This window comes from Saccharothrix sp. 6-C (assembly GCF_016695385.1).
Classification (GTDB): Bacteria; Actinomycetota; Actinomycetes; order Mycobacteriales; family Pseudonocardiaceae; genus Actinosynnema; species Actinosynnema texasense.
On record NZ_CP064192.1, the window covers coordinates 3,780,988 to 3,838,190 of the forward strand.

At 72.4% G+C, this 57,203-nt stretch carries 52 protein-coding genes and 4 pseudogenes (2 of these 56 only partly in view); 39 read left to right on the forward strand and 17 right to left on the reverse strand.

The genetic code is table 11. The features are described from left to right. Positions 1–605: the 5' portion of a PucR family transcriptional regulator gene (locus IOD16_RS16205; RefSeq protein ID WP_201440716.1), read on the reverse strand. 238 nt of this gene lie to the left of the window's left edge; 605 of the gene's 843 nt are visible here — the first part of the coding sequence; the start codon lies at positions 603–605; its stop codon lies off the left edge, out of view. A gap of 75 nt (positions 606–680) precedes the next feature. On the opposite strand from IOD16_RS16205, the gene IOD16_RS16210 reads away from it, so the two are divergent. Further along, positions 681–1,997 (forward strand): DegT/DnrJ/EryC1/StrS family aminotransferase, encoded by a 1,317-nt coding sequence (locus IOD16_RS16210; protein ID WP_201440717.1) that lies wholly within the window; start codon positions 681–683, stop codon positions 1,995–1,997. 97 nt (positions 1,998–2,094) lie between these two features. On the opposite strand, the gene IOD16_RS16215 is transcribed toward IOD16_RS16210, so the two are convergent. Further along, positions 2,095–2,974, reverse strand: a protein-coding gene (locus IOD16_RS16215) for an IS5 family transposase (RefSeq protein ID WP_236595174.1) whose coding sequence is annotated in 2 segments (ribosomal slippage) — positions 2,095–2,635 and positions 2,634–2,974 — 882 coding nt in all. Because the reading frame shifts where the segments join, the coding sequence is not laid out codon by codon here. Positions 2,975–3,037: 63 nt separating this feature from the next. Here IOD16_RS16215 and IOD16_RS16220 point away from each other — a divergent pair. Genes IOD16_RS16220 through IOD16_RS16235 form a run of 4 tightly spaced genes read left to right on the forward strand, consistent with a single transcriptional unit; the run spans position 3,038 to position 6,272 of the window. Further along, positions 3,038–4,096: a winged helix DNA-binding domain-containing protein gene (locus tag IOD16_RS16220; protein WP_328809465.1), complete on the forward strand. Its 1,059-nt coding sequence runs from the start codon at positions 3,038–3,040 to the stop codon at positions 4,094–4,096. Positions 4,097–4,126: 30 nt separating this feature from the next. Further along, entirely contained in the window at positions 4,127–4,648 is a 522-nt protein-coding gene (locus IOD16_RS16225; RefSeq protein WP_201440719.1) for a TetR/AcrR family transcriptional regulator, read from the forward strand. Next, positions 4,645–5,772 carry an FAD-dependent monooxygenase gene (locus tag IOD16_RS16230; RefSeq protein WP_201440720.1) on the forward strand — a complete coding sequence of 376 codons (1,128 nt, stop codon included), beginning with the start codon at positions 4,645–4,647 and terminating at the stop codon, positions 5,770–5,772. Before IOD16_RS16225 ends, IOD16_RS16230 begins: the two co-directional genes overlap by 4 nt. Before the next feature lie 26 nt (positions 5,773–5,798). Beyond that, positions 5,799–6,272 (forward strand): hypothetical protein, encoded by a 474-nt coding sequence (locus IOD16_RS16235; protein WP_201440721.1) that lies wholly within the window; start codon positions 5,799–5,801, stop codon positions 6,270–6,272. Here the strand turns inward: IOD16_RS16235 and IOD16_RS16240 are convergent. Then, positions 6,262–7,428 (reverse strand): hypothetical protein, encoded by a 1,167-nt coding sequence (locus IOD16_RS16240; protein WP_201440722.1) that lies wholly within the window; start codon positions 7,426–7,428, stop codon positions 6,262–6,264. The genes IOD16_RS16235 and IOD16_RS16240 overlap by 11 nt on opposite strands. A 225-nt stretch (positions 7,429–7,653) precedes the next feature. Between IOD16_RS16240 and IOD16_RS16245 the strand changes: the two are divergent. Then, positions 7,654–8,805 (forward strand): annotated as a pseudogene (locus tag IOD16_RS16245) (IS3 family transposase); the annotation flags it as partial. 35 nt (positions 8,806–8,840) lie between these two features. Here IOD16_RS16245 and IOD16_RS16250 read toward each other — a convergent pair. After that, a pseudogene (locus IOD16_RS16250) lies at positions 8,841–10,279 on the reverse strand (IS3 family transposase). Positions 10,280–10,933: 654 nt separating this feature from the next. On the opposite strand from IOD16_RS16250, the gene IOD16_RS16260 reads away from it, so the two are divergent. The 10 genes from IOD16_RS16260 (at position 10,934) to IOD16_RS16305 (ending at position 20,110) form a co-directional block, all read left to right on the forward strand. Next, entirely contained in the window at positions 10,934–11,113 is a 180-nt protein-coding gene (locus IOD16_RS16260; RefSeq protein ID WP_201440723.1) for a hypothetical protein, read from the forward strand. 583 nt (positions 11,114–11,696) lie between these two features. Beyond that, entirely contained in the window at positions 11,697–11,939 is a 243-nt protein-coding gene (locus IOD16_RS16265; RefSeq protein ID WP_201440724.1) for a hypothetical protein, read from the forward strand. A gap of 180 nt (positions 11,940–12,119) precedes the next feature. Beyond that, the gene (locus tag IOD16_RS16270) at positions 12,120–12,872 is read left to right on the forward strand and encodes a helix-turn-helix domain-containing protein (protein ID WP_201440725.1); all 753 of its coding nucleotides are present in this window, start codon (positions 12,120–12,122) and stop codon (positions 12,870–12,872) included. 2 nt (positions 12,873–12,874) lie between these two features. Continuing rightward, the gene (locus IOD16_RS16275) at positions 12,875–13,570 is read left to right on the forward strand and encodes an XRE family transcriptional regulator (protein WP_201440726.1); all 696 of its coding nucleotides are present in this window, start codon (positions 12,875–12,877) and stop codon (positions 13,568–13,570) included. A gap of 170 nt (positions 13,571–13,740) precedes the next feature. Further along, positions 13,741–13,962: a hypothetical protein gene (locus IOD16_RS16280; protein ID WP_201440727.1), complete on the forward strand. Its 222-nt coding sequence runs from the start codon at positions 13,741–13,743 to the stop codon at positions 13,960–13,962. 167 nt (positions 13,963–14,129) lie between these two features. Beyond that, positions 14,130–16,640 carry a MinD/ParA family ATP-binding protein gene (locus IOD16_RS16285; RefSeq protein ID WP_201440728.1) on the forward strand — a complete coding sequence of 837 codons (2,511 nt, stop codon included), beginning with the start codon at positions 14,130–14,132 and terminating at the stop codon, positions 16,638–16,640. A gap of 84 nt (positions 16,641–16,724) precedes the next feature. Continuing rightward, complete coding sequence (locus tag IOD16_RS16290; RefSeq protein ID WP_201440729.1) at positions 16,725–17,381, forward strand: maleylpyruvate isomerase N-terminal domain-containing protein; 657 nt, start codon at positions 16,725–16,727, stop codon at positions 17,379–17,381. A 67-nt stretch (positions 17,382–17,448) separates the two neighbouring features. Next, positions 17,449–17,898, forward strand: a complete 450-nt coding sequence (locus IOD16_RS16295) for a GNAT family N-acetyltransferase (protein WP_201440730.1) — start codon at positions 17,449–17,451, stop codon at positions 17,896–17,898. Between the two features lie 38 nt (positions 17,899–17,936). Then, positions 17,937–19,025 (forward strand): epoxide hydrolase family protein, encoded by a 1,089-nt coding sequence (locus IOD16_RS16300; protein WP_201440731.1) that lies wholly within the window; start codon positions 17,937–17,939, stop codon positions 19,023–19,025. Next, entirely contained in the window at positions 19,022–20,110 is a 1,089-nt protein-coding gene (locus IOD16_RS16305) for a winged helix DNA-binding domain-containing protein (protein WP_236595026.1), read from the forward strand. Before IOD16_RS16300 ends, IOD16_RS16305 begins: the two co-directional genes overlap by 4 nt. A 51-nt stretch (positions 20,111–20,161) precedes the next feature. On the opposite strand, the gene rox is transcribed toward IOD16_RS16305, so the two are convergent. After that, a complete protein-coding gene (gene rox / locus IOD16_RS16310; protein WP_201440732.1) occupies positions 20,162–21,583 on the reverse strand; it encodes a rifampin monooxygenase in 1,422 nt (473 codons plus the stop codon). 226 nt (positions 21,584–21,809) lie between these two features. Here rox and IOD16_RS16315 point away from each other — a divergent pair, with 226 nt between their 5' ends. After that, on the forward strand, positions 21,810–22,250 hold the full coding sequence (locus IOD16_RS16315; RefSeq protein WP_123741534.1) for a MarR family winged helix-turn-helix transcriptional regulator: 441 nt from the start codon (positions 21,810–21,812) through the stop codon (positions 22,248–22,250). A gap of 126 nt (positions 22,251–22,376) precedes the next feature. Here IOD16_RS16315 and IOD16_RS16320 read toward each other — a convergent pair whose 3' ends face one another. Next, entirely contained in the window at positions 22,377–23,420 is a 1,044-nt protein-coding gene (locus IOD16_RS16320; RefSeq protein WP_201440733.1) for a threonine aldolase family protein, read from the reverse strand. Between the two features lie 100 nt (positions 23,421–23,520). Here IOD16_RS16320 and IOD16_RS16325 point away from each other — a divergent pair, with 100 nt between their 5' ends. The 10 genes from IOD16_RS16325 to IOD16_RS16370 all read left to right on the forward strand — a co-directional run bounded on the left by IOD16_RS16325 (position 23,521) and on the right by IOD16_RS16370 (position 33,904). Next, entirely contained in the window at positions 23,521–24,051 is a 531-nt protein-coding gene (locus tag IOD16_RS16325) for an antibiotic biosynthesis monooxygenase (protein ID WP_201440734.1), read from the forward strand. 11 nt (positions 24,052–24,062) lie between these two features. Then, positions 24,063–24,638 carry a pyridoxamine 5'-phosphate oxidase family protein gene (locus IOD16_RS16330; RefSeq protein ID WP_201440735.1) on the forward strand — a complete coding sequence of 192 codons (576 nt, stop codon included), beginning with the start codon at positions 24,063–24,065 and terminating at the stop codon, positions 24,636–24,638. Between the two features lie 55 nt (positions 24,639–24,693). Further along, the gene (locus tag IOD16_RS16335) at positions 24,694–25,197 is read left to right on the forward strand and encodes an NADAR family protein (protein WP_201440736.1); all 504 of its coding nucleotides are present in this window, start codon (positions 24,694–24,696) and stop codon (positions 25,195–25,197) included. A 134-nt stretch (positions 25,198–25,331) separates the two neighbouring features. Further along, positions 25,332–26,615 carry a hypothetical protein gene (locus IOD16_RS16340; protein WP_236595027.1) on the forward strand — a complete coding sequence of 428 codons (1,284 nt, stop codon included), beginning with the start codon at positions 25,332–25,334 and terminating at the stop codon, positions 26,613–26,615. Further along, positions 26,612–27,571: a glutamate ABC transporter substrate-binding protein gene (locus IOD16_RS16345; RefSeq protein WP_201440737.1), complete on the forward strand. Its 960-nt coding sequence runs from the start codon at positions 26,612–26,614 to the stop codon at positions 27,569–27,571. The genes IOD16_RS16340 and IOD16_RS16345 overlap by 4 nt, the downstream gene beginning before the upstream one ends. A 1-nt stretch (position 27,572) precedes the next feature. Further along, positions 27,573–28,634, forward strand: a complete 1,062-nt coding sequence (locus IOD16_RS16350; RefSeq protein ID WP_201440738.1) for a hypothetical protein — start codon at positions 27,573–27,575, stop codon at positions 28,632–28,634. Further along, positions 28,631–31,009, forward strand: coding sequence for a serine/threonine-protein kinase (locus IOD16_RS16355; protein ID WP_201440739.1), 2,379 nt, complete (start codon positions 28,631–28,633; stop codon positions 31,007–31,009). The genes IOD16_RS16350 and IOD16_RS16355 overlap by 4 nt, the downstream gene beginning before the upstream one ends. Before the next feature lie 2 nt (positions 31,010–31,011). Continuing rightward, entirely contained in the window at positions 31,012–31,980 is a 969-nt protein-coding gene (locus IOD16_RS16360) for a protein phosphatase 2C domain-containing protein (RefSeq protein WP_201440740.1), read from the forward strand. After that, complete coding sequence (locus IOD16_RS40995; protein ID WP_201440741.1) at positions 31,970–33,250, forward strand: vWA domain-containing protein; 1,281 nt, start codon at positions 31,970–31,972, stop codon at positions 33,248–33,250. Before IOD16_RS16360 ends, IOD16_RS40995 begins: the two co-directional genes overlap by 11 nt. A 3-nt stretch (positions 33,251–33,253) precedes the next feature. Beyond that, positions 33,254–33,904, forward strand: coding sequence for an FHA domain-containing protein (locus tag IOD16_RS16370; RefSeq protein WP_201440742.1), 651 nt, complete (start codon positions 33,254–33,256; stop codon positions 33,902–33,904). Between the two features lie 72 nt (positions 33,905–33,976). Here the strand turns inward: IOD16_RS16370 and IOD16_RS16375 are convergent, their stop codons facing one another. Together IOD16_RS16375 and IOD16_RS16380 are read right to left on the reverse strand one after the other, a co-directional pair. Next, a complete protein-coding gene (locus IOD16_RS16375) occupies positions 33,977–34,828 on the reverse strand; it encodes an NAD(P)H-binding protein (RefSeq protein WP_201440743.1) in 852 nt (283 codons plus the stop codon). Then, complete coding sequence (locus IOD16_RS16380) at positions 34,825–35,658, reverse strand: NmrA family NAD(P)-binding protein (protein WP_201440744.1); 834 nt, start codon at positions 35,656–35,658, stop codon at positions 34,825–34,827. Before IOD16_RS16380 ends, IOD16_RS16375 begins: the two co-directional genes overlap by 4 nt. A gap of 58 nt (positions 35,659–35,716) precedes the next feature. Between IOD16_RS16380 and IOD16_RS16385 the strand changes: the two genes are divergently transcribed. Next, positions 35,717–36,205: a MarR family winged helix-turn-helix transcriptional regulator gene (locus IOD16_RS16385; protein WP_201440745.1), complete on the forward strand. Its 489-nt coding sequence runs from the start codon at positions 35,717–35,719 to the stop codon at positions 36,203–36,205. Positions 36,206–36,413: 208 nt separating this feature from the next. Next, positions 36,414–36,899 carry a MarR family winged helix-turn-helix transcriptional regulator gene (locus IOD16_RS16390; RefSeq protein WP_123741545.1) on the forward strand — a complete coding sequence of 162 codons (486 nt, stop codon included), beginning with the start codon at positions 36,414–36,416 and terminating at the stop codon, positions 36,897–36,899. Between the two features lie 27 nt (positions 36,900–36,926). Here IOD16_RS16390 and IOD16_RS16395 read toward each other — a convergent pair whose 3' ends face one another. Further along, a complete protein-coding gene (locus IOD16_RS16395; protein WP_201440746.1) occupies positions 36,927–37,853 on the reverse strand; it encodes an SDR family NAD(P)-dependent oxidoreductase in 927 nt (308 codons plus the stop codon). 111 nt (positions 37,854–37,964) lie between these two features. Here IOD16_RS16395 and IOD16_RS16400 point away from each other — a divergent pair, with 111 nt between their 5' ends. Then, positions 37,965–38,630: a TetR/AcrR family transcriptional regulator gene (locus IOD16_RS16400; protein WP_201440747.1), complete on the forward strand. Its 666-nt coding sequence runs from the start codon at positions 37,965–37,967 to the stop codon at positions 38,628–38,630. 88 nt (positions 38,631–38,718) lie between these two features. Beyond that, positions 38,719–39,405: a hypothetical protein gene (locus IOD16_RS16405; protein ID WP_201440748.1), complete on the forward strand. Its 687-nt coding sequence runs from the start codon at positions 38,719–38,721 to the stop codon at positions 39,403–39,405. A 33-nt stretch (positions 39,406–39,438) separates the two neighbouring features. On the opposite strand, the gene hrpA is transcribed toward IOD16_RS16405, so the two are convergent. The 3 genes from hrpA to IOD16_RS16420 are packed head-to-tail and all read right to left on the reverse strand — an operon-like array spanning position 39,439 to position 44,982. Next, a complete protein-coding gene (gene hrpA, locus IOD16_RS16410) occupies positions 39,439–43,356 on the reverse strand; it encodes an ATP-dependent RNA helicase HrpA (RefSeq protein ID WP_201440749.1) in 3,918 nt (1,305 codons plus the stop codon). A 41-nt stretch (positions 43,357–43,397) separates the two neighbouring features. Then, a complete protein-coding gene (locus tag IOD16_RS16415) occupies positions 43,398–44,189 on the reverse strand; it encodes a thioesterase family protein (protein WP_201440750.1) in 792 nt (263 codons plus the stop codon). A 34-nt stretch (positions 44,190–44,223) separates the two neighbouring features. After that, on the reverse strand, positions 44,224–44,982 hold the full coding sequence (locus IOD16_RS16420) for an isocitrate lyase/PEP mutase family protein (protein ID WP_236595028.1): 759 nt from the start codon (positions 44,980–44,982) through the stop codon (positions 44,224–44,226). Between the two features lie 167 nt (positions 44,983–45,149). Between IOD16_RS16420 and pdxR the strand changes: the two genes are divergently transcribed. Further along, positions 45,150–46,538, forward strand: coding sequence for a MocR-like pyridoxine biosynthesis transcription factor PdxR (pdxR, locus tag IOD16_RS16425; RefSeq protein WP_201440751.1), 1,389 nt, complete (start codon positions 45,150–45,152; stop codon positions 46,536–46,538). On the opposite strand, the pseudogene IOD16_RS16430 reads toward pdxR, so the two are convergent. Continuing rightward, positions 46,510–46,686: pseudogene (locus tag IOD16_RS16430) on the reverse strand (nuclear transport factor 2 family protein); the annotation flags it as partial. The gene pdxR and the pseudogene IOD16_RS16430 sit on opposite strands and share 29 nt — an antisense overlap. A gap of 61 nt (positions 46,687–46,747) precedes the next feature. On the opposite strand from IOD16_RS16430, the pseudogene IOD16_RS40330 reads away from it, so the two are divergent. From IOD16_RS40330 to IOD16_RS16455, 6 genes and pseudogenes are all read left to right on the forward strand, one after another. Next, positions 46,748–47,211: pseudogene (locus tag IOD16_RS40330) on the forward strand (DUF6596 domain-containing protein); the annotation flags it as partial. A 75-nt stretch (positions 47,212–47,286) separates the two neighbouring features. Continuing rightward, positions 47,287–48,366, forward strand: a complete 1,080-nt coding sequence (locus tag IOD16_RS16435) for a hypothetical protein (protein WP_201440753.1) — start codon at positions 47,287–47,289, stop codon at positions 48,364–48,366. Positions 48,367–48,397: 31 nt separating this feature from the next. Beyond that, on the forward strand, positions 48,398–49,114 hold the full coding sequence (locus tag IOD16_RS16440) for an MBL fold metallo-hydrolase (RefSeq protein ID WP_123741553.1): 717 nt from the start codon (positions 48,398–48,400) through the stop codon (positions 49,112–49,114). A gap of 563 nt (positions 49,115–49,677) precedes the next feature. After that, positions 49,678–50,586, forward strand: a complete 909-nt coding sequence (locus IOD16_RS16445; RefSeq protein WP_123741554.1) for a glycosyltransferase family 2 protein — start codon at positions 49,678–49,680, stop codon at positions 50,584–50,586. Between the two features lie 123 nt (positions 50,587–50,709). After that, on the forward strand, positions 50,710–52,269 hold the full coding sequence (locus IOD16_RS16450; protein WP_201440754.1) for a hypothetical protein: 1,560 nt from the start codon (positions 50,710–50,712) through the stop codon (positions 52,267–52,269). 111 nt (positions 52,270–52,380) lie between these two features. Beyond that, positions 52,381–52,746 (forward strand): VOC family protein, encoded by a 366-nt coding sequence (locus tag IOD16_RS16455; RefSeq protein WP_123747710.1) that lies wholly within the window; start codon positions 52,381–52,383, stop codon positions 52,744–52,746. 10 nt (positions 52,747–52,756) lie between these two features. Here IOD16_RS16455 and IOD16_RS16460 read toward each other — a convergent pair whose 3' ends face one another. Beyond that, a complete protein-coding gene (locus IOD16_RS16460; protein ID WP_201440755.1) occupies positions 52,757–53,065 on the reverse strand; it encodes an ArsR/SmtB family transcription factor in 309 nt (102 codons plus the stop codon). A gap of 86 nt (positions 53,066–53,151) precedes the next feature. On the opposite strand from IOD16_RS16460, the gene IOD16_RS16465 reads away from it, so the two are divergent. Next, the gene (locus IOD16_RS16465) at positions 53,152–54,306 is read left to right on the forward strand and encodes a site-specific integrase (protein WP_123741557.1); all 1,155 of its coding nucleotides are present in this window, start codon (positions 53,152–53,154) and stop codon (positions 54,304–54,306) included. Between the two features lie 344 nt (positions 54,307–54,650). Here IOD16_RS16465 and IOD16_RS16470 read toward each other — a convergent pair whose 3' ends face one another. The 3 genes in view from IOD16_RS16470 to IOD16_RS16480 are tightly spaced (at most 10 nt apart) and all read right to left on the reverse strand, a layout consistent with a single transcriptional unit that may run on beyond the window. Then, positions 54,651–55,346, reverse strand: a complete 696-nt coding sequence (locus IOD16_RS16470) for a histidine phosphatase family protein (RefSeq protein WP_123741558.1) — start codon at positions 55,344–55,346, stop codon at positions 54,651–54,653. A gap of 10 nt (positions 55,347–55,356) precedes the next feature. Further along, positions 55,357–56,181 carry an undecaprenyl-diphosphate phosphatase gene (locus IOD16_RS16475; RefSeq protein ID WP_201440756.1) on the reverse strand — a complete coding sequence of 275 codons (825 nt, stop codon included), beginning with the start codon at positions 56,179–56,181 and terminating at the stop codon, positions 55,357–55,359. Beyond that, positions 56,178–57,203 carry the 3' portion of an LLM class F420-dependent oxidoreductase gene (locus IOD16_RS16480; RefSeq protein WP_201440757.1) on the reverse strand. The gene runs 24 nt beyond the window's last position, so 1,026 of the gene's 1,050 nt are visible here — the last part of the coding sequence; its start codon lies beyond the right edge, outside the window; its stop codon occupies positions 56,178–56,180. The genes IOD16_RS16475 and IOD16_RS16480 overlap by 4 nt, the downstream gene beginning before the upstream one ends.

The following is a 57,203-nucleotide window of genomic DNA, read 5'->3' on the forward strand; positions in this document are numbered from 1 at the left end:
GCGCCCAGCAGCAGCCGGTACGCGCCCAGTTCGGACCACCGCACCCGGTCCGGCAACGCCGGGTCCAGCCGCGCCAGCTCCGCCGCCGCCAACGCCTGCTGGTAGGCCGCGCCGGTCCGGTCCGGCGGGTGAGGGTCGCTCACCCCGACGTGCCCGGGCAGGTCCGGCACGGCGTCGGCGGCCGGCACCGTGCGCACCACCCGCGGCTCCAACGCCACCACCACCCGCACCGGAGCCCGCTCGCCGACGGGCACCTGCGCCGCCAACGCCGCCAACCGCTCACCCAGGTCCACCTCCGGCACGTCACCCAGCACCCACAGGTAGCCGACCAGCGCCCCGTTGTGCCGCAACGGGAACCCCACCCGCTGCTGGAACCCCAACGCCGCGTTCCCCGGCACCCGCACCGGCCCCGTCGCGGTCGCCACGCCGTGCTGCTCCTGCCAGGCCGCCACGTCCGCGGGCACCCGCCGGGTCAGGATCGCCCGCACCCGCGCCTGGTCCACGTCGTCGGTCTGGGCGCTGTGCGCCACCACCCGGCCCGCCACGTCGTCCACCGACACCCCGCGCCCCAGCACCCGGGACAGCTCGTCCAGCAGCTCCTGCATTCCGACAACTGTAGGAACAACTCCAGTCCCGGGACGGTCGCCCCACCCGACGCCGACGCCCTAGCGTGATCGACCGTGACGAACAGCAGGATCGCACCCTGGGCCTCACCGCAGGCGCAACGCAGGCTCGCCGAGGTCGAGGCCGCCGTGTCCGCCGACCTGACCCCGACCGGTGTCGCGGGCACCGTCCGCAAGGCGCTCGAAGCGCACGCCGCCCAGGTCGACGACGACGGGATCGTGCTCTACGCGGGCACCAACGTGCTCAGCCCCGCCGCCGCCGAAGCCGTGCGGACCACCGTGTCCAGCCGGCCCAGCATGGGCTGGCCCGGCGAGAAGTACCAGGTCGGCCTCGACCACCTGGACACCCTCGAAGTCCTCGCGCCGATGCTCGTCGCCTCCCTCATGGAGGGCCGGTTCGCCGAGGTCCGGCTCCAGAGCGCCACCCTGGCCAACCTCGCCGTCTACACCGCGTTCGCCCGTGCCGGCGACAAGATCGCGGTGCTGCCCGAGTTCGCCGGCGGCCACGCCAGCCACCACGCCCAAGGCGTGCCCGCGATCCGCGGCCTGACCGTGGTCGACCTGCCGTACCTGCCCGACGAGCTCGACCTCGACTACGGCAAGCTGCCCGGGTTCCTGCGGGTGCACCGGCCGCGGATCGTGGTGATCGGCGCGAGCATGATGCTGTTCCCGCACGACGTCGCCGCGGTGCGCGCGGCAGCCGACGAGGTCGGCGCGGTCCTCCTCTACGACGCCTCCCACATGGCCGGGCTCGTCGCCGGCAAGGAGTTCCAGCGCCCGCTGCACGAGGGCGCGCACCTGATGACGTTCTCCACCTACAAGTCGTTCGGCGGCCCCTCCGGCGGCTGCGTCGTCACCCGCGACCCGGAGCTGGCCGAACGCGTCTCGAACGTCGCCTACCCCGGGATGCTCGCCAACTACGACGCCGGACGCCTCGGCGCCCTCGCCGTCGCCGCCGCCGAACTGGCCGAACAGGGCCCCGACTACGCGCGGGCCTGCATCGCCAACGCCCAGGCGCTGGGCGCGGCGCTGGCCGAGAACGGCTTCGACGTCGCCCGCCACGACGGCGTCTTCACCCGCTCCCACCACCTCGCGATCGACGCCCTCACCCTCGGCGGCGGCGACGCGGCGGCCGTGCTGCTCGGCGAGGCGGGCGTCTACCTCAGCGGCATCGGCCTGCCGTGGCAGCGCATCGACGAAGGGTTGCGCGGCCTGCGCATCGGCACCCAGGAGATCACCCGACGCGGCTTCACCCCCGCGCACCAGCCCGCCATCGCCGCCCTGATGCGCCGCGCCCTGCTCGACCGCGAAGCACCCGAGCGCGTCCGGGCCGACGCCGTCGCGCTGCGCCGGGAGGTCAACGCGACCAGCTGACCGGCAGCCGGGATCACGCGGGCGAACACCTGTTCAAGAAGGGTGCGCCGGCCGATCGAGGACCGTAGTCGTCCTCATTGGCCCCTAGGGCCTGTCCTCAAAGCCAGATGAGCAGGGTGGCCAGGTCGATCATGCCTCGGTAGGACACGGCGGTCTTGTCGAAGCGGGTGGCGATGGCTCGGAACTGCTTGAGCCGGTTGAAGCAGCGTTCGACCACGTTGCGTCGTTTGTAGGCGGTGCGGTCGAAGGCCGGCGGGCGTCCGCCTGCCCGGCCTTTGCGCTTGCGGTTGGCCTGCTGGTCACGGCGTTCCGGGATGGTGGCCGGGATGCCACGTTTGCGCAGGTGGGCGCGGATGGCTTTGGTCGAGTAGCCCTTGTCCGCGATCACGCGCACGGGTCTGGTCGCCGGGCGGCCAGGCCCCGGCCGGTCGAACCGGATACCGGCCATGACGGTGGTGAACTGGGTGCAGTCGTTGACGTTGCCGCCGGTCAGGACGACCGACAGCGGTCGACCGTGGCCGTCGCACGCGAGGTGGATCCTGGTGGTGGGTCCGCCGCGGGAACGGCCGATGGCATGATCACCTGGCTCGCTGTGCCCGCCGCACGGTCCGTCCGCCCCCTGTGTGGGACGCGGCCGTGCGGCGGGCGCCGGCGGCGTGCTGATGCGCCCGCACGATGCTGGAATCCACCGACACCTCGCGGTCGAGCTCGTCGATCGCCTCGGCGACCACCCGCACCTTCCCGACCAGCGCGGTGAGCGTGCCGTTGCGGGACCAGCGCCAGAAGCGGTTATAGACCGTTTTCCACGGCCCGTAGCGTTCCGGCAGATCCCGCCAGGCGACACCCGTTTTTGCCTTGAACAGCATCCCGTTGATCACCCGACGGTCGTCCACCCGCGGACGACCTTTCGCGCCCGAGACGGGCAGCAACGGCTCGATCGCCTGCCACTGCTCGTCGGTCAACTCGTGCCTGCGGATCACGACCCGAGATCAAAGCAGATCAGCCATACCCACTTTGAGGACAGCCCCTAGGGTGGCGTGGTGACCGAGAAGCTGACGACCCGCGCGTTGAACCGGGCCACCCTGCACCGCCAGTTCCTGCTCGACCGGGTGGACCGCAGCGCCTGCGACGTGGTGGAGCACCTGGTCGGGATGCAGGCCCAGGAGCCGTTCTCGCCCTACTACGGCCTGTGGTCGCGGATCGGGTCGTTCCAGGCCGACGAGCTGGGATCACTGCTGCTGGACCGCCGCGTGGTCCGGGCGTCGCTGCACCGCGCCACGATCCACCTGGTCACCGCGGCCGACCACGCCCGGTTCGAACCGCTGATGCGGCCGTTCCTGCACCGCCGGTTCGCGTCCTCGCCGTTCGGTTTCGTGACGGACGGCCTCGACGTCGACGAGTTCACCGCGGCCGTCACCGCCCTGCTGGAGGAGAAGCCCCGCACCCGACGCGAGATCAGCGACCTGCTCGGCTCGCGGTGGCCCGACCGCGACGCCACCGCGCTGGGGTACGCGGGCAGCTTCCTCGTGCCGTCCGTGCAGGTGCCGCCCCGCGCCGTCTGGGGCAGGTCGGGCGCGGCGGCCTGGACCACCGCCGCCCACTGGCTCGGACCGGTCGGCCCCGCCGCGACGATCGAGGAGTTCGTGCGCCGCTACCTGGCCGCGTTCGGCCCCGCGTCGGTCAAGGACGTGCAGACCTGGGCGGGCATGAGCCGGCTCAAGCCCGTGGTGGAGGCGATGGACCTGCGCGTCTTCACCGACGAGCGCGGCCGGACCCTGTACGACCTGCCGGACGCCCCGCGACCCGACCCCGACACGCCCGCCCCGGCGCGGTTCCTGCCCGAGTTCGACAACGTGCTGCTCGGCCACGACGACCGCACCCGCGTCATCTCCGACGAGGACTACCGGCGCGGGATCATCATCGGCGGCAAGCCGACGCTGCTGGTGGACGGCTTCGTCCACGGCACCTGGAAGATCGCCCGCGACGGGCTGGACGTCGAGGTCTTCCGGCCGCTGACCCGCGCGCAGCAGGCCGACGTGCGGGCCGAAGGCGCCCGGTTGCTGGCGTTCGCGGGCGTGGTGGGGGACGTCCGCTTCTAGATTTGGACGATCGTCTAGTACGATCGTCCAATGACGGTTCGGGAACGGCTGCTGCGCGCGGCCGCGGAACTCATCGCCGAGAAGGGCTGGGGCGCGGTCAGCACGCGCATGCTCGCCGACCGCGCCGGCGTCGGGTCCGGCGTCGTGCACTACCACTTCGACTCCACCCAGGCCGTGCTCGTGCAGGCCGCCGTCGGCGCGCTGCGATCCGCCGTGGACGGCCTCACCACGGTGCTGGACCGGGCTTCGACGCCGACGGACGCGCTGACGCTGCTGCTGGCCGCGCTGGACGAGCACGGCGGGCAGGAGCTGTTCACCGAGACGTTCCTCGCCGCCACCCGCAACGACGAGCTGCGACAGGCCGTGGGCGACGTGCTCGTCGAGTTCCGCCGCACCCTCGCCACCTGGCTGGAGTCCCACGACGTGCCCACCCCGGCGCAGACAGCCGCGGTGCTGGCGGCGGCCGTCGACGGCGTGCTGCTGCACCGCGCCCTGTCACCCGACCTGCCGGCGGACGTCGTCGTGCCCGTCCTGGGACGGGTGCTGCGGTGAAGGTGCTGGTCAGCGGGGCGGGGATCGCCGGACTGGCCCTCGCGCACCGGTTGGGGACGCTCGGGCACCAGGTTGTCGTGCTGGAACAGGCCGACGGGCCGCGCACGTCCGGCTACATGATCGACTTCTTCGGGCCGGGCTACGACGCGGCCGAGCGGATGGGCGTGCTGCCGCGCCTGCTGGACCTGGGCTACCGGGTGGCGGAAGCCGCGTACGTCGACGCGCGCGGACGCCGGGTGGCGGGGCTGCGGTTCGACCGGATGGCCCGGGCGGTGAACGGGCGGCTGGTGAGCATCATGCGCCCGGACCTCGAACGCGCGTTCCGCGAAGACCTGCCCGCCGGGGTGACGCTGCGGTTCGGCGCCCGCGTCGTCGCGGTCCAGGACGGCCCGACCCGGGTCGACGTGCGGTTGGCCGACGGGTCCACGGTGTCGGGTGACCTGCTCGTCGGCGCGGACGGCGTGCACTCGGCGGTGCGCCGGCTCGTGTTCGGCGACGGCCACATCCGGTACCTGGGTTTCCACACGGCGGCGTTCACCTTCGACGACCCGGAGGTCCACGCGCTGGTCGCCGACCGGTTCTGCGTCACCGACACCGTGAGTCGCCAGGTCGGGTTCTACGGGCTGCGTGACGGGCGGGTGGCGGCGTTCACCGTGCACCGGACCCCGTCACCGGACCTGCCCGCCGACCCGCGCGCGGAAGTCGTCCGGGCCTACGGGTCGCTGGGGTGGGTCGTGCCGCGGGCGTTGGCGCGCTGCCCCGAGGAGATCTACTACGACCAGGTCGCGCAGGTGCAGCTGCCGAAGTGGTCCTCCGGCCGCGTCGTGCTGGTCGGGGACGCGTGCGGCGCGGTGTCGCTGCTGGCCGGGCAAGGCGCGTCGCTCGGCATCGGCGGCGCGTGGGTGCTGGCCGAGCACCTCCACGACCCGACCGCCTACGAGCACACGTGGCGGCCGGTCGTGGAGGCGAAGCAGCAGGTGGCGCGGTCGGGTGCGCGCTGGTTCCTGCCCGCGTCACCGTGGCGGCTGCGGGCGCGGCGGGTGGCGATGAGGTTGTCGGGCCTGCCCGGCGTCGACCGCGTGGTGGCCACGAGCCTGGTGGGCAAACCCGTCACCCTCGACTGACCCCGGCGCCGCCCTACGATCACGGCATGACCGACACCCCGAGGACCGGCCCTGAGGTGCCACTCACCAGTGGTCGGTCGGGGGCCGCGGCGAAGGGCGTCGGCGCGGTGACCGCCCTGTCCGTGGCCGGTCTCGTCGTCTACGGGGTCGTGGTGAGCGGCTCGTGGTGGCTGTCGGTGATCATCGGTGTGTGCGGTGCGGTGGCGGTTCTCGTCGTGGCGGGCATGACCGTCGCCATTACCCAGGACGCCGAGAAGACCGCCGCGCTGGAAGCCGCGGGGACGCGTGTCGAAGCGGACGTCGTCGCGGCCGAACGGGTCGAGGGCGCGGACGAGGTGGTCTACGAGATCGTGCTGCGCATCCCGGTGCCCGACGGCGTCACCTTCGGCGTCGAGCACCGGTGCACCCACTACGCCTGTGCCGCCGCCACCCGGCGGTCCGCGACCACCCGACCGGTGATCGTCGACCCGACGACCCGCGCCTGGGCCGTCATCCACTGACCTCGGGACGCCGCGGGCTCGCTGCCCGCACCGCGTCCAGCTCCGCTTGCAGCCGGTCGAGCTGGCTTTCCGCGCGTTCGGCGCGGACCTGGGTCTGGGCGCGGGCCTGCTCCAGGGCGTCGAGGCGTTCGCGGGCGGCGCGTTCGACCTGGTCGAGCTGGGCGCGGTGGGTGTCCCGCTGGTCGGTCAGCTCGGCTCGGGCACGGTCGAGTTCGGCACGGGCGTCCTGGGCGGACTGCTCGGCGCGTTCGGCCTTGACCCGTGCCTCGTGCGCGGCGTCGGCTTCGGCGCGGACGGCGGCCTGTGCCTGCTCGACGCTCGACTTGGCCTCGGCGACGGCCTGCTCGACCCAGGCGCGTGCTTCGGCCTGCGCGCGGTCGACCTGCGCCTGCGCGTCCTGCCGGGTCTGGTCGACCTGGGCCTGGGCGTCCGCGCGGACCTGTTCGACCTCGCGCACGGCCTGCCGCCGGGCTTGTTCGGCGTGGGCGACGGCATCGGCCTTCGCCTGCTCCACCTGGGCTTGCGCCTCGCGCCGGATCTCGTCCGCGGCCGCCGCGGCCTCCACCCGGATGGCGGCGATCTCGTCCTCGGCGCGTGCGACGGCGGCATCGGCCTCGGCCCGTGCGGCGTCACGCTGTTCGTAGGCGGAGGCGGCGTCGAGCTCGGCCTGTTCGGCGGCGCGCACCGCGTCCTCGGTCGTCGCCTCGGCGACCTGCCGCGCCTGCTCGGCGTCACGTCGCCGCCGTTCCGCCTTCGCGACCGCCGCCTCCGCCTCGGCGACCCGCCGCGCCGCCTCGGCCTCGACCGCCTGCACCTGGCTCTCGGCCACGCTCGGGTCGGCGATCGCGGACAGCTCCGCCACAGCTCCGGTCATCGTGGTCGACAGCTGTTCCGCCAACACCCGGAACCGCTCCAACAACTCTTCAGCCCTGATCTTGCCCGCAGTGATCCCCTGCGGGCCTTTCGTCACGGTGACGACCTCCTGCTCTCCCTCCGCCGCCTGCGCCAACCGCTGCCGCTCCCGCCATGCCCGCCACCGGGTGTGTTCCGCCAGGTCGCAGTACTCAGCCGGCCGTCCCGGCCCGCCACCTCGAATCACCGCCCGCGTGCAGCCGGGGTAGTTGCAGGTCAACGCGGAGGTCTCACTCGTCGTCACGGCAATATCGTAGCATAATACCGTTGAATCAAACGTTATTGGGCACAACGCAACGCTATGAACCGGTTTCATACTGGCTTCCGATAAGTGAACCTTATCGGAAGCCAGATATCTCAGATGTTGCTGGCGAGCTTTGTGAGTGACGCCTGGTCGAACGGGGTCTGCTGCACGGATTGGTGACATCTGAGTTGGCTTGCCGCGATGGTGAGCTGGGAGGATGTCGCTGTGCCCAAGCCCTACCCTCGGGAGTTCCGCGACGATGTCGTGCGGGTCGCCCGTGACCGTGAGCCCGGCGTGACCGTCGAGCAGATCGCCAAGGACTTCGGGGTCCATCCAATGACCTGTTCAAGTGGCTGCGCCAGGCCGACACCGGTGAGGGCGTCAAACCCGGTGTGAGCAGGAACGACACGGCTGAGCTGCGCGAGGCGCGTATGCGGGTCAAGTTGCTGGAGCAGGAGAACGAGGTCCTGCGTCGGGCGACCGCGTATCTGTCGCAGGCGGACCTGCCGGGAAAGGCTCTACCCGCTCGTGAGCGAGCTCGCCGCCGACGGGATTCCCGTCTCAATGAGGTGCCGGGTACTCGAAATCGCTCGACAGCCGTACTACCGGTGGCGTGCCCGGCCGGTCACCGGGACGGAACTCGATCAGGCGTATCGGGCGAACGCGTTGTTCGACGCGCATCGCGACGACCCGGAGTTCGGTTACCGGTTCCTGGTTGACGAGGCGCGCGACGCCGGCGTGTCGATGGCGGATCGGACCGCGTGGCGGATCTGCTCGTCCACGGGCTGGTGGAGTGCCTTCGGCAAGAAACGCGGTCCCAACGGGAAGAAGGCCGGTCCGCCGATCCACGACGACCTCGTCCGCCGCGACTTCACCGCCACCGCACCGAACCGGCTGTGGCCGGCCGACATCACCGAACACCGCACCACCGAAGGAAAGCTGTACCTGTGCGCGGTCAAGGAAGTCCGCTCCAACCGGATCGTGGGCTACTCCATCGACTCCCGGATGAAGTCCCGCCTCGCCGTCACCGCGCTCACCAACGCCGTCGCCCGCCGCGATGAGGCCGCCGGTTGCGTGGTGCACACCGACCACGGATCGCAATTTCGATCAAGGAAATTCGTCCGTGCGCTCGCACGCCACGGGCTGGCCGGCTCGATGGGCAGGGTCGGCGCCGCGGGAGACAACGCCGCCATGGAGAGCTTCTTCGCGTTGCTGCAGAACAACGTTCTCGGCCGGCGTACCTGGCACACCCGCGACGAGTTCCGGATCGTCATCGTCACCTGGATTGAACGCACCTACCACCGCCGCAGACGCCAAGCCGCTCTCGGCAGCTTGACCCCCATCGAAGACGAAGCAATCATGACCACGTCAGCCAGTCCGGTAGTTGTCAATTCAGATGAGACAGGTTGTGTTTACGGGGTCGGTTGCGGTTGCTCGACAGGCTGGTTGATCCAGGCTGTCTCGGGCAGTCGGGGTGGTCGGGGTCGGTGTGCGAAGCGTTGTGGGTGTCGGGTGTGGGCGCGGTCGAGAGTGGCCTGGCGTTGGTCGCGGATCTGTTCTGCGGTTCCGAAGTGGACGGACGCGGGGGTGTGCATGCCGATGCCGGAGTGACGGTGTTCGTGGTTGTAGGCGAGGAAGAACTCCTCGCAGAACGCGCGGGCGTCGGCCAGGGAGCCGAACCGTTCGGGGAAGTCGGGCACGTACTTCATCGTCTTGAACTGGGCTTCGGAATAGGGGTTGTCGTTCGAGACGCGGGGACGGGAATGCGAGCGGAGCACGCCGAGGTCGACCAGGAGCGCGGAGACCGGTTTGGAGACCATGGCGCCGCCGCGGTCGGCGTGGACCGTGTGTGGCGCGGTGCCGTTGCGGGCGACGGCGTCGGCGAGGAAGTCCCTGGCCACGACCGCGTCCTCCGCGGCGGCGACCAGCCACCCGGTGACGTACCGGGAGAAGATGTCCAGCACGACGTAACAGCGGTACCAGATGCCTTTCACCGGCCCTTTCAACGCGGTGATGTCCCACGACCACACCTGGCTCGGACCACGGGCGAGCAGTTCCGGGCGTGTCCGGGGCGGGTGGGTGGCGGTGCGGCGGCGTTCGCGGACCTGCCCGGCGGCGCGGGCGATCCGGTACATCGTGGAGATCGAGCACCGGTAACGGCCCTCGTCCAACTCGCGTGCCCACACCTGCGGGATCGCCAGGTCCCGGTAGACAGGGCTGGTCAACACCTCCAACACCTCGGTGCGTTCGGCTGCGTCCAGGGCGTGCGGCGGCGGACGACGTCGCGGCCGGGGGCCGGACGGCGGGCCCGTCATCCCGGCGTGGCGGTAGTGCGTGGCCCGGGACCTGCCGGTCAGCGCGCACGACGTGGTTACCGGGACGTCGGCGGCGCGCAGCTCGGCGAACGCGGCCGCCGTCACGTCCTGGGCGGCCTGCCCTCGTCCGTGCTCACGGAGAGTTCCCGCAAGAGCGCGTGAGCTTTTCCCATGATGTCCAGCGCCATCCGGGTCCTGACCAGGTCGGAGGCCAACTTCTCGTTCTGCCGGCGCAGCTTCTCCAGCTCGACCTGCTCGGCCGACCTGCGCGCCGGTGTCGCCGAGGCCGTCGATTCCGCCGCCGCACCGCCCAACCGGCCCGCGTCTCGAGCCCGGGTCCACTCGATGACGTGCGAGGAGTACAGGCCCTCGCGGCGCAGGATCGCGCCCTTCTCCCCGTTCGGGGCATTCTCGTACTCCGCGACCAAAGCGAGCTTGTACTCGGTGGTGAACGTCCGCCGGGACGGACGCGCGGCCGGATCGGTGGGTGTCGCGCCGGAGGAACGCCGGGACTGCTTGTCGGATGGGGTGGACACGAGCACAAGAATCTCCGATCCCGCCCTTGATCACGAACCTCGATCACACGAGGTGTCTCGCACCAGTCTGACCAAGAGGGGTCAGGCTGCGTGACTGCCACTGTCACCTACTCGTCCAGCAGACCCAACTGTCAGGCCTTGAGCTGGGCATATGCAGCGACATGTCACGGCCCGGCCGCACGTTGACTTCCAACAGTGAACGTGACTATGCCTCCACTGTCCGACGCCACCGATCGAACGCCGTATCTGGTTGTCCGCCGGCAACTGGACATCGTCCACGCGCTCGCATCGTTGAGACACCGGACGCGCGGAGATCTGCGTGGCCTTGCCCGCGAGATCTTCTGAGGCCATACCCGAGTCCTCCACGGGGCGATCACCGCTGTCGAGATCATGGAGAAGGCGATTTCGGACGCGGTCGGCATCGACAAGGTCGTTACGGCAACCTGATAGGACACGTGCGGAAGTCCGACGTTGACCGTCGGCGGATGCGGAGGTGTCGGTGTTCCCCGGCTCGTTCGACTTGCATGAGCTGACATCGGAAACACCCGGTCACCGTCGTATACTCAGGCGGCACGGGCCGGTGCGCGCGCACGCTCTTCGGGCGTGGTGTGTCCGACTGTTGCGTCGAACGCACCGACGGTCCGGGGGAGCCTCATGGGCCACAACGTGGACGAGCACGTGCGACTGGCCGGCGACGACCCGGTCTACCGGCGCGTGACCGTGGAGCAGGTCGCGCGGTTCACCGCGGTGCTCGCCCCGGTGCCAGCCCGACGACCCCGGCCGTCGAACACCAGCAGCGAGCTCACCGGAGCAGTTCGGTCCTCACAGGGATGACACCGGCACCAGCTGTTGGCGACCTGGTTAGGGAGACTGGTGTTGGGACCAGGTTGTCGTGTCCGGCTGTTGTCCGGTTGGGTAACCGGACAACAGCTACTGGCTCAGTGCCACCCGTGCCAGGTGATGGCTCGCGTGGCACGGGTGGCACTGAGCCAAGGCAGGTCCCGCGCCAACGGCGACCCGCCAACTCGCTCTCGTGTCCGGGCCACGGACGAACGGAGTCGAGGTGAAGACTGCGGCCCATAGGACCCACTGCCTCGCGTTCAACGATAGGCGGAGCGAACCGAGGCTGCCAGCGCGCCCAGGACGAAACACATGCCCAGAAAGTTTGTCCTGGACGAAAACCGCGTCCTGACCTGCGGCCCAGTCACAGCGATCTGCTGTCCAGATCGTCCTCTGGACGTCCGTGAAAGCTCACTTCCGTGCGTTTGCCGCCTGTTCCAGCCATCATGGTGTCGTAGAAACACCACATCCGCGAGCTGCTTCCCAGGTACCGGATCGGCGCCAACCGGCCGGTACCCGTGAGCCCGTCGGAGGTGGACGTGTCCGGGCCACAGCACGTCGAGAACGGGTGAGGATCATGATCATCGCTTTCACTCCCGCGAACAGCGGATCGTTTTCATGCTTACCGCTGCCCGCGGTGTTCGTCCGGGCAGCGGTGCTGGTAGTCGTCTACGTCTTCGTCCTGGTCCTGTTGCGCTGGGGATACGACACCAACATCACGCTGATGCTCGTGTCGGTGCTGAGTCTGGTCGCGGTGAGAACCGGCCACAGCCTGCTCAGTCCTCCTCGCACCAGGCCGTCGATCAGCCTCTCCCGCTGACCGGGCCCCCGCATGGCCAGCCAGCCCATGCCCCGGGAAGGCATCGCCGCGCGTTTGTCGCCTGGGCGCCCTGCGGCGCCCAGGCCGTCGCGCCCGGCTCCGACCGCGTCCGCACGCCGCAGTCCGTCACGCCGCCGAGCAGGCCAGCCTGCGGACGGCAACCCCACCCCCCAAGACTTCGTGCTGGGCGGCTGGCAACCGCTGTCGCGCGCGATGTCCACGGCGATGACCGCCGCCACCCTGTCCGAGCTCGCCAAGGCACTGGACGAGTTGCGTCGCGAAAGAGGGCTGTCCTACGCCCGGCTGGGGCGCAAGGCCCAGGGTGTCCCAGGCATCTCCCGCACCAGCGCGCACGCCGTCATCACAGGAAGGCGTGATCTCGATCTGGTGCTGCTACGCGGCTTCCTGGTCGTGTGCGACGTTTCCTCCGAGGAACGCCTGCGCTGGCTCGGCGCGTTCGACCGGCTCACACGAGCTGCGGCTGCCGAGCCCGAAATCCTGATTCCGGCGACCCTGTCCGCTGCCCCGGTCATGCCGCGTGATCCCGCCCCTGCCGCGCCCACCTACGTCGACCCGCAACCGCCGCACCACCACACCGCGTGGCCGACCCTGGAAGACGTGCGCCGAGCCTATCCCCGCAGACCCAAGCCCATCCCTGATCATGTGCACAGGCACCTGCCGTGGCTGCTGGTCCCGGCGGTCGGGGCACCACTGTGCGCCATCCTCATGACGCGCCACGCGATCCCCGTCCCCACCATCCTCGGGTTCCTCGTCATGGCCACGGTCGGACTGGCGCTGTGGACCATCCACCTGCCCGGCGTCGACGCCGGGCGGCGCCTCGAAAAGCCCTTCGTCCGGAAGATCAAGCTCGTGGACGACAGCGAAGCATTCAGGGTGGACAGGCTGGCCGCTCCCCCGGTCATCGGGTTGTAGCCATGGCAAACAACCGTGCTGAACCTCGCCGCGAACGGCCCGACGCGGACCGTGCTGCTCAGGGCGTGGGCGACCTGAGAACTCCGCGTGACTTCCTGACGCTGCTCGACGCCATGCGCAAGAGCAGGAAGTTGTCCTACCGGCAGATCAGCCAACGGGCGGGCAAGGGCATGGCAAGCAGCACCGCACAGGCCATGGTCGTCGGAGACGCCCTGCCCCCACTGCACAAACTCGAACTCTTCCTCGTCGGTTGCAACGTTCCTCCCGAGGAGCGCCGACGATGGATCCACACCTGGCACCGGATCAACCAGAGCACCCCGGAGGCATCCGGCACCGCCCCCGACGCCCTCCCGACGCCTGACACCACGCCGCAGACCACCGGTCGGGACGTCCTCCCGGCGCGTCCGTCCCAGCCCGTCACCCCGCCCGTCCCTCGCGCAGCCGCCCCTGTCCCACCGCTACAGCGTCAACGCAGCCGGAGCGCCGGCATGCGGCGGCTTCGGTTCACTCTTCTGGCGCTCACGGCGTTCACCACTGCGGTGGGTGTCCTGACCGCCAGTGCCATCCTGATGTGGCTGCACCACGTGCCAACCGAGATCATGTTCGCCGTTTACGGCCTGCTCACCGTCAGCGTCACCTCCTGGATGATGGTCGCGCAACGCCACCCCCCGGCCCCTGACCCCACGCGCGGCGACTAGCAGGACGAGCCGCGGGCGGTGCCTTCGGCGACGACCGATCGTCACGAATGGCCCGACTGTTGAGCCCCGGACACCCCTTGATCCGCCGCCCCGTCCACCGCAGCCACTCACCCTTCCCGACACCGCCCCGGCGGCGATGTCCAGCCGCGACACCCTGACGGAGACGAGCCATGTCCTCACCGCAGCCACCGCTGTTCACGCTCCGACTTGCCTTGATTCTCCTACTGGCGCTGGTGTGCGGAGGCATCGTCGGTCTGCTCGCCTGGTTGGCGGGGGACAACATTCCCGCCGCCATTCTCGCCGGGCTCACCGCCGTCGGGTTGTCGGCGATCGCCTTCCACAACCTGATCGAAGATCCCTCGAACGATCACGGCCGGGGCGCTCCCAGCTGACAAAGACGAGTGCAAGCCGCCGCCAACCAGCCCATTGGCAACGGTCACGCGGTGCCGCCGCAACCGACGGCACCGCGGGACGTGGCGCTCCAGCAAGGCGATGAGTTGATCGATCAGCCCGGACTGGACCGTCGGGTGGCCCGGACAAGGGTGAGGTGCAGCCCAGCATGGACGACACATCGTCAAGGCCCGGCCGTTCCCGCGGCGGCGCCCCTCCTTCACTCGACGAGCGGGCTCTGCGCAGCCGGTACGGGCAATCAGCGGTCGACCTGGTCCTACTGCTGGACCGCCTGGCCCGTGCGGGTGGATTCAGCAGGAACGATGCCGCCCAACACTGGGCCGCTCAGGACCCGGAGGGCGCGCGGCATCACGGGATCCTCAGGGTCTCCGACACTGGCGCACCGACAATCGAAAGACGCCGGTTGTCCGAGACGATGAAGATGGACAAGGGCCCTGTGCCCACAGGGCTCGTCGAGGCGTTCCACGAGCTGTGGGCACGGCAACGCCCGACCGCCGAGGTGCGGGCGGTCGCCGACCAGTTGACGCGGTTGTGCGACGAGGTGGTACAGGCGAGTCTGGCTGCCGTCGGGCCATCGACGGGACCTCGCAAGCCCCGCACCACCGCGAAGGCCGCCGAGGTCGCTCGGCTCAAGCAGGACCTCCTGGTCGCACAGCGGGAGCTGATCGAGGCGCAGAAGACCGATACCGAGCTCAGAGGTCTGTCCAGCGTCTTGTACGTCGCGTTGGTCGGCTTGCAGAGCTCCCACCAGCGGCTGCTCGAGGATCGGAACGAGGCGCTCGGGAAGGCAAAGGCCGACGGGAACGCGATCCACGACGTCCTCGAGGAGGCCCAGCACGAACTGCGGCGCACCCTCGAACGTGCACTCTCGGCCGAGCGGATGGTCCAGCAGCTGCAAGCGGACAACCACGTCCTGGTCGCCCACCTGGATGCCCTCCAGAACTACGTCGGCCTGTCCGATGCGAGGGTTGTCCGGCCCGGACAAGTCCAGGACAACCGGTTGACCTGGACTGTTGGCCACGAAGAAGTGGGCAACGCGTCGGACGTGGTACGTGACCCCACCGCGCCGCCATGGGTGAGGCAGAACCCGTCGGTCACCGTGTCCGGATCGCATCGGCATCGACTGCAGTCGGGTTGGCGCAAGACCATGACTGCGCTGACCGGGCTGGTGAGCTCGGGCGAGAGCGCGGCCGACGTGCGCCGGCGGGAGTTGATCGCACGTATCACGCGTCCGTCAGGCAGATGCCACAAGATCGTGGTGGTCGGGGTGGAGGACGGCGTCGGGGGAAGCACGGTCACCGCCTGCCTGGGCGCCGTGCTGGCACGCCTTCGCCACCGCCCTGCGGCCGACCGTTTTGACCGGGTCATTGCCGTGGACGCCAACTCCGACCGCGGCACGCCGGCACCGGAGGTTGTCCGCGAGACCACGGCGACAGTCCGAGACCTGTTGCGCGACGCGTCCCGGATCGCCCATCACAGCGAGATCCGCGCCTACACGTCCCGGTCGCGCAGCGGACTGGAGGTCCTCGCGTCCGAGAAGGGCCCGGTGATGGCCGAGGCGCTCAGCGAACAGGGCTACCTGCGCGCGGTGTCGCTGCTGGAGCGCTTCTACGACATCGTTCTCGTCGACTGCGGAACCGACCTGACGCACCCGGCCGCGAAGGGCATCCTGAGCCAGGCGGACTCGCTCGTGCTGGTGTCGTCAGGTTCGGTGGACGGCACCCAGACCCTGGCCGCCACGTTGGACTGGCTGGAGGCACACGGCTACCGCGACCTGGTCGCCAAGTCCACCACTGTGATCAACTCGGTGCGATCGGGTTCAGGCAGGATGGACCCGGAGAAGCTCGCCGCGTACTTCGTCCAACGCTGCCGCGCCGTCGTGCGGATCCCGTTCGACACGCATCTGGAGATGGTCGCGGAGACCGAGTTGGAAGAGTTGGGCTCGAAGACCCGGTTCGCCCTGCTGGAACTCGCCGCCACGGTGACCGACGACTTCTCCGACTTCGCCCCTCGCTCTCTTGCGGAGGAGCTTCCGACAGGACCGGTCGCGATCGTTCCGAGTGAGCCCGCGACTGGGCCGGTCGCAATCGTTCCAGTAGAGCCTCTTACCACGCCGATCATGATCGCCTCGGGATTGGCGCCGTACACGGGCACCACGATCCCGTGGACGGAAAAAATCAAAATGATCACAGTTCTCTACGGTGCGGGAAGGATGACGCATGCAGACTTCACAAGAGCGCGGAATTTGGCGCTCGAATCAGCCGCCTTCTCGCGGGCGGAGATCGAGAGGGAATTTCGTGCCCTGGTCAACCGGGCCGTCGGGATGACGCGGCGAACGATCTCGAAGCTGATTTTTCACCATCCGCAGTTCCCCACCCCGGACCAGGCTTCAGCGAGGATAGACACCGCCTGGGGCCTGGGGGCGCTGTCGGAGCAGGAGTATGTGAACAAGAAGTACTGGCTGTGGGAATTCGGGCAGCATAATCCTCCTCAAGTTCCACGTGCGGACGCCATTTATGTGCTGGATGCCCGGCTTGCATACGGAGAAATATCGCCCGAAGAATACGGCGGGCTGGTGGCCGCGGTGAAGCAGCGGGAAGACCTCTACCCTGATGGATACCCCGACAACCCCAGGAGATCATGGCCGCCTCCGAATTAGCCGGAGGTACGTGGTCGGCTCGACCTCGCCGTGGGCCGACGTGACGAGCGGTCGACTGCGCGTCACGGCCGGGACAATCGTGGCATGGACCTCTTCGAACGCTCGTGGTCGGCGTTGCGCGAGGCGGTGGCCGGGTTGGCGGACGAGGACTTCGCGCGGCCGTCGGGTTGTGCCGGTTGGCTCGTGCGGGACCTGGTGTGCCACCTGGTCATCGACGCGCAGGACGTGCTGATCACGTTGGCGACCCCGACGCGGGCGGAGGCGACGCGGGACGCGGTGACCTACTGGAACGTCACGTCGACGCCGCCGACCGGTGACGACCCGCTCGACGCGTTGACGGTCCGGTTGGCCGCCGCGTACGGGGAGCCGCGGTTGCTGGAGTTCCACCTCGACGACGTCGGGTCGGCGGCGGGCCGGGCCGCCGGACTCGCCGATCCGGCGGCGCGTGTCGGGACCCGTGGCGAGGTGCTCACCGTGGCCGACTACCTGTCCGCGTACGTCCTGGAGTGGACGTTGCACCACCTCGACCTGGTCGCGCATCTCCCCCGCGCGCCCCGGCCGCCCGCCGAGGGCCTGGCCCGGGCGCGCGGGCTGCTGGAGGAGATCGCGGGAGGGGCGTTCCCGGCGTCCTTCTCCGACGCGGACGCGTTGACGGTCGGCACCGGGCGGCGGGCCCCGACCGACGCGGAGCGGGCCGAGCTCGGCGAGTGGGCCGCGAGACTGCCGTTGGTTCTCGGTTGACGAGTGGGTTTCCGCTGGTGAGCGGACGGGGTAACCGGCGGATCACCTCGTGGGAAAGGATGTCCTCATGATCGTGCCTCTGGACTTGGCCGACGACGAGACGGTGCGGGCGGTGCACCGGATCGCGGCGCGGTCGTACGCGGTCGAGGCGGACCTGATCGGGAGCACCGCGATACCCGGGTTGCACGAGACGGTGGAGGACATCCGCAGCGCGCCGTTGCGGTGGCTCGGCGGGTACGTCGACAACGACATGGTGGCGTTCGTCGGCTACGCGAAGGTGGACGGTGTGCTGGACATCGACCGGTTGTGCGTGGAGCCGAGCCACTTCCGGCTGGGGTTCGCCAGACGCCTGGTGGAGCAGGTGCTGGCCGAGGGCGGGCCGGCGATCGTGTCGACGGGTGCGGCGAACGCACCCGCCATCGCGTTGTACGAGGGGCTGGGGTTCCGGTTGGTCGACACGGTGGTGGTGGAAGGCGGGCTGCGGATCGCCCAGTTCGGGCACCCGGGGTTGATCTAGGACCGATCCTGTCCTACTCGGGTTCTAGCGTCGGTGTCGTGACCGAGATCCGAGAGTTCCGCATCGCCGTGCCGCAGACCGACCTGGACGACCTCGCCGACCGGCTCGCCCGAGCCCGCTGGGTGCGGCCGCTGCCCGGCACGGGGTGGCAGCGGGGTGTGCCGGTGGACTACCTGCGCGACCTGGCCGAGTACTGGCGCGGCGGGTTCGACTGGCGGGCGCAGGAGGCTCGGCTGAACGCGTTCCCCCAGTTCGTCACGGAGATCGACGGGCTGGACGTGCACTTCCTGCACGTCCGCGGCGACAACCCGGACGCGTTGCCGTTGCTGCTGGTGCACGGCTGGCCGAACACGTTCGTCGAGTTCGTGGACGCGCTGGCGCACCTGCGGGACTTCCACGTGGTGGTGCCGAGCATCCCGGGGTTCGGGTTCTCCGGGAAGCCGACCGGGCCGTTCGACGTCGCCCGCGCGGGCCGGGTGTTCGCCGGGCTGATGGCGCGGCTGGGGTACGGGCGGTACGGGGTGCAGGGAGGCGATCTCGGCGCCTACATCGCGCCGGAGGTGGCGAAGGCCGCGCCGGAGCACGTGGTCGGGGTGTTCGTGAACGGTGGTCTGGGGTTCCCGACCGAGGCGGACCTGCCGGAGCTGACCGACGAGGAGCGGGAGTTCTACTGGCAGATGCGGCAGTGGGCCGGCGCCGGGGTGGACCACCACGCGTTGCTGCGCGCCGCGCCGCAGACCTTCGCGGTGGGGTGGCACGATTCGCCGGTGGCGCTGCTGGCGTGGTTGATGCACAAGTTCCAGGAGTTCACCATCACGGTGGACTCGCCCGAGCAGGCCATCGACCGGGACCTGCTGCTGGTCAACGCCACGCTGTACTGGTTGACCGGCACGGCGGGGTCGTCGTCGTGGTTCATGTACGACAACGAGCGGTTCGCGTGGCCGCAAGGGCAGCGGCTGGTGCCGACGGGCGTCTACAGCGGTCCACCCGCGATCCGGCGGCTGGCCGAGCGGCACAACGACATCGTGCACTGGCCGCAGGCGAAGCCGGGCGGGCACTTCGTGGCGCTGGAGGTGCCCGGCCTGTTCGCGGACGAGCTGCGCGCGTTCTTCGGGAAGGTGCGGTGAACCGGGTGATCGGCCGGCGGTTGCGCCGGCACTCGTTGCTGGAGCCGTCGGCCGACCCGGTGGCGGTGGTGCGGGCGATGTGCGGCGCGCACGCGCAGGTGATGTCGGCGGCGGAGCTGTCGATCGGGGTCCGCACGGCGCTGACCCGGCAGCAGGTGCGGGACGCGTTGTGGGTGGACCGGACGTTGGTGAAGACGCGGGGGCCGCGTGGCACGGTGCACCTGCTGCCGACGGCCGACCTGCCGATGTGGACGGGGGCCTTGTCGGAGTTGCCGCACCGGCTGCGGCTGCTCACCGAGGAGCAGGCGGACCAGGTGGTGGCGGCGGTCGCGGACGCGTTGCGCGACGACGAGCTGACCGGTGACGAGCTGACCGAGGCGGTGGTGGCGCGCACCGGCGCGTGGGCGGGCGAGCGGGTGGTGGAGGCGTTCGGCGGGACGCCGTGGCCGCGGTGGGTGGAGGCGATGGGTGTGGCGTCGAACCGGGGCGCGATGTGCTTCGCGCCGAACAAGGGCCGGAAGGTGGCGTACACGAGCCCGCAGCGGTGGTTGCCGGGTTTCGCGCCGGCCGGGGACGGGGCGGTCGGGCTGCTGCACGCCTACCTGCGGTCCTACGGGCCGGCGACGCAGGCGCACTTCGCGAAGTGGCTGGCGGCGCCGAAGCGGTGGGTGGACGGGGTGTTCGAGCGGGCGGACCTGGAGCGGGTGGACGGCGGGTGGGTGGTGCGCGGCGACACGGAGTGGCCGGACGAGCCGCTGGCCGGGGTGCGGCTGCTCCCCTACTTCGACGCTTACGTGGTGGGCAGCCACCCGCGTGAGGTGGTGTTCCCGGGTCGGGCGTTCGAGCGGGCGTTGTCGGGCGGGCAGGCGGGGAACTTCCCGGTGCTGCTGGTGGACGGCGTGGTGGCCGGGGTGTGGCACCAGAAGCGGTCGGGTCGGCGGATCGTGGTCACGGTGGAGCCGTTCGCGGCGTTGTCCCCGGCGCACGCGGCCGGGTTGGACCGGGAGGTGGCGCGGGTCGGCGAGTTCCTGGAGGGGCGGCCGGAGCTGACCGTGGGCACGGTGTCGGTCGGCGGGCACGCCTGATCGGGTGTCGGGCGGGCCGCCTCCCCCGGCGTGCCCGCCCGACGCCCGTGCTCAGGCGGCGGCGCCGAACCACGTGGGCAGGTGGGCGACCAGGTCGTCCTGGTCTTCGCCGACCCACGCCACGTGGCCGTCCGGGCGCAGCAGCACGGCGGGCGCGTCGAGTTCCTCGCTGACCGCGACGACGTGGTCGACGCGGTCGGTCCAGCCCGCGGCGGAGAGCCGGCCGGTCTGGTCGAGCAGCAGGCCGCGGCCCGCGTGCGTCAGCTCGTAGAGGCGGCCGTGCTCGAGCCGCACGTCGCGCAGCCGCCGGCCGAGCAGGGGGTGGCCCTCGCCGAAGTCGTAGCGCAGGGCGGTGGCGGTGATCTTCTCGGTGAGGTGGCGGTTCACCTCGTCGAACTCCATCAGTTCGGCGATCAGCCGGCGCACCGCCCGCGCCCCCGGTTCGAGGGACATCAGCTGCATCTGCGCGCGCGTGGTGTCGAGCACGGCGGCGGCCACCGGGTGCCGTTCGGCGTGGTAGCTGTCCAGCAGGCCGTCCGGCGCCCAGCCGTCGACCTGGGCGGCGAGCTTCCAGCCCAGGTTGAACGCGTCCTGCACGCCGAGGTTGAGCCCTTGGCCGCCGACGGGCGGGTGGACGTGCGCCGCGTCGCCGGCCAGCAGGACCCGGCCGTCGCGGTAGCGCTCGGCCTGGCGGGTGGCGTCGCCGAAGCGGGAGAGCCACCGCGGCGAGTGCACGCCGAAGTCGGTGCCGGCGTGCGCCCTGAGCTGGTGCTCGAACTCTTCGAAGGTCGGTGGCGCGGTGCGGTCCTCGGTGACTCCTTCGGCGGGCACGATGACGCGGTGCAGGCCGTCCGCGAGGGGCATGAGGCCGAACCGGAGCTGGGTCTTGCGGACCTCGGCCACCACGGCGGCCACCGCCTCCGGTGCCGCGGCCACCTTCATCTCGCCGAGCAGCGTCTCGGTCCGGCTGGGCTCGCCGGGGAAGTCGACGCCGAGCAGCTCGCGCACCGTGCTGCGGCCTCCGTCGCAGCCGACGAGGTAGCGCGTGCGCAGCCGGGCGCCGTCGGCCAGGGTGGCGGTCACGCCGTCGTCGTCCTGGGCCAGTCCGACCAGTTCGGCGCCGCGGCGGATCTCGGCGCCGAGCCCGGTGGCGTGTTCGGCGAGCAGGCGGTCGGTGGTGGGCTGGGGGATGCCCAGGACGTACGGGTGGGCGGTGTCGAGCCGCGGTGACGGCTTGGGGATGCCGGCGAAGAAGCCGCCGACCGGGTGCCGCCGCCCGTGGGCGAGGAATCGTCCCAGCAGGCCGCGCTGGTCCATCACCTCGATGCTGCGGGCGTGCAGGCCGAGCGCGCGGACGACTTCGGTCGGTTCGGGCCGCTTGTCCAGCACGAGCACGCGCACGTCGTGCAGCCGCAGTTCGCCGGCCAGCATCAGGCCGGTCGGCCCGCCGCCGACGACGATCACGTCGATCATTCAACCCCCTGGTGGATCACGGTCGCTTCCGCCGGTCCTCGGTGTTCTCGCAGGTCCCGGCTTCGAGGGGAGAGTGTGCGGCAGGACCCGGGTCTTGTGGCAAGACCCCCGGTGCGCTATAAGTTGAGAGTGGCGGGGAGGGTGTTCACTCCTCGCCTTCGTCGTGCGCGGGGCCCGACGGGTCGTCATCGTTGGCCGGGCCAACAAGTCGGTAGACTGCGGTCGCATGGAGACCTCGGGCGCGCCCCAGCGGCTGCGCGGCACGACGACCTGGCTGCTCGGCCAGGCCACGACCCACGCGGCGCGGTTGGTGTCGGAGGCGTTGGGCGCGGTCGGCGCGCGGCGCTACCACTACTCGCTGCTGGCCGCGCTGGACGAGTTCGGGCCGGCCAGCCAGGCGGAGCTGGGGCGGCGGGGCGGGCTGGACCGCAGTGACGTGGTGGCCACCGTGAACGAGCTGGCGGACAAGGGCTTCGTGGAACGCCGGCCGGACCCGGTCGACAAGCGGCGCAACATCGTGACCGTCACCCCGTCGGGGGTGGCGCACCTGCGGCACCTGGACCGCGTGCTGGGGCAGGCCCAGGAGTCGCTGCTGGCGCCGTTGTCGGCAGCCGAGCGGGCGGAGCTGGTGCGGGTGCTGAACGTGGTCCTGGAGCACCAGGGTTGACGGGACGGCCGGGAGAACTCTCTGCGGTGTCCGGCTACGACATCCCCGACCCGGAGGTCCTGCGGCGGATCGTGAAGGACATCGAGGCGGTGGGTGCGATCCGGGGCGCGCGGATCCCGTACCGGCTCAGCGCAGGCGCCGGATCAGGTCCGCCACCTCCTGCGGGGTGAAGTCGAGGGACACGACGCCGATGGTCAGCTCGATGCTGCACCGCGTCGGGTCGGGCGAGGACTTGGGGCGGCGGGGCAGTTCGACGCCGCTCTCGGCGAGGATCCGTTCGGCCGCGGCGGCGACGACGTCCTTCGGCGCGGGGATGTGGACGTGGAACATCGGTGTCTGCGGCACGTGCGGGCGGGTGGTGGCGTAGCCGTCGGCGTTGATCGCGGCGGCTACGGCCACGGCGTGGTCGCGGAACTCGGCCATCCTGGGCAGCACCTCGTCCAGCCCCATCAGGCCGGTGAGGGCGGCCGGCCACGAGTCGGGGGTCGCGCCGCCGAGCCGGTGCCGCCACGCCGCCGCGGCGTCGACGGTCTCCCGGTCGCCCGCGAGGACCGCGCCGCGCACGCCTTCGAGGCCTTTGTAGAGGGAGACGTAGACGGTGTCGAACAGGTCGGCGATCTCGGCGAACGGCCGGTCGTAGTGGGGCTGCGCCTCCCACAGCCGGGCCCCGTCCAGGTGCGTGGCGGCGCCGCGTTCGCGGGCCCACGTCGTCTGCGCGACCAGCTCGTCCCAGGTGGGCAGGAGGCCGCCGAGGTCGCGTTGGGGCAGTTCGAGGAGCAGGGCGGCGATCGGTTCGCGGACACCGGCGAGGTCGGCCGACGTGATCAGCTCCTCCCGGTCCGCCACGGCGTGGTGGCGCAGGCCGTGCACCGCGCTGTAGCCCCCGTCCTCCCAGACGGCGAGGTGGCACTGGGGGTGGGCGGCGAACGTGCGGCGGCCGGTGCGCTCGGCGTGCACGCGCAGCGCGGTCTGCTGCGCCATCGTGCCGGTGGGGAAGAACAGGGCGGCGGGCTTGCCGAGCAGGTCGGCGATCCGGCGTTCGAGCTGCTCGGTCGGCTCGTCCGGGCGGAGACCGGGTCGGACGCGGTCGAGCAGGCGGCGCAGCACCGCGTGCGGGTCCTGGCGGAGCCGGGAGTGCTGGACCAGGGAGCGCCGGATCTCGGGTGTCATGGCGGGGATTCTGGGTGCTGCCGCCGGCGGTGTGCAACGACGGGTGCGCCGGTCACTTGACTGATTCGGGCGTCGGTGGGCCGCGCCTAGCGTCGACGGCATGGAACTGACCCGACCCGACGCCGACCTCGTCCTCCTCCACCCCGGCCACGTGCCGTTCGACCCCCGGCCGGCCGGGTTGCTGGACGCGCGGTGGCTGGAGCGGGTGGACGGTGGCGGCGCGGTGACCTATTCGCAGTGGTCGGGCGCGGTGGAGGCCGCGGACGGCGCGGTCGCCTACCGCCGGTACCGGTCCGGCGCCGAGGTCGGGGCCGACCGGGAGGTGGGGTGCGTGGTGCTGGTGTCGGTGCGGTTGGACCGGCCCGGGGTCGCCGAGGAGTGGGTCGACCTGGTGTTCGCCGCGTTGGCGGCCGAGGAGCGGCCGCACCCGGGCGGGATCTCGGCGCACTTCCACGTGAGCCTGGACGGGCTGCGGGTGCTGAACTACGCGGAGTGGACGTCGGCCGAGGCGCACGAGGAGGCGATGGCGGCCGGCGGCGGGTCGGTGGGCCGGTCGGCGGCGTGGCAGCGGGTGCACTCGTTCACCGGTCTCACCGGCAGCGATGTGAGGCGTTATCGGGTTCGTCGGTGATACTGGCGGCCATGGGGAAGACGTATGAACGGATCGACGGACGTCTGCGCGAGTTCATCGAGGCGCAGCCGGTGTTCTTCACGGCCACCGCGCCGCTGGCCGCCGACGGGCACGTGAACGTGTCGCCGAAGGGCCGCCGGGGCACGTGGCGGGTGCTCGACGAGCAGCGGGTGGCGTACCTGGACTTCGGCGGCAGCCACGCCGAGACCATCGCCCACCTGCGGGAGAACGGGCGGATCACGCTCATGTGGTGCGCGTTCGACGGTCCGCCGAACATCGTGCGCGTGCACGGCACGGGCGAGCCGGTGTTCCGGGACGACCCGAGGTTCGCCGAGCTGGTGGCCGGGTTCGGCGAGGCGGACGGGCCGTCGTTGCGCGCGGTCGTGGTGGTGACCGCGAAGCTGATCAGCGACACGTGCGGCTTCGCCGTGCCGCTGATGGACTACCGCGACGAGCGGACGCTGCACGAGGAGTACTTCGCCCGCAAGTCCGACGAGGAGTTCGCCGCGTACTGCGAGAAGAAGGACTTCGTCGGGACCAGCATGGACGGCCTGCCCGCCCTGCCGCTCCCCCTGCCGTCGCGGTAGGCCTCGGCAAGCCCGTCGCTCACCGGGCACGCGGACGTGTGGCACCGTCTGCGCGGTGACCAAGTACCTGTTCTTCTGGGGGCACGAGGCGCGGCCGGGCACGCCGGTCGGCAAGCAGTGCCTGAGCCAGTGGTGGGAGGCGCCGTTCACGGTCGACGGGCGCGTCTACCCGACAGCCGAGCACTTCATGATGTGGGGCAAGGCGCTGCTGTTCGACGACGAGGACACCGCGGCGCGGGTGCTGGCGGCGCGCACACCCGGTGAGGCGAAGGCGTTGGGCCGGCGGGTGCGCGGGTTCGTCGAGCAGGAGTGGGTGGCGCGCCGGCTGGACATCGTCGTGCGGGGCAACCTGGCGAAGTTCGGCGCGCACGACGACCTGCGCGGGTTCCTGCTGGGCACCGGCGACCGGGTGCTGGTGGAGGCCAGTCCGCTGGACCGGGTGTGGGGCATCGGGCTGGCCGCCGACGACGAGCGGGCGGCCGACCCGGCGTCCTGGTTGGGGCTGAACCTGCTGGGCGAGGCCCTGATGGAGGTGCGCGCACGGCTGCGCCCGGAGTGATCGCGTCACCCGATGAGCTCGAACCGGTGGGCCGGTAGCCGCGGGTTGGGCCCGTTCGCGTCCCGACAGGTGGATTTTCGATCTACGCTGTCCGAGCGGCGAGTGGCGCCGATCACCTCGGGAAGGGGGCGGTCGTGCTGGTCGAGGCTCGGCGGAACCGCGGCGCCCTGCGCCGGGTGACGGGTCTTGCCCGCAGCACGCCGGGCAGGTTGAGCCTGTGGGCCCTGCTGCTGGTGGTGACGAGCCTGCTGGTCGGCGCGGTGACCGCGACGTCGGTGCAGCGCCGGTCGACCGCGCTGGAGGCGTTGGCCGACGGCAGCGAGCCGTTGGCGTTCGCCGCCCAGGAGGTCTACCGGGCGATGGCGGACGCGGACGCCACGGCGTCGAGCGCGTTCCTGTCCGGCGGGGTGGAGTCGGCCGCACTGCGCGGCCGGTACGAGGCGGACGTGGCGAAGGCCGCGGCGGCGTTGTCGGCGGCGACCAGCGAGATCACCCGCTCCCCCGAGCTGACCGAGGCGCTGTCGACGTTGTCGGGGCAGCTGCCGGTGTACACGGGCCTGGTCGAGACGGCCCGCGCGCACAACCGGCAGGGCAACCCGGTGGGCGCGGCGTACCTGCGCGAGGCGTCGGCGTTGATGCAGACGCGACTGCTGCCCGCGGCGCGCGCGCTGTACGAGGTGGAGACCGGGACCGTGGTGCGCGACCTGGAGGACGCGGGGTCGCTGCCGTGGCTGGAGCTCCTGCTGGGCGTGCTCGCGCTGGTGGCGCTGGTGGCGGCGCAGCGGTACCTGACCCGCCGGACGAACCGGGTGCTCAACCCCGGGCTGCTGGTGGCGACCGCGTTGACCGCGATCTCGCTGCTGTGGGTGCTGGCGGCGAGCGTGCTGGTCGTCTACAACGCCTCGGCCAGCAAGAACGAGGCCACGCTGGTCGACCTGCTCGCGCGGGCCCGGATCGCGACGCTGACCGCGCGCGGCGACGAGACGTTGACGCTGGTGGCGCGCGGCAGCGGCGAGACCTACGAGGCGGAGTACGTCGAGGCAGACCGGGTGCTGGAGGACCTGCTGGGCCGGGCGCGGGTGGTGGACGGGACGCCGCCGGTGGTCGAGGCGGTGCGGCACCACGCGCGGTGGCAGCAGGCGCACCGCGAGGTCCGCGAGGCCGACGACGCCGGCGACTTCACCGCGGCGGTGGAGTTGGCGCTGGGTCAGGACGCGCAGGGCGCGGCCACGGCGTTCGACGCGTTGGACGCGGAGCTGGTGGAGGCGATCGGCGCGGCGCGCGCGGAGCTGACCGACGCGATCGGGCGGGCGCGGGCCGCGTTGGGCGGCGTGGTGCCCGCGGTGGTGGTGCTGGCGTTGCTGGCGGCGGCGGCCTCGGTGTCCGGGTTGTGGCAGCGGCTGAAGGAGTACCGATGAGACGGCTGCTCGCGGTGCTGGTCCTGGTGCTGGCGGCGTGCGCGCCGGTGCCCAGCGGCGCGCCGCCGATCGGCGGCGGTTCGCCCGTGCCGCCGCGTCCGGCGGAGGCGGAGGAGCTGACCGGGCCGCCCGCCACGGCGGCCGTGCCGCCGGCGTCGTGCGACCCGACGGCGAGCCTGCGCCCGACCGGGCCGCTGCCGCCGCCGGGGCAGGTGCCGGCCGGGTCGACCATGGCGGAGATCCAGGCGCGGGGGCGGCTGATCGCGGGCGTGGACCAGAACACCTACCTGATGGGGTTCCGCAACCCGGTCTCCGGCGAGCTGGAGGGGTTCGACGTCGACCTGGTGCGGGAGGTCGCGCGGGCGGTCTTCGGCGACCCGGGCGCGATCCAGTTCAAGGTGGTGACCTCCGAGCAGCGGGTGCCGGCGTTGGAGCGCGGCGAGGTCGACATCGTGGTGCGGACCATGACGGCGACCTGCGAGCGGTGGCAGAAGGTGAACTTCTCCACGGTGTACCTGCAGGCGGGGCAGCGGGTGCTGGTGCCGTCGAGCTCCGACGTCGCGGGCATCGAGTCGCTGGGCGGCAAGCGGGTGTGCGCGACGAAGGGGTCCAGCTCGCTGGCCAACGTGGCGGCCGCGGCGTCGAGGCCGGTGCCGGTGTCGGTGGCGCACTGGACGGACTGCCTGGTGATGCTGCAGCAGGGCCAAGTGGACGCGATCTCCACCGACGACACGATCCTGGCCGGGTTCGCCGCGCAGGACCCCTACACGAAGGTGGTGGGCCCGCAGTTCGCCGCCGAGCCGTACGGGATGGCGTTCCCGAAGGCGGACGAGGACTTCGTGCGGTTCGTCAACGCGCTGCTGGAGCGGCTGCGGGCGGACGGCACGTGGGCGCGGATCCACCAGCGCTGGCTCGGCGGTCCCCCGGCTCCGCCCGTCGCCGTGTACCGGGACTGACGTGGTCACCCTGGACGAGGAGCTGGCGGCGGCGCTCCGGGAGAGCGACCGGGTGGCCGAGTCGCTGCTGGTGATGGAGGACCACCCGGGCCACCGGCTGCTGCGCGGCGCCGCGCTGACGGGGGTGTCGGCGCGGCGGTGGGAGGCGGCGGACGCCGGGATGGTGCGGCTGTGGGAGTGGTTCGACGCCTACCGGGCGTTGCTGCGGCAGGCGTCGGACGCGCGCGACCCGGCGGAGGTGGCGCGGCTGCTGCGCGGGCCGGCGGTGGTGCTGACGGAGGCGTCGGCGCGGACGTTGACCGGGCCGGTGGCGCGGCAGGTGACGCTGCGCGCGTTGGTGGCGCGGATGAAGGCGGAGTACGCGCTGGTCACGGCGGTGCTGACGGAGGCGCACGAGGCGTGGACGCGGCGGTTGGCGGTGCTGGACCCGCTGGCCGGGCAGGTGGCGGGGATCGACTCGCCGGCGGCGCGGGCGCTGCGCGCCGAGGTGGCGCGGGCTCACGCCCGCGCGGTGGCCGACCCGTTGACGCCCGATCCGGCGGTGGCGGACCTGGTCGCGCGGGTGGCGTCGGTGAGCGCGCTGCACCGGACGTTCCCCGCCCGGGTGGCGGCCCTGTCGCGGCAGGTCGCCGAGGTGGGGTCGCTGCGGGCGCGGGCGGCGCGGGTGCGGGCGGAGGCGGTGGCGGAGATCGCCGGCGACCACCCGCCGGTGCCCGTCGACGACGTCGCCGGGGCACTCGACGGGCTGCGCCGACGTTTCCCGGACGTGGCGGAACCGGACCTGGCGGCCGTGGAGGCGGCGGTGGCCGCGGCGTTGGCGCGGGCCCGGGACGTGGTCGCGCACCTGGCCGGGTCGCTGGACCGGCGGGCGGAGCTGCGGGGCCGGTTGGACGCCTACCGGGCGAAGGCGGCCGGGCGCGGGTTCGCCGAGGACGCGGAGCTGCTGGGGCTGCACCGGCGGGCGCGTGACGTGCTCTCCGCCGCGCCGTGCGACCTGAACGCGGGGACGGTGGCGGTGCTGCGCTACCAGCGTGCGGTGCTGGCCAGGACGGAGGCCCGATGAGGACGTGTCCGCGGTCCGGCTGCGGCGGGGAGATCGACGACGACGGGTTCTGCGACGTGTGCGGGCTGGAGGCGCCGGTGCTCGCGCCCACCGTGCCGGTCGCCGCGCCGGGGTCCGGTGACGCGGGGGTCGGCGCGGACAGCGGGCAGGCCACCGGCGCGCACCCCGGGCCCGGTTCCGACAGCGGTCCCGCCACGGGCGCGTACCGCGCGACCGGTCCCGCGACGGGGCCGGGCACGGCCCCGTGGTCGCTCGCGTCGGCGTCGGCGGGTCGTTCGCGGCGGGCGTCGGCGTCCACCCGGTCCTCCGGGCGCGGACGGTTGGGCGCGGGCCTGGTCGAGGTGCCCCGGGTGCCCTACCGGGACCCGAAGACCGCGGTGCTGACCGATCCGGAGGTGCCGGAGGCGAAGCGGTTCTGCTCCAGCTGCGGCAAGGAGGTCGGGCGGGGGCGGGACGGCCGGCCCGGCCGGGTGGAGGGGTTCTGCGCGCACTGCGGGCACCACTACTCGTTCACGCCGAAGCTCGCGCCGGGCGAGGTGCTGCACGACCAGTACGAGGTGCTGGGGTGCCTGGCGCACGGCGGCCTCGGCTGGATCTACCTGGCCGCCGACCACGCGGTCAGCGACCGGTGGGTGGTGTTGAAGGGCCTGCTGGACTCCGGTGACGCGGACGCGATGGCGGCGGCGATGGCGGAGCGCCGGTTCCTGGCCGAGGTGGAGCACCCTACTATCGTCAAGATCCACAATTTCGTGCGGCACGCCGACCGGGTCAGCGGCGAGCTCGTGGACTACATCGTGATGGAGTACGTGGGCGGCACGTCGGTCAAGGACATGATCAAGCAGTTGCGGGCGGAGGGCACGGGCACCGGGTCGCTGCCGGTGGCGCAGGCCATCGCGTACGCGCTGGAAGTGCTGCCCGCGTTGGGCTACCTGCACGACGTGGGCCTGCTGTACTGCGATTTCAAACCGGACAACGTGATCCAGACCGAGGAGCAGTTGAAGCTGATCGACCTGGGCGCGGTGCGGCGCATCGACGACCGCCACTCCCCCATCTACGGCACGATCGGCTACCAGGCGCCGGAGATCGGCACGGACGGCCCGTCGGTGGCCTCCGACCTGTACACGGTGGGCCGGGCGTTGGCGGTGATGAGCTTCCAGTTCGACTTCCGGGGCCGCTGCAAGGAGTCGTTGCCGGAGCCAGCGGAGCAGCCGTTGCTGCGCCGGCACGACTCGTTGCACCGGTTCCTGCTGCGGGCCACCCATCGCGACCCGGAGCAGCGGTTCGGCTCGGCGGAGGAGATGGCCGAGCAGCTGACCGGTGTGCTGCGGGAGGTGTTGGCGCAGCAGGACGGCCTGCCCAGGCCCGGGGTGTCGCGGCAGTTCACGCCGGAGCGGCGGGCGTTCGGCACGGAAGGCGGGCTGGACGTGCGGGCGGCGGCGACGGGCCTGCCGGTGCCCCAGGTGGACACCTCGGACGCGGCGGCGGGTTTCCTGGCGACCGCGGCGACGACCGGTGACCCCGACCAGGTGGTGGCGGCGCTGCGGGCGGCGCCGGTGCAGACGGTGGAGGTGCGGTTGCAGGTGGTGCGGGCGTTGATCGAGGCGGGTCGGGTGCGGGAGGCGGTCGGTGAGCTGGACGCGCTGGCCTCGCCGTTCGACCCGGACGACCCGCAGACGCCCGCGCCGGACGACTGGCGGCCGGGCTGGTACCGGGGTGTGGCCGCGTTGGTGGACAGCCGTGAGGACCCGGCGGCCGCCGAGCGGGCGCGGGCGGCGTTCGAGCAGGTGCGCGACGTGCTGCCGGGCGAGGCGGCGCCGAAGCTGGCGGTGGCGGTGTGCGCGGAGTCGTCGGGCGACGCGGACGCGGCGGCGGCCGGGTACGAGGTGGTGTGGCGCACCGACCACGCGTTCGTGTCGGCGGCGTTCGGACTGGCCCGGGTGCTGGTGGCGCGGGGCGACCGGGAGGCCGCGGTGGGCGTGCTGCACTCGGTGCCGGACACGTCGGTGCACCACGTGGCGGCGCAGGTCGCGGCGGTGCGGGCGCACCTCGGCGCGGCCCGGGAGTGCGCGCGGGGGCACGGGGCGGAGGCGTTGGCGGAGGTGATGGCGGCCGGTGCGAGGCTGTCGGGGTTGGAGTTGGACGTGGCGAGGCGGGCCGGGTTGACCGTGGAGTTGTTGGGTGTGGCGTTGGAGTCGTTGCGGGGGGCCGGCGCGGCGCCCGGCGGGAAGCTGCTGGACTGCGAGGTGAGCGAGTCGGGGCTGAGGTCGGGTCTGGAGCGCTGCTACCGGCAGTTGGCGCGGCTGGCCGACACCCCGGAGGAACGCATTGCTCTCGTCGACCGCGCGAACGCGGTCCGACCCAGGACGTTGGTGTGATCATGGAATCCTGTCCCGGGTGTTCGTCGCCGGTGGCGGCGCAGGACCGCTTCTGCGAGGCGTGCGGGCGCAACCTGCGGGTGCAGCGGACACCGGTGGGTGGTCCGGGGTCGCAGTGGCCGCCGATGTGCGCGTGCGGCGGCGAGGAGTTCGACGCGGACGGGTTCTGCGAGCAGTGCGGCCGGGCGCGGCCCTCGGCGCGGGACCGGGTGGAGTTCGTGCTGCCCGGGGTGGCCGGGGTGAGCGACCGGGGCAAGCGGCGGCGGCGCAACGAGGACTCGATGGCGTTCGGCCGGGTGCGCGGGCGCGGGGTCGCGGTGGTGGTGTGCGACGGGGTGGCGTCCTCGGAGCGGGCCGAGCAGGCGTCGCAGACGGCCGTGGACACGGCGGCGGACGTCCTGTTGACCGGGTTGCAGGCGGGCATGGACGCCGAGTCGTCGACGACGGACTCGGTGGTGGCGGCCAACGAGGCGGTGGGCCGGTTGGCGCGGCCGGAGGCGGCGGAGGTGGCGCCGTCCTGCACGTTCGTGTCGGCGGTGGTGACCGACGACTCGGCGACGGTGGGCTGGGTCGGCGACAGCCGCGCCTACCTGGTGGCCGAGGCGGGCGCGGCGCGGTTGACCACGGACGACACGTGGGCGGCGCAGCTGGTCGCGGAGGGCGTGCTGACCGAGGAGGAGGCGTTGACCGACCGGCGGGCGCACGTGCTGTCGCGGTGGTTGGGCGCGGACTCCGGCGTCGAGGCGCCGCAGACGGTGACGATCAAGGTGGAGACGCCGGGGCTGCTGGTGCTGTGCAGCGACGGCTTGTGGAACTACGTGCCGGAGCCGGAGGACCTGCTGGCGGTGCTGCCGCGCGGCGTGCCGCCGGTCGAGGTGGCGCGGGAGCTGGTGGAGGTCGCGCTGAAGGCGGGCGGGCACGACAACATCACGGTGGTCGTCGTCCAGTTGCGGGGTGGGCATGGCGCTTGATTTCGCGGTCGAGGTGTTCCAGAACGAGTACCTGCCCGAGGGCGCGGCGGACGTCGACGCGATCGTCACGGTGACCGCGACGGGCCCGCCGGCGGAGGTGGTGTCCACCGACGCGGCCGAGGTGGTCATCGTGGACACGTCGGCGTCGATGGCCTACCCGCCGTCGAAGCTGGCCGCGGCGAAGCAGGCCGCGGTGGCGGCGGTCGACGTGTTGCGCGACGGGGTGTCGTTCGCGGTGGTGGCGGGCACGGACACGGCGCGCGTGGTCTACCCCAGGTCGCGGAAGCTGGCGGTGTCGGACTCGCGGTCGCGGGCCGCGGCGAAGCAGGCCGTGCGGATGCTGCGCGCGGACGGCGGCACGGCGATGGGCCGGTGGCTGGCGTTGGCCGACGACCTGCTCGCCGGGTTCGAGGGCGGGCCGAGGCACGCGATCCTGGTGACCGACGGCGAGAACCAGCACGAGTCGCCGCGCCAGTTGACGAAGGTGCTCGACGAGGTGGCGGGCCGCTTCACGTGCGACTGCCGCGGGGTGGGCACGGACTGGCAGGTGGCGGAGCTGCGCCGGATCGCCGAGGCGATGCTGGGGACGGTGGACATCGTGGCCGACCCGGACAGGTTGGCCGAGGACTTCCGGTCCATGGCGGCGACCGCGATGGGCAAGGCGCTGGCGGACGTGTCGCTGAGGTTGTGGACGCCGGAGGGCGCGCGCGTGGTGTCGGTCAAGCAGGTGGCGCCGGGGTTGCGGGACCTGACGGGGCGGCGGGTGGAGTCGGGGCCGCGCACGGGCGACTACCCGACCGGGGCGTGGGGTGGCGCGGAGAGCCGTGACTACCACCTGCGGGTGCGGGTGCGGCCGGCCGGGCTGCGCGACCGGATGCTGGCGTCGCGGGTGAGCCTGGTGGGTCCGTCGGGTGACGTGCTGGGGCAGGGCCGGGTGATGGCGGTGTGGACGGAGGACTCGGCGTTGTCGACGCGGATCAGCGCCGAGGTCGCCCACTACACGGGGCAGGCGGAGCTGGCGGAGGCGATCCAGGACGGTCTGGAGGCGCGCAAGGCCGGTGACGTGGGTCGGGCGACGGCGAGGCTGGGCCGGGCGGTGCGGCTGGCGCACGAGTCGGGCAACACCGACACGGCGAAGCTGCTGGCGAAGGTGGTGCAGGTGCAGGACCCGGGGACGGGGACGGTGAAGCTGCGGCCGCAGGTGGCCGACGAGGACGAGATGACGCTGGACAGCCGTTCGACGGTGACCAAGCGGGTCGGGCGGGGTTAGGCGATGGCGACCTGCCCGACCGGGCACGACTCGGCGACCGACGACTACTGCGACGTGTGCGGCACGCCGATGCCGTCCGGGGCCTTGCCGTCGTCCCCGGCTTCTTCGTCGTCGTCGGCGGTGGTCGTGGAGGAGACGTGCGCGGCGTGCGGCGCGGTGCGGGTGGGTCGGTTCTGCGAGGAGTGCGGGCAGGACTCGTTGGGCCCGGTGGCGTCGCGGCCGGTGGTGGCCCGGCCGGTGTCGTGGCACGTGGCGGTGGAGGCGGACCGGGCCTACTTCGAGCGGGTGGTGGCGGCGGGCGGGCCGGACGCGGGCGTGGTGGCGTTCCCGCGGTTCTGCCCGCCGCGCCGGTTCGGGCTGTCGGGGCCGCAGGTGTCGATCGGGCGGCGGAGCCGGTCGCGGGGCATCTTCCCGGGGATCGACCTGGTGGGCCCGCCGGAGGACCCGGGCGTCTCGCACCACCACGCGGTGCTGGTGGCGTCGGGTGACGGGTGGGCGGTGGTGGACCTGGGCTCGACGAACGGGACCACGGTCAACGGGGCCGACACCCCGCTGCCGCCGCACGAACCGCACCCGTTGGAGCCGGGCGACCGGGTCCACGTGGGCGCGTGGACCACCCTCACCCTGCACCGCTCGATCGGCGGGCAGACCTAGCGCGAGCGTGCGCGGGTCTCGACGTGGTGTTCTCCACCCCGTGCGTCGACAGCGGCGGGGGTGGGGGGCTCATTACCGGAACGCGTCGGCGTGGTCGGCGGCCCAGTGGGCGAAGGTGCGGGCGGGGCGGCCGGTGACCTGTTCGACCGCGTCGGTGACGGTGGAGCCGGTGGCGGGGACGTTCGCGTAGAGGCCGAGGACGAAGTCGGCCTTCTCCGCCGGTCCGCCGGGTGCGACGCGGTAGAGCTGCAGCGCCGGCGGTTCGGCGGTCCACAGGGCGCGGGCCCGGTCCGGGGTGAGTTCCTCGAAGCGCAGGTCGCGGCCGGTGGCGGTGGCGAGGTGGCGCACCTTGTCGCGCGGGGTGAGCGCTTCGGGGCCGGTGAGGGTGTAGGTGCGCCCGGCGTGGCCGTCGGTGGTCAGGGCGGTGGCGGCGACGGCGGCGATGTCGGCTTCGTGGACGAGCGCGCTGCGCCGGTCGCCGTGCGGTTCGCGGATCACGCCGTGGGCGCGCAGCGGCGGCCCCCAGTCGGCCAGGGTGTTGGCCATGAACTCCAGCGGGCGCAGCTGGGTCCACGCCAGGCCGCTCGCGCGGACGGCGGGTTCGAGGGTGCCCTCGGTCCAGCCGCCCAGCAGGGTGACGCGGCCGACGCCGGCGCGCCGTGCGGCGACGGCGACCTGGTCGCCGTTGTCCAGGGGCCGGTAGCCGTGCCCGAAGTTGATCAAATGGGCGGCGGTGGCGCCGGCGAACGCGGCGGCGAGGCTGTCGACGTCGGTGGTGTCGCCGCGCACGACCTCGACGTCGTCGGGCAGGCCGGCGGTCTCGGGGTGGCGGCTCAGCGCGCGGACCTCGTGCCCGGCGGCGAGCAGGTGGGCGACGAGGTGGCGGCCGACGGTGCCGGTCGCGCCGGTGACGAGGATGGTCATGCGGTCTCTCCGGTGAACAGGCGGGTGTGGTCGGCGACCCACTCGGGGAAGGTGCGGGCGGGGCGGCGCAGGATGCGGGCGACCTCGCCGGTGACGGTGGCGGGCAGGCCCGCTCCCCTGGCGTAGCGGGCCATCAGGGCGTGGACGAACGCGGGCGGCAGGCCGGCGCGGACCATGCCGTCGGCGGCCTGCGCGGGCGGGACCTCCTGGTGGCGCAGCGGGCGGCCGAGGACGCCGCCGATGATCGCGACGAGTTCGGCGTGGGTGTGGGAGTCGGGTCCGGTGACCTCGACGCGGCGGCCGTCGAGGGTGTCGGTGGTCAGGGCGTGGGCGATGACCTCGGCGAGGTCGCGTTCGTCCAGCGGCGCCTCGGCGAAGTCGGCGTGGGGGCCGCGCACGACGTCGCCCGCCCGGATCTGGTGGGCCCAAGCGGTCGCGGTGTTGGTGGCGAACGACCCGGCGCGGACGCTGACCCACGGCAGGCCGCTGCCGGCGACGGCGGCCTCGGCTTCGGCGTTGCGGTCGCCGCGGTGGCGGGAGGGCTGGTCGGCGGGGTCGTCGTCCACGTTGAGGGCGGACAGCGCGACGACCTTGCCGACGCCGGCGGCCCGGGCGCGGGCGACGAGGGCGACCGGGTCGGCGACGGCGCGCGGGTGGACGAACAGGGCGGTGACGCCCGCCAGGCGGGCGGGGTCGTCGTCGACGGAGGTGACGTGGTCCGGGCCGGTGCGGGCCCGCGAGTCGCGGCTGACGGCGAGCACGGGCCCGTTCAGCAGTCCGACGAGGTGGCGGCCGACGAGGCCGGTCGCCCCGGTGACGAGGACGGTCATGGACGGTTCCCCCGGATAGACTTCGTGCGGAACAGATACGATACGGAGACCATAACATATGAGTTCCATAAGTTCTGGGGATGCGCGTGACCGACGGCGGACCGTCACGGCGATCAAGGAGTCGCTGAGGGAGCTGCGCAACCAGTTGTCGCTGCTCAACCACCAGGTCTCCCGGCGGCTGGAGCTCAAGGACGTCGACCTGGACTGCCTGGAGCTGGTGCAGCGGCACGGGCCGGTGACGCCGGGCGAGCTGGCGCGGCGGGCGGGGCTGCACCCGGCGACGCTGACCGGGATCCTCGACCGGTTGCAGCGGGCGGGGTGGATCACCCGGGAACGCGACCCGGACGCGGCGGACCGGCGGGCGGTGGCGGTGCGCGCGGTCAAGGAGCGCAACCCGGAGCTGTTCGCGCTCTACTCGCGGATGAACGCCTCGATGGACGACCTGTTCGCGGGCTACGACGAGGCGGAGCTGGCGTTGCTGGCCGACTTCCTGCGGCGGACCACGGCATTGGGGCGAACGGCGACCGACGAGTTGGCGGAGGGGTAGGCGGGGCGTCCGGAGTCCGCGACTGGGCCGTGCGGGTGGGGGCCGGTGCTCCGTCGCGCGGGTTTTCGCCCGGACGCCCGCGCGCGTTGTCGATCACGAATACGGTGGGGGTCGTGCGGATCAAAGGGGGGCCCGCCGCCGGTGCGGCGTCGGGTGGCACGGGCGACGGGTCGTGCGACGCGGCGGCGCCGGTGCGTCAGGAGGGGTGATGGCGGACGCGGTCGACCTGGTCCTGGCGCAGTGGTCGGTGCAGCGCCCGGACGTGGACACCTCGCCGATGGCGGTGCTGGCGCGGGTCACGCGGCTGGCGCGGCTGCTGGAACGCGAGCTGCGGGAGTTCGTGGGCCGGTTCGAGCTGGAGCCGGGCGAGTTCGACGTGCTGACCACGTTGCGGCGGGCGGGGTCGGCGCAGGGCATGACGGCGGGCGCGTTCCTGTCCGCGTCGCTGGTCACGGCGGGCGCGATCACCAACCGGATCGACCGGATGGAGGCCAAGGGCCTGGTGGAGCGGGTGCCCGACGCCACGGACCGGCGGCTGGTGCGGATCAAGCTGACCGACCGGGGCGGCGAGCTGGTGGACGGGATGCTGGCCGAGCACATGCGGCAGTACGCGCGGCTGCTGGAGCCGTTGGACGACGACACCCGGGCGGTGGTCGCCGACGCGTTGCGGGCGTTGCTGGAGCGGTGCGAGTAGCGCCGCCCCCGGCCCGACCCGCGCGGGCTACCTCGTGACGGCCGACCCGGACCGGACGGCGGGGAACCGCACCCCGGTGAGGTCCTCGGAGACGGCCCACAGCCGCTGCTGGACGGCGACCTCGTAGGACCGCGGGCTGGAGACGACCGGCCGGGGGTGGCCCCTGATCTCGTTGAGCCCGCCGGGGCCGTAGTACTGGCCGCCGAGCACGGCGGGGTCGGTGGCGGCGCGCAGGGTCGGCAGCGCGCCCATCGCCGGCGTCTGGGTGATCAGCGGCGCGATCCTGGTGAGCGGGAGCCGCAGGGCCGCGGGGGTGTTGCGGGCGAGCTCGGTGCTCGACACGCCGGGGTGCGCGGCGACCGCGACGGTGGTGCCGTGCGCGGCGAGCCGGCGCTGGAGCTCGTAGGTGAACATCAGGTTGGCGAGCTTGGACTGGCCGTAGGCGGCGACCCGGCTGTAGGACCGCTCCCACTGCAGGTCGTCGAAGTGGATCGCGGCCCGGATGCGGTGGCCGGTGCTGCTGACCGTCACCACGCGCGAGCCGGGCACCGGCAGCATCCGGTCCAGCAGCAGCCCGGTGAGCGCGAAGTGGCCCAGGTGGTTGGTGCCGAACTGGGTCTCGAAGCCGTCGCGGGTGGTCTGCTTCGGGGTGTACATCACCCCGGCGTTGTTGATCAGCAGGTCGATCCGGTCGAGCCGGGACCGCAGGGCCTCCGCCGCGGTCCGGACGGAGTCGAGCGAGGTCAGGTCGAGCGCCTGCACGGTGACGTCGCCGGCCATGCCGGCCGCGGCGCGTTCGCCCTTGTCGGTGTCGCGCACGGCGAGGACCACGGAGGCCCCGCGCTCGGCGAGCGCCTTCGCGGTCTCGTACCCCAGTCCGGTGTTGGCCCCGGTCACCACGGCCACCCGTCCGCGCTGGTCCGGAATGTCCGCTGTCGTCCACTTCCCGCTCATGATCAGGCTCCTCGCCCAGGTAAAGTACCGAAGGTATCTTGTAGTGACGACGCTAAAGTACTTCCGGTACGTTGTCAACGTACCGGCGGTACTCAAGTTAGGCTCCCGGTCGTGACTTTCCAGCGGGCGCGCACCGAAGAGCAGCGGGAGATCCGCCGGCGGGCGATCCTCGACGTGGCGTCGGCGATGCTCGACGAGATGCCCGTGGCCGCGGTCACCCTCAACGAGCTCAGCCGCCGGGTGGGCCTGGCGAAGCCGAACGTGCTGCGCTACTTCGAGTCGCGCGAGGCGGTGCTGCTGGAGCTGCTGGACCACCTCCTGCGGGGGTGGCTGACGGACCTGGCGGGCGAGTTGGCCGCCGGCGTCGACGAGGACCTGCCCATGGCCGGGCGGGCCGAGGCGGTGGCCGCGGTCCTCAGCCGCTCGCTCTCCGGTCGGGTGGTGCTGTGCGACCTCTTCGGCGCGCAGGGCAGCGTGTTGGAGCACAACGTGTCCGTCGAGGTCGTAGCGCGCTACAAGCGTGCTTCCCTGGACCACCTGACGACCATGGCCGCCCTGATCCGGAGGTACCTGCCGGAGCTGGGTGAGAACGCGGCACTGTTCAGCCTGCAGACCGTGGTCACGGCCGGCGCGTTGTCGGCGTACAGCACGCCCCCGCCCAGCCTGCGGGCGGCCTACGAGGCCGAGCCCGACCTGGCCCGCTTCCACCTGGGGCTGGAGCCCTCCTTGAAGCTGGCCCTGACCGCGACCCTCCTGGGCGTGCTCCCCCGCGACTGACCCGCGTCGCGCCGTTTCCCCCTACCCGGCCGCGCCGGGGCTCCCGGTGGTGTACACAGGGTAGTCGGGCGATTCCGGAGGGCGGAGCGTGGCGGAGGACGGTAGCGGGTCGAAGGACGGGCCCGAGAAGGTCAAGCTGTACGGGACGGTGATCTCGGCCGTGTCGTCGCTGATCGCGATCGCCGTGTTCCTGGGGTGGGACGACGACATCAAGAAGGCCATCCCGTTCGCGGACACCACGACCACCGCCCCGGCCCAGCCGACGCGGCTGCCGATCCCGGCGGCGGCCGAGCCGGAGCTGTCGGAGGTCGTCGACCCCACCACGGAGGAAACGACCGAGGAGACGACCACCGAGGAGACGACCACGACCACCGAGACGCCGTCCCCGGAGGAGCTGCGCCAGGCCTACATCAGGCAGGCCGACGCGGCGTGCGCGCCGGCGATCGGGAACCGGCCCGCCCGGGTGGCGACGCTGGACTACGGCTACATGATGTCGGTGCTGGAGTCGCGCAACCGGATGCTGCAGGACTGGAGGTCGGTGGTCGTCGAGCCGCGCGACGCGGGCAACTACGCCCGCATCCAGCAGCTGTGGAACGACTTCAACCACGCGAGCGCGTACTGGAACTACATGGCCAACGCGCTGCTGGCGAGGAACTCCGCGACGTTCGACGCGGAGTTGGAGCGGTACCGGGCGGCGACGGCGGCGTTCGTGAACGGCGCGACCCGGTACGGGTTCGCGATGTGCGGGTTCGGGTGGAACTCGGTGTCGGGCTGAAGGCGGGTCGGGGGTCGGAGGACTGGCGACGGGCTAGCGGGGCACGGCGTCGAGGGCTTTGAAGATGCGCTTGTCGGAGACGGTGTAGCGGGTGCCGATGGTCTGGGCGAAGTAGCTCAGCCGCAGTTCCTCGATCATCCACCGCACCTCGTCGAGCTCCTCGTGCGGTTCGTCGGCGGGCAGGGCGGCGCGCAGTTCGCGGTACTCGGCGTGCACGGCGTGCACGCGGTCCATCCACTCCTGGTCGCGGCGGACGTTCTCGGGCAGCTTCTCCAGGCGGCGGGCGATGCCCTGCAGGTAGCGGTGCACGTCGGCGAGCCGGTCGGCGCCGGCCTCGGTGACGAACCCCTGGTGCACCAGGCCGGTGAACTGGGCGCGGACGTCGGCCACGGACTCGTCGAACACGGGGCCGCGCACGCCGTTGAGGCGCAGTTCGACGTCCTGGGCGGCTTCCAGGACGCGGCGGACCTTGTGCACGACGTCGAACGTGGTCTCGCCCAGGCCGCGGCGGACGTGGTCGGTGAGCCGGGCGAACGCGGCCTGGGTCCACACCGGTCCGCCCGCGTCGCGCAGGAGCTTGTCGACCGCGGCGGAGATGCAGTCGGCCAGCAGCGGGGCCACGCCGCCGTGGGGGTTGCGGGTCAACGCGAGCTTCTCGGCGTTGGTGAGACCGCGTTGCAGCGACTTGACCGGTGACGGGGTGGTGAGCAGCAGCAGCCGGCGGGTGCCGCGCCACATGGCCTGCCGCTGGCGTCCGGGGGTGTCGAGGATCTCCACCGCGACGGTGTCGCCCTTGTCGACCAGGGCGGGGTAGGCGGTGACCACGATGCCGGACCGCTGCCGCTGCACGGTGCGCGGCAGGTCGCCGATGTCCCAGGTGGTCAGGCCGGTGCGGGCGAGGTTGCTCGCGGCGGCGGCGAGGGTCGCGCGCAGCTGTCCCCGCAGTTGGGCCTTGAGCGCGGCGAGGTCCTTGCCGCGGGCGAGCCGGCGGTCGTCCTCGTCGACGATCTCGAAGGTGAGCTTGAGGTGTTCGGGCACCTGGTCGAGCTGCCACTGCTCGCGAGGCACGACGACGCCGGTGAGGGTGCGCAGCTGTCGTTCCAGGGCGGGCAGGAGGGGTTCGTCGGGGTCGATGCCGGACAGGGCGGCGGCGGCCACGTCGGGCACGGGCACGAAGTTGCGGCGCACCGGTTTGGGCAGCGACCGGATGAGCGCGACGACGAGTTCGGTGCGCAGCCCGGGGATCTGCCAGGACAGCGAGTCGTCGGGCAGGGCGGTCAGCGCGGGCAGGGGCAGCGTGACGGTGACGCCGTCGACGGCCGTGCCGGGTTCGAACCGGTAGGTCAGCGGCAGGGTGAGGCCGCCGCGGCGCAGTTCGTCGGGGTAGGCGTCGGGGGTGACCGCGGCCCGGTCGTTGACCAGCATGGCCTTGTCGAAGGTGAGCAGGTCCGGCTCGGTGTGGCGGGTCTTCTTCCACCAGGTGTCGAAGTGCCGCACGGACACGACGTCGGCGGGCACGCGCTGGTCGTAGAAGTCGTAGACGGTCTCGTCGTCCACCACGATGTCGCGGCGGCGGGCCCGGTTCTCCAGCTCCTCGACCTCGGCGAGCAGGTCCCGGTTGTGCTGGAAGAACTTGTGGTGGGTGGTCCACTCCCCCTGCACGAGGGCGTGGCGGATGAACAGCTCGCGCGACAGCTCGGGGTCGATGCGCCCGTAGTCCACCTTGCGGGAGGCGACGATGGGCACGCCGTAGAGGGTGACCTTCTCCAGGGCGACGACGGACCCGCGCTTGGCCTCCCAGTGCGGTTCGCTGTAGGTGCGCTTGACCAGGTGCCCGGCGAGCTTCTCGGCCCACTCGGGTTCGATCTTCGCCACGGTCCGGCCCCACAGCCGGGAGGTCTCCACCAGTTCGGCGGCCATCACCCACTGGGGCGGTTTGCGGAACAGGGAGGAGCCGGGGAAGATCGCGAACTTCGCGTTGCGGGCGCCGAGGTACTCGGTGGCGACGCGCTTGCCCTGCTCGTTCTTCCCGGGGTTGCGCTTGGGCACGTCCTTGACGCCGATGTGGGACAGCAGCCCGGACAGCAGCGAGAGGTGCACGTTGCGCGGGTCGGCGGGCTGGTCGTTGACGTGCACGCCGAGGGTCTTCGCGACCTGCCGCAGCTGCTGGTAGATGTCCTGCCACTCCCGCACGCGCAGGTAGTTGAGGAACTCGGCGCGGCACAGCCTGCGGAACTGGTTGCTCGACAGCTCCTTCTGCTTGTCGCGCACGTGCTCCCACAGGGTGAGGAACGCGGTGAAGTCCGAGTCGGGGTCCTTGAACCGGGCGTGGAACTCGTCGGCGGCCTGCTGCTTGTCCGACGGGCGTTCGCGGGGGTCCTGGATGGACAGCGCGGAGGCGATGACCATGACCTCGCGGACGCACCCGTTGCGGTCGGCCTCGATGACCATGCGGGCCAGGCGGGGGTCGACGGGCAGCTGGGCGAGCTTGCGGCCCAGCGGGGTGAGCTTCTGCTCGGCGGGCAGGATCGCGCCGAGCTCCTGCAGCAGCTGCACGCCGTCGGCGATGTTGCGCGCCTCGGGCGGGTCGATGAACGGGAACGCGGCGATGTCGCCCAGGCCGATGGAGGTCATCTGCAGGATGACCGAGGCGAGGTTGGTGCGCAGGATCTCCGGGTCGGTGAACTCCGGGCGCGCGTCGAAGTCGTCCTCGCTGTAGAGGCGGACGCAGATGCCCTCGGAGACGCGTCCGCAGCGGCCCTTGCGCTGGTTGGCCGACGCCTGCGAGACGGGTTCGATGGGCAGCCGCTGCACCTTGAGCCGGTGGCTGTAGCGGGAGATGCGGGCGGTGCCCGGGTCCACGACGTACTTGATGCCGGGCACGGTCAGCGACGTCTCGGCGACGTTGGTGGCGAGCACGACGCGGCGGGCGGTGTGCGGCTGGAACACGCGGTGCTGCTCGCCGAAGGACAGCCGCGCGTACAGCGGCAGGACCTCGGTGTTGCGCAGCTCCAAGGCGGCGAGGGCGTCGGCGGTGTCGCGGATCTCGCGTTCGCCGGACAGGAACACCAGCACGTCGCCGGGGCCTTCGGCCTGCAGTTCGCGCACCGCGTCGCAGATGGCCTGGGTCTGGTCGCGGTCCGGGTCGGCGTCGGGGTCCTCGGGGTCCACGATCGGGCGGTAGCGGACCTCGACGGGGTAGGTGCGGCCGGAGACCTCGATGACGGGGGCGTCGCCGAAGTGCCGGGAGAACCGCTGGGGGTCGATGGTCGCGGAGGTGATGACGACCTTGAGGTCGGGTCGCTTGGGCAGCAGCTGCTTGAGGTAGCCGAGCAGGAAGTCGACGTTGAGGCTGCGTTCGTGGGCCTCGTCGATGATGATCGTGTCGTAGCGCGACAGCATCCGGTCGGTCTGGATCTCGGCGAGCAGGATGCCGTCGGTCATGAGCTTGACCAGGGTGTCCCCGCCGGACTGGTCGGTGAACCGGACCTTGTAGCCGATCGCGCTGCCCAACTCGGTGTCCAGCTCCTGCGCGACGCGTTCGGCGACGGTGCGCGCGGCGAGGCGGCGGGGCTGGGTGTGCCCGATCTGGCCGAGCACGCCGCGGCCGAGCTCGAGGCAGATCTTGGGCAGCTGGGTGGTCTTGCCGGAGCCGGTCTCGCCGGCGACGATCACGACCTGGTGGTCGCGGATGAGCGCGGCGATGTCGTCCTTGCGGGCGCTGACGGGCAGCTCGGCCGGGTACGTGATCTTCGGCACGGCTTCGCGGCGCAGGGCGACGCGCAGCTCGGCGGCCTCCAGTTCGGCCTCGATCTCGGCGAGCACGGCGGCGCGGGCGGCGTCGTCGCGGACCTTGCGGGCGCCCTCGAGCCTGCGTGCCAGCCTCCGCTGGTCCCGCGACATCAGTTCGGACAGGCGTTTGCGCAGGTCAGCGTGCGACATCTGGTTCATTTGGGTCAAGGATATCGAGGGCGGGCCGGTGGGGCTGCCGATTATCGGCCGGCGGACACGGCGAGTTGGCGTGACTGGGCGACCAACCGGCCGGTCGTGTCCCACAGTTCGACGTCCTCTTCGTGGTAGCCGTCGGCGAGGTGGCGGGTGGCGACGCGGGCGGCGAGCCAGTCCGACGCGGGCCGGGCGCGGACGTGGACGGTGAGCTCGACGGTGGCGGAGTCGGTCACGCCGAGCTCCAGGACGGCGGGCGCGGCGGTGTCGACCAGGGTGGCCAGGCTCGCGGTGTCGGCGGGGCGGCCGTCGGCGAAGCGGATCCAGAACTCGGCGCGCGCGGCGCCGCTGGGCCGGCCCCGGGCCCAGCCGTGGGGTTCGGGGCCGCGCAGGTCGACCCGGTCGGCGACGGTGACGCCGGGCAGGCGCAGGCCGCCGTAGACGTCGACGCACTCGCCGGGCGGCGGCAGGTCGGGCGCCTGCCCGGGGACGGCGGTGGGGCCGGTGGCGGCGCCGAGGTCGGCGTAGGAGGCCACGACGCGCAGCACCTCGCGGTCGCCGCAGCTCAGGCGTGCTTCACCGGTGGACAGCCGGCGGCCGGCGCGCACCAGCTCGGTGTCCACCCGGGCCGGTCCGACGACACCGGGGCGCAGGTAGTGCGCGCCGACGACGAGCGGGTCGGGGTGCGGCAGCACCTCGCCGAGCGCCCGCAGGCAGAACGCGACGAGGTAGCCGCCGTTGGGCCGGTCGCCGGCGCTGCCCCACCGGTCGGTGAGGTGGGCGGTGAACCGCCCGTCGCCCGTCGCGTCCACCCGCGTGTCGGTGTCCCACTCGTGCATGGGCTCACCCTAATGGGCGTTACCGGCGGGTAGCTCAGCCGGCGTAGGGGCTGCCGCCGTCGAGCATGGCCGTGACCATCTTCTTGAGGTGCTTGGCCATCAGCACGTTGTGCAGGCCGGGCCCGAAGCTGACCCGCGCCACGCCGAGCGGGGCCAGGTCGTTCGGCGTGGGCGTGCCCGGCCCGTGGCCGACGTTCACCGGCCGCCGCCCGACGGCCTCGACGAACGCGGCGACCCGGTCGCCGGGCAGCCGGATCGGGAAGACGCAGTCCACGCCCACCTCGAAGTAGGCCTGGGCGCGGCGCACGGCCTCGTCGAACGACTTCCCGCCGTGCAGGTACTCGTCGATCCGGGCGTTGATCACCAGGTCGGGGTTGGCGGCGCGCACGGCGGCCAGGAAGTCGACCTGCTCGGCGAGGTCGACCATGGCCTTGGCGCGGGGCTCGGAGTCCTCCAGGTTGCAGCCCGCCACGCCGATCTCCGCCAGCCGCTCGCCGATCCGGGCGGGCGGCAGGTCGTAGCCGCGCTCGATGTCGGTGGTCACCGGCACGTCGACCGCGGCGGCGATGCGGCGCGCGGCGTCGAAGGCCACGTCGGCGGGCATGTCGTGCCCGTCCTCGAACCCCAGGGCGGCGGCCACGGCGACGCTGGTGGTCGCCACCACCGGGTGGCCCGCCTCGGCGATGACCCGCGCGGACGAGACGTCCCACGCGTTGGGCACCACCAGCGGGCTGCCCGGCACGTGCAGCGCGCGCAGCGCCTTGGCCGCCTCGGTCACATCGGTGTTGGTCACGTCGACTCCCGTCACGACAGGGGCCGCGGCCGCACGGCGGCCCTCGACCCTGTTCGGCGTGGTGACCACGATGATCACCCGCGCCAATACTGCCAGTTCCGCCGATCCCGGACACCGACTCCGGCCGCCGGACCCGGTGGCGGCGGCTCGTGGTTAGGGTCCGGTCCGTGGCGAACCGGCGGCCCGTCGCGGGCGTGGACCTGCACCTGGACCTCGACCCGGCGGCGTCGCGGCGCGGCGGGTTGGAACGCGCGTTGCGGGAGGCGATCCGGGCCGGGCGGTTGACGCCGGGCGCCCGGCTGCCCGCGACCCGAAGGTTGGCCGTCGAGCTCGGGCTGGCCCGCAACACGGTGGCCGCCGCCTACGACCAGCTGGTGGCGGAGGGCTACCTGACCGCCCGGCGCGGCGCGGGCACGCAGGTCGCGCCGCTCCCCCTCGCCGAACCGCCCGCCCCGGCCGCCCCGCCGCTCCGGCCGGGGCCGCGGCACGACCTGACACCCGGCAGCCCCGACGTGTCCGCGTTCCCGACGACGGCCTGGCTGCGCGCGACGCGCCGGGCGCTGACCGCGGCCCCGGCGAGCGTGCACGGGTACGGCGACCCGCGAGGCCGGGTGGAGCTGCGCACGGCGTTGGCGCAGTACCTCGGCCGCACGCGCGGTGTGCGGGCCTCGCCGGAGCGGATCGTGGTGACCTCCGGGTACGTGCAGGCCCTGGCGCTGCTGGCGTCGGTGCTGGACGGGCCGGTGGCGATGGAGGACCCCGGGCTGCCCTTCCACCGCGACGTGGTGACCCGGGCCGGACGCCCGGTGGTGCCGCTGCCGGTGGACGAACGGGGCGCGACGACCCCCGCCGACGTGGCGGCGGCGGTGGTGACGCCCGCGCACCAGTACCCCACGGGCGTGCCGCTGCACCCGACACGGCGGCACGCGCTGACCACCTGGGCACGCGAGACCGGCGGACTGCTCGTGGAGGACGACTACGACGGCGAGTTCCGCTACGACCGGCAGCCGCTGGGCGCGGTGCAGGGCACGGCTCCCGACCACGTGGCGTACGCGGGCAGCGCGTCGAAGACCCTGGGCCCCGGCGTGCGGCTGGGCTGGCTGGTGCTGCCGCCGCGCTGGGTGGACCCCGTGGTGGACGCGAAGCTGCACGCCGACCACCACACCGAGGTGATCGGCCAGCTGGCCCTGGCCGACCTGATCGGCACCCACGCCTACGACCGGCACGTCCGCGGCTGCCGGCTGCGCTACCGGCGCCGCCGCGACCTGCTCGTGCGCCGGCTGGCCGACCTGGGCGTGCCGGCGCACGGCGTCTCGGCGGGGCTGCACGCGCTCGTGGAGCACCCCGACGAGGCGGCGGTGCTGGCCCGCGCCGCCGCGCACGGCCTGGCGGTGTCGGGGCTGCGCGAGCACTGGCACGACCCCGACCCCGACCCCGACACCGCGGCGCGGCAAGGCGTGGTCGTCGGGTACGCGACCCCCGCCGAGCACGCCTACCGCGCCGCGCTGGACGCCCTGACCCTCACCCTCACGGCCGGAGGTCCAGCGCCGCGCTGAAGTCGCCGTCCATGTGGAACGGGGTCGAGGTGTGCTCGTGGGCGATGCGCCACGCGCCGTCCACCCGCCGCAGGCACACCGTGGACCGGAACCACAGGTCGAACGCCTCGTGGCGCCCGCGCGGCACCGCGGACATCCGGTTGAGGCTGCGGCAGAACGCGAGGCCACCCTCGGACTGGTGGAGGTGCGGCCCGCCCTACCGCCAGCTCCTGCACCGCGTCGACCTGTCCGGCGAAGCCATCCGCCTGGCCCCCGACCTCGCCACCCGCCTGCCCGACGACGGCGAATCAGCCGGACTGCCGGCGCTGATGCTGCTCACCGACGCCCGCCGCCCCGCCCGCACCCGACCCGACGGCTCACTCGTCCCCCTGGCCGAACAGGACCGCTCCCGCTGGCACCCGGACCTCATCGCCGAAGGCACCCGACTGGTGCGCCACGCCCTGACACCACCCCGATCGGCCCCTACCAGCTGCAAGCCGCCATCGCCGCCCTGCACGCCGAAGCCCGCGACGCCGCCGACACCGACTGGAAGCAGATCCTCGGCCTCTACGACCTGCTGCACTCGATCACCCCCGGCCCGGTGGTCGCGCTCGACCGCATCGTCGCCGCCGCCACGGTCCACGGACCCGCCGCCGGCCTCGACCGGCTCGACGCCGCGGCGACCGACCCCGCGCCGCCCGCGCCACGCTGAACCTCCCCGAACGCCGCTACCTCGAAGAACGCGCCCACCCCGGCTGAGGACACGCCGATGCGCAACCACAACCCGCCGTTCGGCGGCTGGCGCGGCGGCACCCCGGCCGATGAGCTGGACCACGCGATGAGTCGGGGGACGGCCCATCGAGGGGGAGTCGGCTTGTTCCTACCCGTGCCGGTGCCCGTGCTGCCGCCCAGCACCGCACTGGCCGACCTGGCGACCGCGGGCGAGCACCACGCCTGGCTCGCGGGCACCACCGGCGTGTTCACCAGCCGTCCGTCGACACCACTGGTGCTCAGCTGGACCGGCGAGACCTGGCGCGAAGAGCCACTGCCCGACCTGCCCGCCCCGGCGAGCCTGTCCGGCGTGTCGGCCGCCGCGCCCGACGACGTCTGGGCGGTCGGCAACAGCGCCGGCCGCCCCCTCGTGCTGCACTACGACGGCACGACCTGGCACGTCGTCCCCACACCCCCCATCACCTGGGCCAAAGCCGTCACCGCAGTCGCCCGCGACGACGTGCACGTGGTCGGCACCGGCCGCGACGCCCTGCACTACGACGGCGTCCGCTGGCGACGGCGCACCGCCCTGTCCTCGGCCCGCGAAACCCTCCACACCATCACCGCCACCGGACGACACCACGTGTGGGCCGGCGGCGGCGGCCTCGCCGGCGCCGGACCCGCCACCTACGAGTACCCCGTGCTCGTCCACTGGGACGGCGCCACCTGGACCGAGATCCCCGGACCACGCGCCGAACGCGGCCACGTCGCCCGCCTCGCCGCCACCGCCCCCGACGACGTGTGGCTCGGCCAGGCCCGCGACACCGACGGACTGCGCGTGCACCGCTGGGACGGCCACCAGTGGACCACCGTCCCCACCCCCGACGACCCCGACCGCCTCAGCCTGCACGGCGTCGCCGTCGGCTGGACCTGGGGCGTGCGCGCCACCCGCGGCTCCTTCGAGACCAGACCCGCCTACCACCGCTGGACCGACACCGGCTGGACCTCCGTGGCCCTGCCCGACGACCTCGCCCTCGCCTCCGCCTCCCACGTCGGCCTCGCCACCACCGGCGCCACCACCTGGGCCTACCTCAAAACAGCCGCCGGCGTGCACGTGCTGCGCCACACGCTCCCGTGACCCACCGCCACCCCCTGGGTCACACTGTCGCGTGACCTTCCGCCTCACCGTCCTGGGCACCGCCACGCCCTACCCCCGCCCCGGCAACCCCTGCTCCGGCTACCTGCTGCGCAGCGAGCACACCGCCGTGTGGGTCGACGCCGGCCCCGGCACCCTCGCCGAGCTGCAACGCCACCACCGCCCCGACCTCCTCGACGCCGTCTGGATCTCCCACACCCACGCCGACCACGCCGCCGACCTCCTGCCCTACTACTACGCACTGCTCTTCGCCGACCAACAACCCCACGCGCCCATCCCGCTCTACGGCCCACCCGGACTCGCCGACCGCCTGGAAACCTTCCTCGCCGGCGCGTCACCCAACCCGGCCTCCGCCGCCTTCGACGTCCACGAACTGCACGACGGCCACCGCGCCGAGATCGGCGACCTCACCCTCACCAGCCGCGCCGTCGAACACGGACTGCCCGCCTTCGGCCTGCGCGCCACCCACGACGACGCCGTGTTCGCCTACTCCGGCGACACCGGCCCCTGCCGCGCCCTCGACGACCTCGCCGACGGCGCGGGCCTCTTCCTCTGCGAAGCCGACGGCAGCGGACCCCACCACTGCTCCCCCGAAGACGCCGCCGCGGCCGGCCGCCGCGCCCGACGCCTCCTGCTCACCCACGTCGGCCACACCGTCGGCACCGTCGAAGCCGCCGAACGCGCCCGCGCCGCCGTAGCCCGCCCCGGTGAGACCTTCACGATCAGGTGAGCCCGCACGTGGAATCCACCCCACCCACCCGCTCACCGACGCGATACCGCGAAGAACGCAGAAACCCCCCACTACCTAAGACGCCCCATAACCCGCCGAGGTTGCATTACGCGCAACACACCACACCCCGGGTAAATCACTGCCGAAAGTCACCACACCACCACCACAACGAACATCGACACCACCATTCAAACGAACGTCCCACCACCACACCCCTACTCCCACCACCCCCGCCACCAGCACCGACCCGCCCCGAGCACCACACCCACCAGACCCTTCACCACATCCCCGCCACCCCGACGAATGACCCACGATCGCCACCAACACGTAACCCGACGCACCCCGGACCAACACACACCGACCACCCCGACCGACCCACTTGGGGGGAACATGCCCACCCCCCACGACCAACCCAGTAGGCTGCCTCGTCGCCACCTCTGGATAGCCGGTATCCCCGGTGCACGGGTGGAACCACGAGGGGCCAACACGCAAGGGGAAGGGCGTGGCAAGGGGATGGGCGTTCCACACGGCAGAAAACTGACCGCCGGTCGTACGAGGCAACCATGAACGCCATCGACATCATGCTCCCCCACTACGGGGACATCTCGTACCTCAAGACCGCCGTGCGCAGCGTCATCGCCCAAGACGACGACAACTGGCGCCTCACCGTCATCGACGACAGCGTCACCGACAACGACCTCCCCGCCTGGTTCGACGCACTGCGCGACGACCGCGTCCGCTACCGCCGCAACCACCGCAACCTCGGCATCAACGCCAACTTCCAGCAGTGCCTCGACCTCGCCGAACACGACTTCCTCGTCGTCATGGGCTCTGACGACGCCCTGCTGCCCAACTACGTCGGCACCATCCGCCGCACCGCCCAGCGCTACCCCGACGCCGACGTCGTCCAAGCCGGCGTCGAAGTCATCGACCGCGACGGCAACGTCGTCAAACCCCTCACCGACCGCGTCAAGCGCAACCTCTACGCCCCCGACACCTCCACCCCCAAGGTGATGGCCGGCGAAGACCTCGTGGTCAGCCTCCTGCGCGGCAACTGGACCTACTTCCCCTCCCTGTGCTGGCGCCGCGAAGCCCTCAAAGACCTCGGCTTCCGCCCCGGCCTCAGCGTCGTGCTCGACCTCGCCCTCATGCTCGACCTCCTCGAACGCGGCGGCCGACTCGTCGTCGTGCCCGACCTCTGCTTCCAGTACCGCCGCCACGACGCCAGCGTGTCCTCCTCCCTGGCCTCCCTCGGCGGGCGCTTCACCGAAGAACACGACTTCTTCCTCGACGTCGCCGACCACATGCAGCACATCGGCTGGCACCGCGCCGCCAAAGCCGCCCGCCTGCACCTCTCCTCCCGCCTCCACGCCCTGCTCATGCTGCCCGGCGCCGTCACCTCCAGGCAGACCGCCAGCGCGAAACTCCTCGTCCGCCACGCATTCGGAACCACCAAACCCGTGAGGAAGTGATCGACGGTGCTGTCTACCGCGCCAGAACAACCGCCGCGGACCAGCCCCGAGCACACCCCGCCGCCGCCACCCACCGCACAACCCCGCCGAGGCCGCCTCTTCGCCGCCGAAGCCGTCGTGTCCGTGGCCGCCGCTGCGCTGATGGTGTTCCTCGCCCGCGGCATCGAGGTCAACCCCCTCGACCGGATCGGCCAGATCAGCGGCCTCGCCGGACTCCAACTCCGGTACGCCCTCATCGCCCTCGTGCTGCTGATCCTCCTGGTCGTCACCGCCCGCGTCCGCTGGGCCGCCCACGCGCCCACCGCCCGCCGACTCGCCGCCGCCGCGGCCTCCGGCCTGTTCAGCGGACTCGTCGCCGGCGCGATCCTGATCGCCCTGCGCGGCACCTCCTGGGGCCTGTTCGCCCTCTACGGCGACGCCGGCACCCTCAGCGACTGGGCCCACGTCCTCATGGACACCGGCACCATGAAACCCGACTACCCACCGGGCTGGATCCACGTGATCGCCTGGTACTCCCAGCTCACCGACACCGCCCCCGAGAACGCCCTCAAGCCCCTGCAGATCGCCGGCACCGCCCTGTTCGGCCCCGTCGCCTACCTCGCCTGGCGACTCCTGCTGAGTCCCATGTGGGCACTCGCCCTCGGCGTGCTCCCCGCCATCGTGCTGATCGAGCCGTACAAGCCCTACACCACGATCATGCTCGTCGTGATGGTCCCCGTGCTGCTCGCCCTGCTCCGCCGACTCCGGCGCGCCGGCGACACCACCTGGCGCGGCATCGTCCTGCCCGCCATCGGCTTCGGCCTCGCCCTCGGCCTCATCTTCCTCATCTACTCCGGCTGGTTCGTCTGGTCCGCACCCGGCATCGTGGTCGCCGCCCTCGTGCTGTTCCCCTGGCGCACCGGCTGGGCCAAGGGCCTCACCCTCCTCCTCGTCACCGCCGGCGTCTTCGTCGCCGTGTCCTCCCGCCACCTCTTCGGCCTGCTGGACGCCTCCGGCTCGGTCAAGGACCGCTACTTCTACTGGGACACCTGGACCGAACCCACCTACATCGCCATGTGGCGCACCGACCTCCCCGGCACCACCGGCCCCTGGCCGCCGCCCGGCGAGATCGGCGGCGTCGGCCTGTTCACCATCCTCGCCCTCGTCGGCCTGGCCACCGCCATCGCCGTCGCCCGCAGCCGCACCATCGTCATCACTCTCACCTGCGTCTTCGCCGGCGCCTGGCTGCTGCGCTTCCACTTCGGCTCCCAGATGTACGCCGCCGACGCCGTGCAGCTCTACCCCCGCAGCACCGCCGAACTCCTCTACTGCCTGCTCCTGCTCACCGGCTTCGCCGCCTACTACGGCGTGCGGCGCTTCGACGCCGTCACCCGCGTCCGCGCCGCCCTCTCCTCCCCGTCACTCGGCCTCGGCGCGCTCGTGGCGGTGTTCCTGCTCCTGGCCTCCGCCGGCTCCTCGATCGGCGACCGCTACATGCCGCGCGTCGACAACTCGCTCGGCGTCCTGGCCACCGCCTCGCACCTGACCAGGCAGACCGACGGCAACTGCCCGGCCTACAACCACACCCTGGGCAAGGGCTGCTACGGGAAGAACGACCCGCGCTACCACCTGGCGCTGGAGGAACTGGCCGAGCTGAGCCTCAAGCCCGGCGAGCTGCGGCACCCCAGCTCGGGCAACGGCTGACCGGACAGCACACCGGGATGGCGGCGGGGCGGTCGGAGACATCCGGCCGCCCCGCCGCCATCCCGCCCGGACGTGCGGCCGCCACCCGACCGGGGGAAGATCGAGACCGTGATGACGCTGACCGCGACCGTGCTCGACGCACCCGACGCCCAGTCCCTCGCCCGCTTCTACCGCGACCTGCTCGGCTGGCCCCTGCGGGACGACGAGCCGGGCTGGGCCACGCTGCGCCCGACCGACGGCGGCGCCGGGCTGTCGTTCCAGACCGAGCCCGACTACCGCCGCCCCACGTGGCCCGCCTCCGGCGACGACCAGCGGATGATGGCCCACCTGGACATCAAGGTCGACGACCTGGAAGCGGCCGGGGCCCGGGCGGTGGCGGCGGGCGCCACGCTCGCCGACTTCCAGCCGCAGGACGGCGTGCGCGTCTACCTCGACCCGGCAGGCCACCCGTTCTGCCTGTTCCTCGAGGGCTGGTGACCGCCCGCCGTCAGAGCGGTCCGATGGCCCGGGTGATCGAGTCCAGGACACCGGGGAACCGGTGCTCCATCTCCGCGCGCCGCAGCTCGTGGGTGCGGTAGCTGCCCTGCGGCGTCACGCGCAGCACCCCGGCCTCGCGGAGCACCTTCAGGTGGTGCGACAGCGTCGACATGCTGACCGGCACGTCGAACTGCCCGCACACGATCCCGCCCGATCGGGCCAGCTCGGCCACGATCCGCAGCCGGACCGGGTCCGCGAGCGCGTTGAGCACGGTCGCGAGACGCATGTCCTCCACGTCCGGGTGTTGTAGAGCGCGCACGGTCTCGCATAGTAGCGCCTCGGGACCAGTGGTCCATTAGTCCACACTGAAGGTATTAAAGTTATCAACGATGTTAGGATGAGCGCGTGACCTTGCCGGAGCCGGTGCGCGCGGAACTCGACCGGGTGCGGCACGCGGCGCTGGTGGACTTCGCCGCGTTGGAGCAGGTGCGCCGCCGGTTCGACGCCGAGCAGGCCGACGCGCTGTCGGGCTACCTGCGAGCCGCCCAGTCCGCCAACACGCTGCGCGCCTACCGCTCGGACTGGGTGGGCTGGGCGGCGTGGTGCGAGGCCGAGGGGCGGGTGGCGTTGCCCGCCGACCCGGTCGACGTGGCGGTGTACCTCGCGGTCGCGGCGGACGCGGCGAAGCCCGACGGCTCCCCCGCGTTCAGCCCGTCCACCCTGGAACGCAAGGCGGCGGCGATCGCCGCCGTGCACGCCGCCGGCGGCCTGCCCTCCCCCACCCGGTCGGACGTGGTGCGGTTGACGCTGCGCGGCATCCGCCGCACCCGGCAGGCGCAGCCCAAGCGCAAGCGGCCGGTGCTGCTGGGCACGTTGGAGGCGCTGCTGGCGGAGCTGCCACCCCCGGGCTGGCCCACGGGGCCGGCACGGCGGCGTGACGCGCTGCTGCTGCTGGTGGGGTTCGCGGGCGCGTTGCGGCGCAGCGAGCTGGCGGCGGTGGCGTTGCAGGACGTCACGGTCGACGTGGACCCGCGCACGCACGAGCCGCTGCTCCTGGTCGAGCTGGGCGTGACGAAGACCGACCAGACCGGCGCGCACCGGCAGCGCGTGGTGCTCCCCCGCGGCGCGCGGCGGCCGACGTGCCCGGTGTGCGCGTACGCGGACTGGGTCGACGTGCTGACCGCGCCGCAGCCGCGGGCGTTGCTGGAGGACGAGGGCGCCCCGTCGACGACCCACCGCTGCCACTCCTACCAACCCGCTCCGGCGCGCGGCCCGTTGTTCCCGTCGGTGAGCCGGCACGGGAAGGTGGGCGCCCGGTCCATGTCGGACCGGGCGGTGTCGGACGTGGTGAAGCGGTACGCGGCGCGGGCCGGGCTGGACCCGGCGCTGTTCGGCGGGCACTCGTTGCGTGCGGGGTTCGCCACGCAGGCGGCGCTGGGCGGCGCGAGCGACCGGGAGATCATGCGGCAGGGCCGCTGGACGAACCCGCGCACCGTGCACCGCTACATCCGCACCGCGAACCCGTTGGAGGACAACGCGGTCACCCGCCTCGGACTGTGATCAAGGGCGCACGGTCGGTTGTTAACTTCTAACACCTCCCGTCCGTCCGGGCGGGACCGAACGGGCTAGCCGGTTAGGGCGTCGGCCCGCTTGCCCGGTTTGTTTCCACGGCGTTTCCAGGTGCGTTGAGCTGCGGTTTTGGTCGCTTGGTGACAGTGGGTGGGCAGGCTGACCTGCGCAAGCGGCCCGACGCCGCCGGGCGTCCAGCCCGTAAGAGGGCGTTTACCGGCGCTTTGACGCCAATACGATCGTCCCCACGAGGCCGCCCGCCCCGGCCAAGCGCACCGTGGCCCCCGGACTACCCTGCACTGTCCGGGGGCCACGCGCTGCTCGCACCGCCCGCGTCAGGCGCCGGTCGTGCCGCCCACGACGGCGTCGGAGGACGGCGGCTCCTCGACCTTCTCCGGCGGCGGCGCCAGCACGGACAGGTCGCCGCCGTTGTCGTTCACGCGCAGCACGAACGGCCGCGTCTCGGTGTACTGGACCACGGACACCGACGCGGGGTCGACGACGATGCGCTGGAAGCCGTCGAGGTGGACGCCGAGCGCGTCGGCCAGGACGGCCTTGATCACGTCGCCGTGGCTGCACGCGACCCACACGGCGCGGGGCCCGTGCTCGGCGGTCACCCGGGCGTCGTGCGCCCTGATCGCGGCCACGGCGCGCGCCTGCACGGTCGCGAGGCCCTCCCCCTCCGGGAACACCGCGGCGGACGGGTGCTGCTGCACGACCGACCACAGGGGCTCGGAGAGCAGGTCCCTGATCGCGCGCCCGGTCCACTGGCCGTAGTCGACCTCGGCGAGGTCGGGCTCGACGGCGGCGTCGAGGCCGAGCCGGTCGAGCAGCGGCGCGAGGGTCTGCCGGCAGCGGTCCAGCGGGGAGGTCACCACGGCGGCGACGGGCACGCCCGCGAGCCGGTCGACCAGCTCGGAGGCCTGCGCCACGCCCCGGTCCGACAGCGCCACGCCGGGTTGGCGGCCCGCGAGGACGCCCGCTCCGTTGGCGGTGGAGCGGGCGTGTCGCAGCAGGATCACGGTAGCCACGGGGCCAACCCTATGTCGGGTTGATGAGCCCCATCGACAGCAGCCCCATCAGGACGATGCCGAGCAGCAGCCGGTACCACACGAACGCCGAGTAGCTGTGCTTGGAGACGTAGCGCAGCAGCCAGGCGATGGTGGCGTAGCCGACGACGAACGAGATGACCGTGGCGACGATCATCTGCGGGACCGAGGCGGCATTGGGTTCGGCGCGTTCGAGCACGTCCGGGATGCTGAAGAGACCGGCGCCGAACACCGCCGGCAGGGCCAGCAGGAACGAGTAGCGGGCCGCCGCGGGGCGGTTCAGGCCCAGGAACAGGCCCGCGGTGAGGGTGCCGCCGGAGCGGGACACACCGGGGATCAGCGCCATTGCCTGCGCCAGGCCCATGCCCACGGCGTCCTTGAGCTGCAGCTTGTCGCGCACGTGCGAGGCGAACTGGTCGGCCAGCCCGAGCAGCAGGCCGAACACGATCAGCACCGTCGCGGTGATCCACAGGTTGCGCAGCGACGACCGGATCTCGTCCTTGAACAGGTAGCCCAGCACGCTGATCGGGATCGAGCCGATGATCACGTACCAGGCCATCCGGTAGTTCTCGCTCGCGCGGGCGGCCTTGCTGAACAGGCCCTTGAACCAGGCGCCGATGAAGTTGCCGATGTCCTTGGCGAAGTAGATCAGCACGGCCACCTCGGTGCCCAGCTGGATGACCGCCGTGAACGACGCGCCCGCGTCGTTGCCGAAGAAGAGTGTCGAGACGATCCTGATGTGACCCGACGAGGAAATGGGCAGGAATTCCGTGAGTCCTTGGACGAGTCCGAGGACAATGGCCTGCAACCAGCTCAACTACCCACTCCTGCCAGATCCAGAGCTTCGGTCGCCGTGCGGAGCGCGGCGATCCCCTGCTCGAGATCTTGCAGCATGGGCGAAAGGGTGAGCGTGGTGACCCCCGCTTCGGCGTAGGCGCGCATCCTCTCGGCGATGCGCTCCTTGGTCCCGAGCAGGGACGTGCCGTCGAGGAAGCCGAGCGGGAGCGCGGCCATGGCGCCGTCGTAGTCGCGGGCGAGGTAGCGGTCCTGGACCTCGGCGGCCTCGGCGGCGAAGCCCATGCGCACGGCGTTGTCGTTGTAGAAGTTCTTCTTCCGGCTGCCCATGCCGCCGACGTAGAGCGCCGCGTAGGGCCGGATCTGGTCGGCGCAGGCGCGCCAGTCCTCGCCGACGACCATCGGCACGGTGGCGGCGATGTCGTACCCGTCGAAGGTCTTGCCCGCCTTGTCGCGACCGGCCTTGAGGGAGGCGAGCGCGTCACCGGAGTGCTCGGGCGAGAAGAACAGCGCGAGCCAGCCGTCGGCGATCTCGCCGGCCAGCTCGACGTTCTTCGGGCCCACGGCGGCCAGGTAGACCGGGATGTGCTCGCGCACCGGGTGCACGGTCAGCTTGATGGCCTTGCCGGGGCCGTCGGGCAGCGGCAGGGTGTAGTGCTCGCCGGCGTAGGACAGCCGCTCGCGGCGCAGCGCGGCGTTGACGATGTCGACGTACTCGCGGGTGCGGCCCAGGGGCTTGTCGAACCGCACGCCGTGCCAGCCCTCCGACACCTGCGGGCCGGACACGCCGAGGCCGAGGCGGAACCGGCCGCCGGACAGGGAGTCCAGGGTGGCGGCGGTCATCGCGGTCATCGCCGGCGTCCGCGCGGGGATCTGGAGGATCGCGCTGCCCACGTCGACGCGCGTGGTCTGCGCGGCCACCCACGCCAGGACCGTGGGCGCGTCGGAGCCGTAGGCCTCGGCGGCCCACACCACCGAGTAGCCCAGTCGGTCGGCTTCCCTGGCCAGTTCGAGGTTCGCGGCGTCGTTGCCCGCGCCCCAGTA

Coding starts and splice junctions, on each gene's coding strand:
- IOD16_RS16225 (WP_201440719.1), top strand. CDS start 4,127: ATGACGGTTCGGGAACGGCTGCTGCGCGCGGCCGCGGAACTCATCGCC.
- IOD16_RS16235 (WP_201440721.1), top strand. CDS start 5,799: ATGACCGACACCCCGAGGACCGGCCCTGAGGTGCCACTCACCAGTGGT.
- IOD16_RS16260 (WP_201440723.1), top strand. CDS start 10,934: ATGGGCCACAACGTGGACGAGCACGTGCGACTGGCCGGCGACGACCCG.
- IOD16_RS16265 (WP_201440724.1), top strand. CDS start 11,697: ATGATCATCGCTTTCACTCCCGCGAACAGCGGATCGTTTTCATGCTTA.
- IOD16_RS16275 (WP_201440726.1), top strand. CDS start 12,875: ATGGCAAACAACCGTGCTGAACCTCGCCGCGAACGGCCCGACGCGGAC.
- IOD16_RS16280 (WP_201440727.1), top strand. CDS start 13,741: ATGTCCTCACCGCAGCCACCGCTGTTCACGCTCCGACTTGCCTTGATT.
- IOD16_RS16285 (WP_201440728.1), top strand. CDS start 14,130: ATGGACGACACATCGTCAAGGCCCGGCCGTTCCCGCGGCGGCGCCCCT.
- IOD16_RS16290 (WP_201440729.1), top strand. CDS start 16,725: ATGGACCTCTTCGAACGCTCGTGGTCGGCGTTGCGCGAGGCGGTGGCC.
- IOD16_RS16295 (WP_201440730.1), top strand. CDS start 17,449: ATGATCGTGCCTCTGGACTTGGCCGACGACGAGACGGTGCGGGCGGTG.
- rox (WP_201440732.1), bottom strand. CDS start 21,583: ATGATCGACGTGATCGTCGTCGGCGGCGGGCCGACCGGCCTGATGCTG.
- IOD16_RS16315 (WP_123741534.1), top strand. CDS start 21,810: ATGGAGACCTCGGGCGCGCCCCAGCGGCTGCGCGGCACGACGACCTGG.
- IOD16_RS16320 (WP_201440733.1), bottom strand. CDS start 23,420: ATGACACCCGAGATCCGGCGCTCCCTGGTCCAGCACTCCCGGCTCCGC.
- IOD16_RS16325 (WP_201440734.1), top strand. CDS start 23,521: ATGGAACTGACCCGACCCGACGCCGACCTCGTCCTCCTCCACCCCGGC.
- IOD16_RS16330 (WP_201440735.1), top strand. CDS start 24,063: ATGGGGAAGACGTATGAACGGATCGACGGACGTCTGCGCGAGTTCATC.
- IOD16_RS16345 (WP_201440737.1), top strand. CDS start 26,612: ATGAGACGGCTGCTCGCGGTGCTGGTCCTGGTGCTGGCGGCGTGCGCG.
- IOD16_RS16355 (WP_201440739.1), top strand. CDS start 28,631: ATGAGGACGTGTCCGCGGTCCGGCTGCGGCGGGGAGATCGACGACGAC.
- IOD16_RS16360 (WP_201440740.1), top strand. CDS start 31,012: ATGGAATCCTGTCCCGGGTGTTCGTCGCCGGTGGCGGCGCAGGACCGC.
- IOD16_RS40995 (WP_201440741.1), top strand. CDS start 31,970: ATGGCGCTTGATTTCGCGGTCGAGGTGTTCCAGAACGAGTACCTGCCC.
- IOD16_RS16370 (WP_201440742.1), top strand. CDS start 33,254: ATGGCGACCTGCCCGACCGGGCACGACTCGGCGACCGACGACTACTGC.
- IOD16_RS16375 (WP_201440743.1), bottom strand. CDS start 34,828: ATGACCATCCTCGTCACCGGCGCGACCGGCACCGTCGGCCGCCACCTC.
- IOD16_RS16380 (WP_201440744.1), bottom strand. CDS start 35,658: ATGACCGTCCTCGTCACCGGGGCGACCGGCCTCGTCGGCCGCCACCTC.
- IOD16_RS16385 (WP_201440745.1), top strand. CDS start 35,717: ATGAGTTCCATAAGTTCTGGGGATGCGCGTGACCGACGGCGGACCGTC.
- IOD16_RS16390 (WP_123741545.1), top strand. CDS start 36,414: ATGGCGGACGCGGTCGACCTGGTCCTGGCGCAGTGGTCGGTGCAGCGC.
- IOD16_RS16395 (WP_201440746.1), bottom strand. CDS start 37,853: ATGAGCGGGAAGTGGACGACAGCGGACATTCCGGACCAGCGCGGACGG.
- hrpA (WP_201440749.1), bottom strand. CDS start 43,356: ATGAACCAGATGTCGCACGCTGACCTGCGCAAACGCCTGTCCGAACTG.
- IOD16_RS16415 (WP_201440750.1), bottom strand. CDS start 44,189: ATGCACGAGTGGGACACCGACACGCGGGTGGACGCGACGGGCGACGGG.
- IOD16_RS16435 (WP_201440753.1), top strand. CDS start 47,287: ATGCGCAACCACAACCCGCCGTTCGGCGGCTGGCGCGGCGGCACCCCG.
- IOD16_RS16445 (WP_123741554.1), top strand. CDS start 49,678: ATGAACGCCATCGACATCATGCTCCCCCACTACGGGGACATCTCGTAC.
- IOD16_RS16455 (WP_123747710.1), top strand. CDS start 52,381: ATGACGCTGACCGCGACCGTGCTCGACGCACCCGACGCCCAGTCCCTC.